This is a genomic window from Desulfobulbus sp. (genome assembly GCF_030824455.1).
In the GTDB taxonomy this organism is placed as follows: domain Bacteria; phylum Desulfobacterota; class Desulfobulbia; order Desulfobulbales; family Desulfobulbaceae; genus Desulfobulbus.
On record NZ_JAVBXR010000063.1, the window covers coordinates 1 to 57,671 of the forward strand.

The window sequence follows — 57,671 nt, forward strand, 5'->3', positions numbered from 1 at the left end:
TCATAATGGCCAAAAAATTGTTGAGCATTATGCACACACTCATCGTGCATCAGAAAACCTTCGATTATTCAAAGGCTTTTCAGGTTACGGCTTGACAATTCCCTTTAACGGGCATTTTGACCAGAGGGAAAAATCTCAAAAATGTTGATCACTCCCGGTCGAAATGACGATGCGGAGAGCCCTGACGGATGCCGGACCACAGGGCAGTACAGAGGCGCATTTCACAGATTGGCCAAATAATCACAGCTGCGCTGCTCAGCAAAACCAAGATGATTGAGCATCGCTTGGCGTGCGGCGTCGGCGTCTCTGTCGCAGATTGCAACCACAATGGCCACGTGGTGCTTGTATAGCAATCGATAGTCTTTTTTTGTGCGATACACCACTCGCCACACCCCTCCCTGAAACTCCTTCATCGCTTCAAAAAGGCTTTGTATCATGTGCAACCAAATGACGTTGTGACTGGCTCGGGCAATGCAGACATGCAGACGCGCGTCTAAGTCTTCCGAGGATTGCATGTCGATCAAATTGTCTTTCATCAGTGAGAGCACCTCTTCCATCTTGCGCAAATCCTCCGGAAGAGCTCGCTGGGCAGCGTAAAATGCAGCCCATGATTCGAGGCATTTACGCACTTCAATAACCTCGATGGCCCGATCAAGCGTTGTGCGGATCAGATCTCTGAGGGCTTTGCCCTGCTGTGAATCGATCAGTGACCGGACAACAGTGCCGCCTCCCTGATGCGACGCAACCAACCCCATTGCAGCCAACAGATTGAGCGCGTCGCGGACGGAAGGCCGCGAGACGCCGAACGCTCTGATTAATTCTCGCTCGGGAGGCAATTTTTCCCCTGGTGCAAATTCTCCCGCAAGAATGGACTCCCGTATCTGGTCGGCAATTTGACTTGAAATTTTTTTAGGCGTTACCGGTTTAAAAGGCATAAGAAAACCAGGACAGATCACATTTAACTTATTGGAATAAAATTAAAATATCCACGGTGTCGAATTTGCGAACATGTGCATGTTGACAACATGTAATACCAATCTGACGATTGCTTAGGGCTTTTTGCGGCAGTAAGGTCATTTACAACACTCAAACGAGATGTGCAGCTTGATGGATGTTTGTATCATTTTCTAACCATTGAGGCAAGAAATTGTATTAACAAAAACAGACAAATAAAATGAAACATCAACAATGAGCCTATCTTATGAAAAAGAATCCGATGATCATGATTTTTGTTATTGTACTTTTTTCATTTTTTACCCTTGGATGCTTAAACGTATCATCACACAACAATCAAAATTTTGAAAACAATGCAACTATCCAGTCGTTGATAGCCGAGCAAACAGGAATGATTGTTACTTTTCAATAAATCAGCATGATCTTTTAAACGGGTGCGGAGGGCCCTGCTTGTTATTTTTCCATTGACTCCCTGAGTCGAGCTGATACAGTCCCCCCATGCCACGTTGAGCCAAATTTGCGGTTGCCGGATTGCGACAGCGCGTCATCGCTCGCGGCGGTGTGGATTTTTTTTATTGACGATGTCGACCTGCGCAATCTTGCGGATCGCATGGTCGCCCCGCCTGCTGCCAACCCGGCGAACTTTGCTCTGCCCGATCAATTTTACCCAATATTTCTCACCTGTTGCTAACGAATACCGCCTTACCGTCGTCCTCCACCACGCGCCGGTTGCCAACCGGATACGCTATGTCGTTCAATCGCTGGCACAACCGCTCTTTTGTCCCCCACCAACACATAGCTATGCCAAACGAAAAGGAAAATCTGGAGGGGCTGAAGGCTCAAGCCCGATTTCTTGGGGCCACGGATGCGGCGATTATTCCGGCTCACAGCCTGAAAGTTGAGGACCGTTTTGCCGAGATGTGCGCCGCGCCCACCCGATGCGCCAGCTACGGACTGGCCCCCGGCTGTCCGCCGCATGCAATCAAGCCCGCAATTTTCCGCGAGCAGCTGGCAGGCTATCGCTACATTCTGGTTTTCAAAATCGACGCGCCCATTGCCGACCTGATGAACGAGCGGCGCTTGACCATTGCCCGCGAAATCCATCGCATTGCCGCCACCCTGGAACGGGCGGCCGCAAGCCGAGGCTGGGCGCAAGCGCGCGGATTGGCCGCCGGATCGTGTAAAGAATTGTTTTGCGGAGCGGAAGCAAGCTGTGCGGTGCTGGCCAATCAACTGCCCTGCCTGCGTCCGGACGTGGCTCGGCCTTCGCTTTCGGCGATGGGGGTGGACTTTGCGGCCCTGGCGCAGAGCGTGGGCTGGCGGTTTGGCCGGATCGATCCGGCGACCGCCCCCGAGCAATCAACAGACAGCGAACCAGCCATGGGCTTAATGGGCTTAATGGCCGGGCTGGTGCTGCTGGCGTAATCAACAACAGGAGGCATCTCCTCCGTTTGTCCAATCAAGGAAACAACGATGCACACCGACGAATACGAAATCTCCATCACCCGCGAACGCAACCACTGCCAGCAGGTAGTCAAGAAAACCCTGGCCAAACTTGCAGAGCGACGGCAGACATACGGCATGGACTATCCCGAGGCCGTGCTTGCCTGCGCCGAAGGTCGGCTCGCCATCAGTGAAAAGGAAATGGCCCTATGGCATGACGACGTCGAGGCGCTGCCCCAATGGGAACAGCGCCTCGAAGAATACCGAGAGGCCTTAGCCATGATGCGAATCTCGGCCTCACATTTTTAGCGTTTTTGTATCTCAGTGGCCGGCAGGGAAAAGCCACTTACTGAGGTAGTAGAGGAAAAACAACGAGCCAACGCCGATGCCGATGCTCCAGCGAATCAGGGACAATTCAACCGGCAGCAGAGGCTCGTACTCCATTTTTTTCATTTCTTCAGCCAGTTTGGGCTGTTCTTTCTTCTGTTCCATGTTGATCTCTCCTTAGATAATTGGCGGCTTGACGCCATGGAAAAAGAGCCATGAGATGAACAGGCCCACCCAGATAATAAAGCCAAACAGGCTGATGCAGTAGACCAGCGCCAGCTTGCCCAACCCCTCTTCCATCAGTTTCTTGAAGTTGGACACCAACCCGATGGTGAAGAAGCAGAGCAGGAAGAACAATCCCCGGAAGACGTCGCCCTGGCCGGATGAAGCCTTGGCCTTGCTCAGGAAGCTTTTCGGCTCCTTCATGGTGTCGTTGACCGCCTTCTGCTCGGCCTTGACCCCGTCCAGTTGGGCTTTGAGACCAGCCAGCGCCGTGGCGTCGGTGGTCGCCTTCATCTTGGTTTCAATCGAGGTGACCGAGGCCTTCAATTCAGCGGCCTGTTTCTCGGCCGGACCCATGATCTTGGCCGACGGCCAGCACATCACCACCAGGATGACAAAGGTCAGCACATAGCCAATGACGAATTTGGGGAAACGATGCCAGATCTCGCCGGCGTCGACCTTCTGCCCCGGTTTGACGTCGATCTTGGCGCACCAGATATAGGCCAGGATAAAGGCCCAAACGCCGATGAAGATGTCGATGAACATCTTGACCGTGGTGGCGGTCATGGTGACCCAGCCCTCGGCATAGTTAATGTTGGCCAGATCGAGCGCTTGGGCGCGAATCAGGGCGTCGGTGATAGCGCCGCTGGCAATGGCGCCGCCGTCGGATTTCACCGCCAGTCCCATCCAGGCGCCGGCGACCAGGGGTTCGGTCCAGAGGAAATACTTGGCCAACAGGGGCAAAATCACCATCTCCACGGCCACGAAAATAACCACCAGGGAAGAGACCATGATCGGCACGATGGGCCGGGCGCGGATGGCGCCGCCTGTGGCGATGGAAGCGGACACGCCGCAGATTGAGATGCCGGAAGCCAGAGGGGCTGACCACTCGCGGCTGAACTTAAAGTATTTGCGGGCAATGTAATAGACCACCGCCCAGTAAATGAGATAGGCCTCGACAATGGCGCAGAAGCCCCGGAACATGATGTTCGAGGCCAGACCAAAGGATTCGGCCGCCTTGATGCCCAGGCCGGCGCCCATGATGACGATGCCGGTTTTAATGTACAGCTCGGGCCGGGCCGCCTCTTTCATCATGTTGGCCAGGCCGGGGAAAAAGTTGCCGATGATCAGGCCGAGAATCAACGCAAAGATGAAGCCAAACTCGCCGCTCATGCTCATTGACCAGGGGATGCCGAACTTGGCGGCCTGATCCTTGGTGGCGGCGATGTAGGCGAAATGGCCCATGAACCAGCAGAGATAGCTGAGCCAGAAGGCCAGGGTGAAGCCAAACATGAACTTCGGCACGTTGGCCCCGAGGGCGACCGCGCCCAGGGTCATGATCACCAGGGCAAAGAGATAGGTGAGCGTGACCGACATGATCGAGGACATGCCCTTTTTCTCGTACTTCTGGCCAACCTGCAGTTGGGAGACGTCGCCTTCGGCAACGATGGTCGCCTCTTTGCCGTCTTTCTTTTTCACCGTGATCTTCTGACCGTCGATCTTGGTGATGTCGCCCGCCACGGTCTGATATTTGGCCCCAATGGCGGTGATTGCCTTGCCCGGATCAATCCAGACGCCGGTTTTGGCGCCCCAGCCGAGAAGATCCGTTCCCTTGAACGACCCCAGGCTGAGACCGAAAATGATGAGACCCAGGATCAAGGCGAGCCAATCCTCGCTAATCCAGCCTCCTCCCTCTCCCGTTTTGTGCGTGCTTTCTTGCGCCATACAACCTCCTCCTGTTTAGGTTTGTTTATGCAAGCGTGGAACCGGTCCTGGCTTCCACGAATTCAAACGATGTTTTCGCTGGTTATCAAGGGGCGCCATCGTCGGGCGATTTGGCGTCGCGAGCGTCGCCAGCCTCTAGAGCGCCGAGAGCGCGGAAAGTGGCGGCGTGTTCGCCCATCCGCGACAGCATTTTCTGCAGGGCCACCCGCGACAGCCCGGATATGCGCGCGGCCTCGGACACATTGCCTCGGGTCTGGGTCAGCAGATCCCGGACGTATTCCAGGGTAAAGGCGTTGACCACTTCGGCCTTGGCCTCCTTGTAGGCGGCCGGCGGGATTTTCGGCCCCCTGCCCCGCTCTGGGGCGAGATTGGCCCGACCGGAACCCTCTAGCACGGTGCGCACCAAGGCCATGTCCATCCGCGCGCCGGCGCAGAACACGGTCATCCGGCGGACAAAATTCTGCAATTCTCGCACGTTGCCCGGCCAGGGGCAGGACGACATCCACTGCAGGACCTCCGGTTCCATCTCCTTTTCAGCCAACCCCATTTCCACGCAGGTTCTCTGGAGAAAATGGCGGGCCAGCAAGGGGATGTCCTCGGCACGTTCCCGCAACGGCGGCACAGTCACGGTGAGCACGTTGAGGCGATAATACAGGTCCTCGCGAAAGGTTTTGTTGTGCAGGCAGGCCTCCAGATCCTGGTTAGTGGAGGCGATGACCCGAACGTCCACATTCCTGGATTCGCTTGAGCCCACCGGCCGGATTTCGCCGTTTTGCAGGCAGCGCAGCAATTTGGTCTGCACCGCCAGGCTGATGTCGCCGATCTCATCGAGATGCACCGCCCCGGTGTGGGCGGCGGCAAACAAGCCCTGGTGATCCTTGTCGGCGCCGGTGAAGGCCCCCTTGACGTAGCCAAAAAGCTCGCTCTCCAGCAGGTTTTCCGGAATCGAGGGGCAGTTGATCGCCAGAAACGGTCGCGCGGCCCGGGTTCCCAGCCGGTGGATCAGGCGGGCGGCCAGTTCCTTGCCCACTCCGGATTCGCCTCGGATCAGGACGGTGTAATCCGACTGGGCCACGGCGGCAATGCTCTGCCGCAGCTTGTGCATGGCCGGTCCTTCGCCCACCATCTCGCCCTGATCCTGTTGCGACAGGATCTGCCGCAGCCGGTTGTTTTCCTCCAGCAGTCGGCTGCGCTCCAACCCCTTGGCCGCCACCCGGAACAACTGCTCGGGCTCGATGGGTTTGGTGAGGAAATCGTAGGCCCCGGCGTGCAGCGCCTCGACCGCGGTTTCTATAGTGCCGTAAGCGCTGAGCACCACCATGCTCAGATCCGGCTGCAGCTTGAGCGCCTCGGCCAGCAACTGCATCCCGCCCATCTCCGGCATGCGCAGATCGGTGATCATTAGCTGCACCGGACGCGTCGCCAGAATCCGCAGGGCCTCCTTGCCGCTCAGCACCGCCTCGACCTGGGCCTCGGCAAAACGGCTGGCCACCAACCGGGCCAGGCCGCGGGCGAAATCCGGCTCGTCGTCGACAACCACAACGCCGATATGTTTGCCGTTGTCCGGCGCGCTTCCTGGGGTAAATGCAAAGCCGCTCACAGTCCATCCTCCACGTTGTGGACCGCAGGCAAAAGCACCGTGAATCGGGCCCCGCCCAGCTCAATGGATCGCGAGGTCTCGACCGAGCCGCCCACATCGGCGACCATGCCGTAGACCACGGTCAGCCCCAGGCCGGCGCCGGCCCCGATCTCTTTGGTGGAGAAGAAAGGATCAAAAATATGCGGCGCGTCTTCGGCCGCCACGCCCGGCCCGTTGTCGTCGACCTCGACCGCAACCATCTCGCTGTCGGTTGCGCCGCCGGCTGCAGTGTCGGCAGTGTTGGCTGCGGCAGCGACCATGCGGACGTGAACGCGCACGTCGCCGGTCTGCTCGGCTACCGCGTCGAGGGCGTTGATCACCAGATTGCTGATTACCTGTTCCAGTTCGCCCACGCCCATCCGCACTCGCAGCGGCTGGGGAGGACAATCCAAGGTCATGCGCACCCCTTTCTTGACCGCCTGCACCGAGAAGACCTCGGTGATGGTGGCGGCGACGCGGCAGGCGTCGGCTGTGCCCGATCCGGCCGCCTTGGGGCGGGCAAAATTGAGCAGATCCTGCAGCACCCGTTGGGCCTGGCGGGTGTGGCGCTCGATGATTTCCAGGTCCGTGGCCTGCTGCGGATCCGTGATTGTTTGTTTGAGCAGGCCGGCGTAGCAGAGAATCACCCCCAGGGGATTGTTGATCTCATGGGCCAGCCCGGCGGTCAGTTTGCCCACCGTGGCCATCCGCTCCGACTGCCAAACCTGCATCCGCATCCGTTTTTCCATGGTTGTTTCGCGCAGATAGACAACCACCTGGTCGGCAATGCCGTCGCGCCCCTGCACCGGATACAGGGAAAGGGCAAAGGAGCGGCCGCCGGCCAGGGTGACCTCGCGCAGATCGGGCACGCCTCGGCTGATGGTTTCGCGCATCGGGCATTGCTCGGAGCGGAGATCAAAGAACAGAGCCAGGATGTTGCCGTCGGTCCGCTCGCCGTGGGTCAGCTCCAGGGCCAGACTCCGCGCCGCCTGGTTGGCGGTGAGCACGGCGCAGCCGCCGTCCATCAGCACCAGGGGGTCAGAGATGCCCTCGACAATGGTGGTCAGCACGTTCATCTGGCGAAACAGGCTGTCGATGGCGGTGAGGTTCTCGGCGGCAATGCCCAGCTGCCGGCCCAGGGCCTGCAACACGTCGCGGTCGTGGCGCGCGGCCTCGGCCTCGGTCTGCCACAGCAGGATGAGCAAGCCCTCGGCGTTGCCGGTGCTGGACTCGACCGGCACAAACAAGCGATTGTCCACGGCCGCGCAGGCGCTGCCGGTCAGCACCTCGACAAAATTCTCAGGCAACGCGGGCATGTCCGCCGACTCCGGCCAGACAAACGAGCTCTGCGCCCCCATGGTGCAGACGTAGGCGATTCGCTCGGCGGCAAAGCGTTTGCAGATCTGGGGCAGGGCCAGTCGCCACAGCTCGGCCCGCGAGCGGCTCTTGTACATGTCTTCCAGAAGGCGGACAAACAGGCGAACGTCGGCCCGCCGCGCCTCAACCTCGCCGGTCAGGGCGTCGGTGCGTTCGTCCACCATCCGGCGCAGATTTTCGGCGTAATGCTGCAACTGGCCCCTGGCCTCGAACAGATGCTCGCTCATCTGCTCCATGCCTTCGACCAGCTCTTCAATCTCGTCGCCCTGCTCCAGTTGACGCAGCAGCGCCGACCCTTCGGCGTCGTCGACGTTGCGGCGAAACACCGAGTTGAGCCGTTTGAGGTTGTTGACCACCAGCACCTTGAACAGCACATTGGCGGTGAAAAAAACCAGCAGCACCACCAGGGCGAAAAACGCGAAATAGGTGAGGATTGTCCGCTCCACCCGGCCGACGCTGCCGTGCACTGAAATGCCGACAAAATCCACCCCGGCGACATCGCCCTGATGCTTGCCAAAGCCGCGCTGGCCATAGAGATTGAGCAGTTCGACCGGCGCATCCTCTGGGCGGCCGTGGCAGTACATGCACTCCTGCTCAAAACGCACCGGTCGCACCATCAGATAGTATTTTTCGCCGCCCAGCACCTTGTAGCCCTGCCAAAGTTCCTGGGCGCCGTTGTCGCGGAAATACTGAATCAGTTCGCGCTCGTGGCTGTTGGCCTCGTAGTCGGGGTTGCGGGCGCCGATGGCCACCCGACGGAACATGGCGCCGTCGCGGGAGGCGTTGACCGGGGCCATGATCTTGCGCGAGATGTAGGACGACGACATCGCCTGGATGACAAAGGCGGACGGCAACCGCTCATACATGGTCGGCCGGAGTACGTCGCGCACGTAATGCTGCACCGAATCAACGTGGGCCAGGATGAGCTTGGCCTTGTCCTGCACCTCTTCCTCCAGCACGTTGCGCATGTGGAGAAAAAAGCCGAGAGACGAGGCCACGCCAAGCAGCATGGCGGCCAACAACAACCCAGTGATGAATTTGGTCTGAATCTTCTGCGGCTTAGGAAGATGTATGAGATGTTTAGGCAGATGCATGCGGTGTCCAGCGCGCCCGCCGGCAACAGGGGCATCCGAGTCGGGCGCAAAAGCAATGATCAACAACCGGCAACGTTTTCGGCTCCGGTTCCACGCGTCGAGCGCCTGAGCAACGCCCGCTGATTGGTCTATCGCGGTGGTGTGCTGCAAGAGAGCAATCAAAAGCCGTGCCACCCTGTTTTCAATTTAAAATATGCGTAAAAACGATACGTTACATTGAACACACGGCAAGCGATTGCATCGTGACGTTGTCATATGATAACACAAGTTTGCATAGTGGCGAAAACTTGTGTTGTCACAAGCGGGGAATGGTCGGGCAGGCGGAGCGGATGGAGCGGATGGCCGCTATCGGGAGTTATCGAGCGGCTCTCGAACGCATCGAGCGGATGCAGCACATGGAGCGCATAGAACGCCATCGGGCGGATAAGGCCCGATGGCGCGGCGGGAAGGGACGGCTTGGGGGTGAAGCTTTACTTCTTCAGCATGTTCTTCAAATATTCAATCCATTGCTCAAACCCCTCGCCGGTGGTTGCCGAGAGCGAAAGGATCTGTAGGCCGGGCTTGAGCATTTGCGCCTCTTTCACGGCTTCTTCCACCGAGAAATCAAAATAGGGCAGCAGGTCGGTCTTGGTCAGCAGCACCAGGTCGGCGCTGCGAAAGGTGGCTGGATACTTGGCCGGTTTGTCCGAACCTTCGGGGGTGGAGAGGAGCACAACCCGCCGATGCTCGCCCAGGTCAAAGGTGGCCGGGCAGACCAGGTTGCCGACGTTTTCGATGAAGATCAGGTCATAGCCGCCGCCCTTGGCAAAGTGCTCCAGTACGTGCAGGCCGCCGTGGACCATGGGCGCGTCCAGGTGACAGGCGCCGCCGGTGGTCAGCTGCACTGCCGGCACGCCCTTGGCGCGGATGCGGTCGGCGTCGCGCTCGGTTTCGATGTCGCCTTCAATCACGCCAATCCGCACCGTGTCTTTCAAGGCCTCAATGGTCCGTTCCAGCAGGGTGGTTTTGCCGGAGCCGGGGCTGGAGATCAGATTGATCGCCAGGGCGCCCATCTGTTCGATATGGCCCCGGTTGGACTGAGCCTGTTTCTGGTTGGCTTCCAAAAGACTCCGGTTGACCTCAACCACCTTGGCGTCGTGGTGGTGATGGTCGTGCAGTTGACAGCCGCAGGTGTCGCACATGGCATTTACTCCATTTCTACTTGGTTGAGTATGAGTTCGGTCCCGCCTTTGGGGGAAAGCCGGTTGAGGCAGCACCAGGGACATTTCTTAGGGTAGTGGCTGGTCATGGCCAGTTCCAGCCGGTCGCTGGGAAGGGAAAAGGGAATGACCGAGACCTTGCCGCAGTCGAGACAGAGGTAGACCGGGTCCGGGGTTTCCAGTTCCAGCTCGGCCCCCCGGGCTATTTCCAGCGATTGCTTGAGGGCATTAAAGCCAAACTCAAAGGAATCGCGGACCACGCCGGAAAAGGGCCCCAGGGTGACCGACACCCGGTTGATGCGGACGGCGTGGTGTTCCTTGGCCAGATCGATCAGTTGGTCCAGCAGGCTCTGGGCCAGCGACAGTTCATGCACGGCGTTCAGTCTCCCTTCAGTAAAAAATACGCATGGTTAACATATTCGAGGCAGCGGCTGGCCGGTCAACGGTTCCAGCAGCCGCGAGCCGCCGATCCGGGTGGTCAGACTGACCCGACCCGGGTGACGTTCGCTCACCCAGCCGATCAGGGCCGCGTCTCGGCCCTCGGGCATTCGCCGGGCCAGCTGGAGGACATCCTCGGCCCCGTCCCGGTCGCAGATAATCAAACACTTGCCCTCGTTGGCCAGATAGAGCGGATCAAGGCCGATCATTTCGCAGGCCACATTGACGGCGGGCCGAATCGGCAGGCGATCCTCTTCAATCACAATTTCCACCTGCGAGGATTGGGCGATCTCGCACAGGGTGGTGGCCAGACCGCCCCGGGTTGGGTCGCGGAGCACATGTATCCGCCCGGCGTCTTCTTCCAGCAGGGCGCCGACCAGACGGTGCAGGGGCTGGGTGTCGCTGGCGATGTCGCCGCCAATGTCGATTCCGGCCTGGCGGCTCATGATGGTGACGCCGTGGTCGGCAAGGGTTCCCGAGACAATCACCGCGTCGCCCGGTTGCGCCTTCTTGCCCGAGATGTCGTGACGGTGCGAGGCCAGCCCGATGCCCGAGGTGTTGATGAACAGACCGTCCGCCTTGCCCCGGGGCACCACCTTGGTGTCGCCGGTGACCACCGCCACCCCGGCCTCTTCGCAGCAGCGGCCGACGGAGGCGACGATCCGCTCCAGGCTGGCGTAGGCAAAGCCCTCTTCAATGATCAACGCCAGACTCAGCGCCAGAGGGCGGGCGCCGCGCATGGCCAGATCGTTGATGGTGCCGTGCACAGCCAGGGCGCCGATGTCGCCGCCGGGGAAAAACAACGGGTCCACCACGTAGCTGTCGGTGGAGAAGGCGATGCGGCCGGCGTATTCGCCGAGCACCGCGCAGTCTTCCAGGTCCCGCAACTGCGGGCAGGTGAGGTGTTTGAGAATAAGGCCGCTGATCAGATGCTGGCTGGCCAGTCCGCCGCTGCCGTGGTCTAGGCTGATGATCGAGTCTGCTTTCATACCCACACTGGTTGCAGTTGATTAACGAAAATTCACACGTTCTCCGCCCTGGCCGCCCCGACCCTTCTGCCCGCTGTAGCGGTAATAGGCGGCGCAGGTTCCTTCATTGGACACCATGCAGGGGCCGACCGGCTGCAGGGGCGTGCAGGCCGTGCCGTAGAGGGGACATTCCGGCGGCAACAACCTCCCCTTGAGAATCTCGCCGCAGCGGCAGCCCTTGGGGTCGACGGCCGGCTGCACCTTGAGGGCAAGCTGTTGCACGGCGTCGAACCGCTGATATTTTTCCCGCAACACCAGCCCGCTGCCTCCAATCACCCCCAAACCGCGCCACTCGCTGTCGGCGGGTTGAAAAACCTCGGCAATCAGGGCCTGGGCTTTGCGGTTGCCGCCGGCGGTCACGGCCCGGGTGTAGCAGTTGTCGACCTGCGGCTGACCGTGGTTGATCTGCCGGATCAGACTGAGCAGGCCGGCCAGGATGTCGGCGGGCTCAAACCCGGCCACCGCGCAGGCCAGGCCGTACCGCTCGGCAAAAGGCAGGTAGGCGTCGGCGCCGATAATGGCGCTGACGTGGCCGGGGCAGAGCAGGCCGTCCACCTGCAGCTCCGGATCGGCCATCAGCGCCTCCAGGGCCTGGGGCATGGTTTTGGCGGCGGCAATGATCAAGAAATTCTCAATGCCCAGCCGCTCGGCCTGGAGGATGGTGGCGGCAATGGCCGGGGCCGTGGTCTCAAAGCCGATGGACGGGAAAACCACGGTGCGTTCGGGCTCGGCCTGGGCCAGGGTCAGGGCGTCGATGGGCGAGTAGACGATCTCCACCCGGGCGCCCTGGGCTCGGGCTGAGGCCAACGAACCCTCGCTGCCCGGCACCCGGATCAGATCGCCGAAGGTGGCAATAGTCACCTGGGGCAGACGGGCGGCGGCCAGGAAGGCGTTGATGTGGCTGGCCGGGGTGACGCAGACCGGACAGCCGGGGCCGGACAGCAGGGTCAGGCCTGGGGGGAGCAGCGAGCGGACCCCGTGGCGGAAGATCGACATGGTGTGGGTGCCGCAGACCTCCATGATCCGCACCGGCCGGGTCAGGCTGCGGGCGATCTCCTCCACCAGGGGCGCGGTGATTTCGCGGCTGCGGAAGGCGTCGGCGCATTTCATTGCGGCGCTTCAGGCAGACGCCCCTCCCGCTCCAGAACCTCGGCCATCTGCCGCATCAGGCTGAGATTGTATTCGGCCTCCTCCTCGGTCAGGGTGCGGATGGCAAAACCGGCGTGGATGATCACATACTCGCCCACCGCCGGGACCCGGTCGGCCATCTCCAGGCGGATCTGCTTGCGGACCCCGTCGCTTTCGACCAGCGCCACCTCGGGATCAAGCAGCTCGTCGCTGCCGCCCTGGATTGCAACCACCTGCATGGGAATCGCTAAACACATGGAAAACCTCCTATATAAGCCTGCCCCAGGGCAAGGCCGCCGTCGTTCATTGGCACAAGTTCGCCGGCATGCACAGTGAATTGCCGGTCGCGCAAGCGCTCGCTCAGGGTTGTAAACAGTAGTTTGTTCTGCATGCAGCCGCCGGCAAGAACCGCTGTGGTGATGCCGGTTTGCCGCCGCGCCTGCTCAAGGGCCGCGCACAGGGATTCGACCAGCCAGAGGTGAAACCGCAGGGCAATGACCGGAATGGGCAGGCTGGCGGCCAGATCGCTCAGAATCAGCCCGGCCAGCGGGGCCGAATCGATCAGCCACAGGTCGTGCCACTGGTCGTGTTCCTGGCGCAGGGTTGATGGATAGGCCTGGATGGATGCCGCGCTTGCTGCGTTTGCTGCGTCTGTTGCGCTAGCCGCCAGGCTTGCCTGATGCTCGAGCAGCATGGCGGCCTGGCCCTCGTATTCGCTGATCAGACAAAGCCCCAGCAGGGCCGAGACCGCGTCGAAAAGGCGACCGCAGCTTGAGGTGGGCGGACAGTTCAGCCCCTTGGCCATCATCTGGCCGAGCAGCTGCTTCTTCTCCGGGGCAATGGTCAGCAGGCCGGATGGATGGCGCTTTTCCGCAAGGCCGTCGGCGCCCAGCCCCTGATGCAGCAAGGCCAGGGCCATGCGCCAGGGCTCGGTCGCCGCCCGGTCGCCGCCCGGAAGGGGCAGATGCGACAGACGGGCCACCCGGGTGTAGCCGCTTCGGTCGGCCCGGTAGATCTCGCCGCCCAGCACCGCGCCGGCGGCGTCATAACCGGCGCCGTCCAGGACCACCCCCAGCACCGGCCCTGCAATCCCCTGCTCGGCCAGCACCGCGCCGATGTGGGCGTGGTGGTGCTGCACTTCGCGACAAGGAAGGGGCAAGCCGTGGGCGTAGCGGGAACTGAGATAGTCGGGATGCAGGTCGCAGGCCACCCGCTCTGGCCGCGCCTCCAGCACGGCGTGCAGGTGGTCGACGCTTTCCCGGTAAAAATCAAAATTTTCGGTGTTGGTCAGTTCGCCGATGTGCTGACTGAGGTAGGCCTCGTTGTTGCGCACCAGGCAGAAGCTGTTCTTCATCTCGCCGCCGCAGGCCAGGATGTCGGCGGCAGGTTCCTGCAGCAGCACCGGAACCGGCGAATAGCCGCGCGCCCGACGCTGCAGGCGCACCTTGTTGTCCATAATCCGGGCCACCGAGTCGTCGACCCGGGTGACGATTTCCCGGTTGTGGAGCAGGAACCAGTCGGCCAGACCGCGCAGTCGCCGCAGGGCCTCCTCGTTGCCGGTGCAGATCGGCTCGTCGCTGCGGTTGCCGCTGGTCATCACCAGGGCCGCCGGCGTCTCCGGCTGGCGGAGCAGCAGGTGGTGCAACGGGGTATAGGGCAGCATCACCCCGATCACCCCCAGACCGGGGGCAATGCCCGCAGCCAGCCCCGAACCCTGCCGCTGCTTGAGCAGCACAATCGGGTGTTCGGGCGCGCTCAGCAAGGCCGCCTCCTCGGGCGAGCACCAACAGAACCGGGACGCGATTTCCAGATTGCTGACCATCACGGCCAGCGGTTTTCCAGGTCGGTTTTTGCGGGTCCGCAACAGGGCCACGGCAGCCTCGGAACAGCCGTCCACAGCCAGATGCAAGCCCCCCAGCCCCTTGATCGCAACCACCCTGCCCTCGCCCAAAGCTCGGGCGGCGAGAGTCAGGCCGTCGCCGACAATCATTCGCCCCTCGGCATCATGCCAGCTCAGTTGCGGACCGCAGACCGTGCAGGCGTTGGGCTGGGCGTGGAAGCGCCGGTCCAGGGGATCGTGGTACTCGCGGTTGCAGGCCTCGCACATCGGAAAAACCCGCATTGAGGTGTTGGGGCGGTCGTAGGGAACCCGCTCGACAATCGAAAAACGCGGGCCGCAGTTGGTGCAGTTGGTGAAGGGATAGCCGAAACGGCGATTAGAGGGATCAAGAATTTCAGCCAGGCAGTCGTTGCACAGGGCCATGTCCGGGGCGATCTGGGTGCTGGGCCGGTCGGATCGTTGGCTGGGCAGGATGCGAAACGGCGCGTCCTGGGGCAGGGCTTCGGCGGGTTGGACCTCAAGCCTGCTGATGCGGGCCGCCGGCGGCGCCTGTTCGCGCAGGGCGCAGACAAATTGATCGAGCAGGGAGGGAGGACCGGAAATATGGACGGACACGCCCTCGCCGTTGTTGGTCACAGTGCCCGCCAGGCCAAGCCGGTGGGCCAGTCGGTAGACAAAGGGGCGAAACCCGACGCCTTGCACGATCCCATGCACAGAAATACGCAGCGCGCTGGTCAGGATCGGGGCTGGGTGCAGGGCCAAGGGCATGAAATCCTATTGCGGGTTAAATGGTGAACCACCACAAACAGCAACGCAATGCGCACAACCGCAAACGCGCCACATAGATTGCCGCCACTGTAGCAGCAAGCGGTTCTTTGCACCATCTTTTTTTGCGGGCTGAACATCTCGCCCAACTGGCATAACAATCAACACGCTTTCTTCGACGACGCGCGCCTCCTCACCCCTCGGCTTCGGCCTGGCGTTGGATTTCCCGATACCGCTTCGAGTTGACCACCTTTTGTTTCTCCAGATCGTCGATTTCCTCGCGACTGAGGTGAATCAGGCCGCAGACCGGACAGGAGAGGTCCATGTCGTCGTGGGCGGCCCGTTGCTTGAGTTCGTCGGCGGTCATGTGGCCGACGCAGCCGCAGGCGCAGTTGGGCGCCTCGACCCGGACGACTTTCCGTTGTTTTCCTTCAACAAGATCGTTCATAGAGAGTGCTGCTCCGACAATGTAAGGCGATGGGAGAAGAATGGAATCAATGCCGCAGGGTGCGGATCGCATTTCCGCGGTGATCCACAAGGGTAACCGTCAATGGCAGCCCGCCGTCCAGGCGGTGCGTGGCGCAGGAAATTCACGGGTCATAGGCCCGGATGGCCATCTCGATCCGGTTGAGGATGGACTCGCTGACCTCGCCGTCGCAGATCAGGCTTGCGGCCGCCTGACGCACGCTCAGGTTCATCGGCGCGATGTTGTGGGTGGTGCCGACAATCAGGTTGGCGCGGGTGATGCACCCGTTGTCGTCGGTGCTGTAATCGTGAATCAGGGTTCCGCGTGGGGCCTCGACATGGCCAATGCCCCGGCCCGCCTTGGATTCGGCCGGGGTGCGCACCAGGGGGTCGGTGATCCGCTCGTCCGCCAGCAACTCCACGGTGCGTTCGCAGGCGTAGACCAGCTCAATCAGACGAGCCCAATGGTAGAGCAGGGTTCCCTGGGCCGGACGGCCGAATTGGGCGCGAAAGTCTTCCAGCTCGGCCTGGGCGCGGGGGGTGGCAACCTGATCGCAGACATTCAGCCGGGCCAAAGTGTTGACCCGGTACACGCCCATGGGGGCCGCCGGGTTCAGGGAAAATCCCTCGCCCCAGGATTTGGCGTAGACCATTTTGGCGTAGGACCAGGGCTCGACCTGCTCGGCCAGATGGCGCTCGTAGTCGCTGGCCGGAAAATCGACCCAACTGCCGTCGGGACGCATCAGGCGCAGCAGGCCGTCGTAGAGGCGCAGATTGCCCTGCGCGTCGACCGCGCCAAGAAACCCGGTGGTGATTGCGCCCAGGGACTGCAGCTCTTCGCGGAAACGGCTAAACACCGAGCGCTTGGCGTAGTCCAGGGCAAAGGAGGCAAAGTCGAGCAAAACCAACGCGTCGGCCGCCAGCTCGCGCCGCTCGGTCTCAAGCATTGGTTTGGAAAACCCGCCCGCCACCCCGGCCACCGGGTGAATCGACTTGCCGGCAAAGCGCGCCAGCATGGCCTGCCCCAACTGCCGCATGCGCGCCACCCGGGCCGCCAGTTCCGGCTCCTGCCGCACCAGCCCCATGATGTTGCGCACCGAATAGTCGCCGTCCGGACCCAGCACAAAATCCGGGGCGGCGAGAAAAAAGAAATGGAGAATTTTATCGTGGATATGGGCAATTACCTGACAGAGTTCACGCAACAGCTGACCGGTTGGCGGTGGGACCGCGCCAAAGCAGCCGTCCACCGCCTTAACCGCGGCGAGATGGTGCATCCAGGGGCAGATGCCGCAGATGCGGCTGACAATGCGGGGAATTTCCTCGGCCGGCCGGCCAATCACGAACTGCTCAAAGCCGCGCAGAGCGGAGATGGCCACCCGGGCGTCGCTCACCCGGCCGGACTCGTCCAGATGGATGTCGACCCGGGCCTGGCCCTCAATGCGGGTGACTGGATGGATGCTGACAACCTGGGACTTGGGCATGGCTGCTCTCCTCAGCAGGCGAAAAAATGCGACAAACCGCTCAATTGCTTTCCTTTCGATTACGGGCCGGCTTGAGCAGGCCGTGGCCGCCGCTGAACCGAAGCAGGGATTTGCGGTCGACCAGACTGCGGTAGTCGATGCCGTTGCTGGCGAGTCCGTTCATCATGTCCAGCAGCTGATTGCCGCCTGGCCGAACCGGCCCGTAGCAGCCGCGACAGGGGACGCGGGCCCGAATGCACAGCGGCGTTTCCCGGCCGCCGCAGCCGCCGGCGGTCACTGGTCCCATGCACAACAGTCCCTGCTCAAGCAGACAGCGCATCTGGTCGACCGGCTCTTCCGGATCATAGTCGGCGTTGGCAAGAAAGCGCCGCATTGTCCCCTGCCCTTTGCCCTGCCGGATCACCGGACAGGTTTCGCAGACGCTCTTGTGGGCCAGATCCGGAGATTCGCGCCGCAGCAGGGCCTCGATCACCTCCAGCATCATCTCGGGCCGGGGCGGACAGCCGGGCAGTGCGACGTCGACCGCCACCTGCTCGTCAACACTGTACACCCGGTCCAGCAGGGCCGGAACCTCGCCCGGCAGCAAGGCTTTTTCCGGAGAGCCGTAGGCAAACACCGTCTGCAGGGTTGCCTCGCTGGTCCACTGGTTGCGCAGGGCCGGGATGCCGCCGTGGGTAGCGCAGGTCCCCAGGCTGATCAGGGTCCGGCACTGGGCGCGCATGGCCCGCGCCACCTGCAGTTGCTCCGTGTTGGCCACGCCGCCGGACACCAGGCCAATCTCAGCCTCGGGCAGGATGATTTCCCCTTCCCCATCGGAGGCGCCGCTTAAAGGGTTTTGATACTTATGATCCATAAGCAGGGGAAAATGGACGATTTCCACCCGATCGAACAGGCCAAGCAACTGCTCGCCGCAATCCAACAGCGCCATCTCGCAGCCGGAACAGCCGTGCAGGCATTCAAAACTGAGCCGGGGCAGCATGGATCGCCCTTTTACTCGCCAATCCCGGACGGGCTCGCATCGGTTTCCCGCAGGGACGCGAGGCGGGCGCTCATCTCGCGGAAAGCCTCGGCCAGCCGTTCGGGCTCGGCTGAAGAAACCCAGGCAATGCGGAACCGCTCGCTCTCGTAGCCCAGGTCCTCCAGGGTGTCGGCGATCACCTCGGCCCGGGCCAGGGCCATTTCGTTGCCTCTGATGTAATGGCATTCGCCCAGGTGACAGCCGATGATCATTACTCCGTCGGCCCCCTTGTCGAGGGCGTGGATCACCATCTCCGGATGGACCATGCCCGAGCACATCACCCGGATAATGCGGATCGAACCCGGATACTGCAGGCGGGAGATGCCGGCCAGATCGGCCGCCGCATACGAGCACCAGTTGCAGCAAAAGGCGATGATCTTGGCTTCGCGGCTCATGCGTCCTCCTCAAGCACACAGCTCTGGTCCAGGGCCGCGTCAATCTGGGCTTCGATCTGGGCGTAGGTGAAGCCGGCCACGTCCACGCCCCGCTTCGGACAGGCCCCCTGGCAGATGCCGCATCCCTTGCACAACACCTGATCGACGTGCACGGTCTTGAGGGGATTGCCCTCGCCGTCCCGATACTCGACCAGGGTGATCGCCTGATAGGGGCAGACGTCGATGCAGAGCCCGCAGCCGTCGCAGAGAACCGGATCAACCAGGGCGATGTTGGGCTCGAGGTTGATCTCCTTGCGGGCCAGGAGGCGTCCGGCCTTGGCGGCGGCGGCCAGAGCCTGGGAGATCGACTCCTCCAGCGGCTTGGGATAGTGGGCCAGCCCGGCGACAAAGACGCCGTCGACGTTGAACTCCACCGGCCGCAGCTTGACGTGGGCCTCCTGAAAAAAACCGTCGCTGTTGAGCGGCAGCTTGAACAGGGTGGCCAGATCCCCGGCCTCGGGGCTGGCCAGGGTGGCGGCGGCCAGGATAACCACATCGGCCCGAATTTCCAGGGGGCGATGGAGCACATGATCCCAAACCTCCACCAGCACACCGTTGTCGGCCTTTTTGATCCGGGGCGGGCCGTGCATCTCGTAGTTGATGAACACAATGCCCAACTCCCGCGCCTGGTTGTAGATTCGTTCGCGCTGACCGTAGGTGCGGATCTCGCGATACAGGATGTAGATCTGGCGCGACGGCGCCTCCTTTTTCAGCTTGATGGCGCTCTGAATCGAATGGGTGCAGCAGGATTTCGAGCAGTAGGGTCGCTCCTGGTTGCGCGAACCCACGCACTGGATGAACACGAACGATTTACCGTTGGCCACCCGAGTTTCGTTGTGCATGTGCAGCTTGTCAAACTCAATCGAGGCCACCACCTTGGGAATTTTGCCGTACTCGAATTCCTCGGGGATATAGCGCTTGGCCCCGGTGGTGATAATCACCGCGCCGTGTTCAATCACCCGCTTGCGGTTGGCCCCGGTGCGAATGGTGGTAACGAAATTGCCCACATGGCCGCTGACCGCCAGCACCGTGCTGGTGTAGGCCACCTCGATCAGCGGGTGCTGCTGCACCTCCTCCTTCAAGCCCTTGAGGTAGCGCGGCACATGCTCGCCGTTCCAGGTCTGGAAGAGATGGAGGGCGTTGCCGCCCAATTGGGTGGTCTTTTCAACCAAATGAATCTGAAACCCCTGCTGGGCCAGATTGAGCGCCGCGGTCATCCCGGCCACACCGCCGCCAATGACCAGCACCGAGGGCGCGATCGGGATGCGCAGCGGCTTGCGCGCCGTCAGGCTGCTCACCTTGGCCACCGCCATCCGGATCAGATCCTTGGCTTTGGCTGTGGCCACCTCGGGCTGCTGGTTGTGGACCCAGGCGTTCTGATTGCGGATGTTGGCCATCTCAATCAGGTATTCGTTAATCCCGGCCGATTTGAGGGTTTTGCGAAACAGCGGCTCATGGGTGCGGGGGGTGCAAGCGGCGATCACAATCCGGTTGAGGCCCTTGTCGCGAATCTCCTGCACCAGCAGGTCCTGAGTGTCCTGGGCGCAGGTGAACAGGTTGCGGGCCACATGCGCCACCTGCGGCAGGGTGGCGGCATAGGCGGCCACCTCCTCGACGTCGACCACCCCGGCAATGTTGGTGCCGCAATGGCAGACAAAAACGCCGATGCGCGGGGTCTGGCGGCGAACGTCCAGTTCCGGAGGCGGCGGCAGGGTGCGAGTGAGGGTGTGCCGGGCCGGGGCGAGCAGGGCTGAGACGCTGGCCGCCGCCGCCGAACCGCCGATCACCGACTGGGGGATGTCGCGCGGGCCGTTGAAAGCCCCGCAGGTGAACACGCCTCGCTTCGAGGTGTGCACCGGCATAAAGGCCGAGATCGAGGCAAAGCGGTCCGGAGTCATGTGGATGCCGATCTTCTCCGCCAGCTTGACCATCGAATCAGGGGTTTCCAGGCCCACCGACAGCACCACCAAGTCAACGGTCTCCTCGACCTGTTTGCCCTGGACGCTGATGTAGTGCAGGCGCAGATCGCCCTTGGTTCCCTTGGGCTCGACCCCGTGGATGCGCGAGCGAACGAACCGCACCCCGTATTCGTTTTTGGCCCGTTCAAAGTAGCGGTCAAATTCCTTGCCTGGGGTGCGCATGTCCATGTAAAAAATGGCGACGTCCAGTTCCGGATTGGCCTCTTTGACCGTCATCGCCTCCTTGATCGCGTACATGCAGCAGACCGCCGAACAGTATTCGTTGTTGCAGCGGTTCTTGTCGCGGCTGCCGATGCACTGGAGAAAGGCGATCCGCTTCACCGGTTTGCGGTCTGAGGGGCGGGTCAGCAGGCCGTCGGTGGGGCCGTTTGGCGACAGGTAGCGCTCGAACTGGAGCGAGGTGATCACGTTGGGATAGACCCCGTAGCCCCAGACCTTGGCCTTGGACGGATCAAAGGTCTGGAAGCCAAGCGCCATAACCACCGCGCCGATCTTGATTTCGTGATCCCGTTCCCGGTCGTTGAAGTTGATCGCCCCGGGCGGGCAGATCTCGGCGCAGACGCCGCATTTGTCCGGATTCTTCAGACGCAGGCAGGCCTGGGGGTCGATCTGGTACTTGAGCGGCACGGCCTGGGGATACTTGATGTAAATGGCCTTGCGTTTGGCAATGTTGGAGTTGAAGGAATCGTCGACGCTTTTAGGGCAACTGCCGCTGCACTGGCCGCAGGCGATGCACTTGGTCACATCGACATAACGGGGATATTCGCGCACCCGCACGGTGAAATTGCCCGCCCGGCCGGCAACGTCAAGCACGGTCGACAGGGTCATGATGCGGATATTGGGGTGCCGGCCGCATTCCACCAGTTTGGGGGCAATGATGCACATCGAGCAGTCGTTGGTGGGAAAGACCTTGTTGTACTGGGGCATGGCCCCGCCGATGGCCCCGGTTTTTTCCACCAGATAAACGTAGTAGCCCGAATCGGCGAGGTCCAGGGCCGCCTGCATTCCGGAAATGCCGCCGCCCACCACCAGCGCCGCCCCGATTGTGGTCTGTTCAGCCATGCCGAACCTCCCCGCCGCCCTGCGGCGCCATGACCAGGGAATTGGCCACCAACTCCCACAAAAATTGCACCTCGATGTTGAGGTTGAATTCGCGATTGAGCGAGGTCTGCAGCTGATCGCGGCAGTTCTGGCAGGAGGTGACCACCAGTTTGGCCCCGGATTCGCTGATCTGGCGGGCCTTGATCCGGCCGTGAAAAACCCGCTCAGCCCAGAACGGGCTGGCCCAGGCCCCGCCGCCGGCCCCGCAGCAGTAGTTCTCTTCCCGGTCCGGCGCCAGGTCGACGTACTGCGGGCAGCAGGCGCGGGTCAAGGCGCGCGGTTCGTCGAAATAGCCGTGGCCAAAGGTTTTCAGCGACTTGCGGCCGTAATTGCAGGAGTCGTGGAAGGTGGCTAGTCGGGTGTGAACGCTCGGGTCCAGGGTGATTCGCCCTTCGGCAAGGTATTCAAGCAGCAGGTCAAACACCGTGTAAACCTTGAACTGCTGCAGGGATTCGGGAAACCAGCGCTCCAGGGCGTAGCGGGTGGCGTAGTAGGCGTGTCCGCACTCGGGCAGGAGCAGGGCCTTGCAGTTGAGCCGCTCGATGTTGTCGATGATCCGCTTGACAATGGTGCGCATGGCGCTGTAATCGCCGGAGTGCAGCCCCCAGTTGACGCCCTCCCAGTACTCGGAGGAGATGGTCCAGGACTCGCCGGCGGCGTGAAAGATCTTCCACCACCATTTGAGGCTGTCGGGTTCGGCAAAGGGCTGCTTGGAGTTGACGGTCACCAGCATCCGGGCCCCGCGCACGTCAATCGGGGTGGCAAAGCCTGGACAGGAAGAGCCGGCCAGTTCTTCGCCCAACTCTTTCAGCAGGATGAGGAAATCGTCTTTGGGGATGCCCAGATTGTTGCCCTTTTCCAGGCAGGTGACCACCCCCTTTTGGATCGCCGGCGGCACCTTGTCGCGCTCCCGGCGGGAACGGATGCGCCGCATCAGCTGCAGGATCTCGACGTTCATCGGGCAGACCACCTCGCACTTGCCGCACATGGTGCACTTCCACGGCCAGTCGCTCTCCACCAGCTCCTCGTCCAGGCCGAGAAAGGCCATCCGCACGATTTTGCGCGGGTCCAGATCGTCGACCCCGGAGATTGGGCAGGCCCCGGCGCAGGAGCCGCAGGCGAGACAGACGTCGGCCAGGGCGGGCGCGGTGTAGAGCGGGTTGACCTTGGCCTCAAGCCGCACCGCAGCCGGGACGGCGCCGTTGCTTCTTGGCGCCGGGGCCGCTTCGCCGACTGTGGCCGGGTCCGGCCCGATGCGCGGTTCGCGGCCGTACTTGTCGCACAGCCGTTTGTAATCCTCCCACTGAATCAGGTAACGGCGGCCCGGACCCTCCTGGGCCGGGAGCACGCCGGAATTGATCCAGTTGCGGATGGTGTTGCGATGGACCCCGAATTCTTCGGCCAAATCATTGACCTTGGCCTCATAGATCATGGCGTGGTTGCCTCCACAGTGGTCGCGGTGGTAAAAGAAACGGCGTGCGGCGCACTCATTCGCGCAATCAGCTGCGTAATCCGCGCCGAGGCCTCAAGGACCGCAGCACGCATCAGCGGCGACAGGCCCGGCGCCACCTGCTCGGGCAGTGCCGCGGTCTGGGCGAGCAGCAGCACCACCTCAATCCCGGTTTCCGCCTGAAGCTCGGCCAACAGATTGACCGTGGGAAACTGGTGCAGGGAAAAATCGTGGATCTTGGCCGCCGGCAACTCCGCCGGCCCGCATTGCCGCACCTGGCCGGGCTGGCCGCCTTCAATGTTGCCGGCGTCGACCACAATCAACATCTGCGGCCGCAGCGACGGCAGCATCAGATAATCAAGCAGGTGTTCGCGGATGGATGTGCCGACGTCCAGCGCCAGCACCGACGACGGCAGCTCGGATTGGAGCAACTGCTCGATAACCGCCGGCCCGAAACCGTCGTCGCCGAGCAGGACGTTGCCGCAGCCGAAAACGGCCACGGTCGGCGGCCCAGCCAAGGATTGCGTGTTGTGCGAGATATGCATATTGTGGCAACATGCCATCTTTCGCCCCTTTTACGCAAGGGCAAAATGAAGCGCCGTTCAATCCGTAGAGCGGGATTATGCCCGATGGAACGGGCGACTGCGCGGAACAAACGAAACGCCCCAGGAGGAACGCCATGGCGGGAGAGGAAATGTACCGGGTGATTGTCGATTCGTTGTCCGCCCATGTGGCGGTGCTGGACGATTCCGGCGTCATCGTCGAGACCAACCGGGCCTGGCAGCAGTTTGCCCGGGAAAACGGCATGCGCGAACCAGTGGACTGCGTCGGGATCAACTACCTGTCGACCTGCGAGACCGGCGCCTGCGACGCGGGCGACAGCCGGTTGATCCACCGGGCCATCCGCCAGGTGCTCGCCGGCGAGCTTGAGGAATTCCTCACCCAGTATCCGTGCCACTCGCCCAGCGAGCAGCGGTGGTACAGCCTGCGGGTGGTCCCCTACCGCGACCGGCAAACCCGGCGGGTGATTGTCGCCCACGAGAACATCACGCCGATCATGCTGGCTCAGGAAAAATTGCGGGTGCAGGAGGAGGAATTACAGCGAAAAACGGAAAAACTGGAGGAGACCAACATTGCCCTCAAGGTGCTGCTGGAACATCGGCAGCGCGACCGCGAACAACTGGAAGAACGGGTGGTGGCCAACATCCGGGAACTGGCCCTACCCTATCTGGAAAAAGCGCGGGACAGTGCGCTTGAGCCGCGACAACGGACCCTGATCGACATTGCACTCAATCATCTCGGCGACGTTGTTTCGCCCTTTCTCAACCGCCTCTCCACCGTCAACCTACTGCTGACGCCCCAGGAAATCGAGGTGGCGACCCTGGTGCGCCAGGGCAAGAGCAGTCAGGAAATCGCCGACGTACTCGGGGTGGCGCTGGCCACGGTCAGCTTCCACCGCAAAAAACTGCGGCGCAAGTTGGGTTTGAGCAGAAACGGCCGCAACCTGCGCACCTACCTGCTCAGCCTGCAGTAGCCGCCCCGTCCCCGTCCAGGGCCCGGCGCACCGCCCTGGCGAGGATGGCCAGGGAAACCGGCTTGGCCAGGAAGTCGCGCACGCCTTCGGCCTTGGCCCCGGCCTCGTCGATGCTCTCGGTGTAGCCGGTGCAGATGATGATCGGCTGGTCCGGCCGCAGGGCCAGCATGGCCCGGGCAATGGCCATGCCGGTGAACCGGGGCATGGTCATGTCGGTGATCACCAGATCAAACAGCGACGGATCGCGGGTGTAGGCCTCAAAGGCCTTGGAGCTGTCGGTGAAGACCTCGACGCTGTAGCCCAGCTTGCTCAGCATCCTCCCCAACACCATGGCCACGGCCGATTCGTCGTCGACAATCAACACCGTCTCCTCGCCTCTGGGCAGTTCCTGTTGCTCGTCAGGGTTTTCCTCAACCGCCTGGTGTTGAAACTCGGGCAGATAGACCGCAAAAGCCGTTCCTTCGCCGGGCCGGCTGTCCACAGTGATCGCGCCCCGATGGGCGGCGACAATCCCCTGCACCACGGCCAGCCCCAGGCCGGTGCCCTCGCCTTCGCCCTTGGTGGTGAAAAAAGGATCAAAGATTTTGTCGACGATGTCCTGGGGAATGCCCGCACCCGTGTCCGTGACGCTGAGCCGCAGATAGGGGCCGCCGGGCAGATCCTGCAATTCCCGCCGCCGCGGTTCGCTGTTCAGATGCACCTGCTGCAAGGCGATCTGCAGCTCGCCGCCCTCTTTCATGGCGTGGAGGGCGTTGGTGCAGAGATTCATCAACACCTGATGGATCTGCGAGGGGTCGGCCAGCACCACGTTGTCGATCACAGAAATCTGGGCGGTGATGTGGATGGTGGAAGGAAAGGAGGAATGCAGCATTTTGACCACTTCCTTGACGATCAAATGCAGCTTCAGGGGTTGAAAATGCTCTTCCGACTGATGACAAAAGGAGAGAATCTGCTTGACCAAGTCCCGCGCCCGCAGCCCGGCCTTCTGGATCTGGAGCACGTCGCGCTTGACCCGTGAACCGCTCTCGCCGAGTTCGTCCAGGGCCATGGTCGCATAACCGAGGATCACGGAGAGGATGTTGTTGAAATCGTGGGCCACGCCGCCGGCAAGCAAGCCGATGGCCTCCATCTTCTGCATCTGGCGCAATTTGAGCTCCGATTCCTTGCGGTCGGTGTTGTCAAAGGCCACCTGCATCCGCACCATCTTGCCGCCCAGCCAACGCACCGCCCGGTCATAGTTGACGTACCAGCGGCCGGTGACCGGGTTGAGCCGCTCCCACTGACGCACCGGGCCGGGCTCGCCGTTTTCGTCAAGCAACTGATCGTTGGTGCAAAAATCGCACGGCTGATCCTGATTCTGAAAGGCACGGTAACAGGGCTCGTGCAACGCGCCTTCGCCAAACAGCTCCTGCATCTTGCGGTTGACGAACAACACCTGATGCGTCTCCATGTCGGCAACAAAGATCTGGGCCTCGATGCTGTCGAGAATGGTCAAGAGTTGCCGGTGCGATTCGGCAATCCGCTCGGCGGTGGTCCGCTGTTCGGTGATGTCGGTGGCAAAGCCTTCGATCCGGATCAGGTTGGAATTGCGGCCCGCCACGCCCGTGCCCCGCTCAAGAACGATCCGTTCCCGCCCGTCGACCGCCCGCAGCCGATACTCCACCTCATAAGCGCGGTTGTCCGCCAAGGCTTGGCGCACCGTGGCCAGCACCCGGGCGCGATCATCCGGATGGATCCGGGCTGCAAGCGAAGCAGCAGCCAACTCCTTGGCTGAACATCCGGTCAATTCCAGACACCCGTCGCTGGCAAACCGGAGGGTGCGCTCCTCGTTGTCTTCAACGCTGAAGGCCATGCCCGGCAGGTTGCTGATCAGGGCGTTGAGGGTGCGCCGCGATTCCCGCTGCTCCTCGCCGATCCGTTTCTGTTCGACCAGATCCCAGGCCAGATCGGCAAACTGCCGCACCAACGCCGCGTCCTCCTCGGTGTAGTCGCGTGCCTTGTTGCCGACCCCGAGAACGGCGACCACGGCGCCGCCGCGAACTATCGGCGTGACCAGTTCGCGCACGATCTCGACGTGCCCCTCGGGCATGCCGCGCTTATTGGCCAGTGCGGCGTAATCGTTGTGGATCACCGTTGTCCGTTGGCGCAGGCAGTCCAGCCAGACGCCGCCCTTTTCAATGGGATAGACGGCGCCGCTTTTGCCGTCGATCCGGCAGTAGCGGTCAAGCGTGGCCGAAGACCACCCCTGCAGGGACAGCATCCCCTGGGCCTCGTCGACAAAATGATAGAAGCCGATGGGGCTGCCGGTGAGTTCGCCCACCTTGTCCAGGGTGCGCCGCAACAGTTGCGTCAAGGTCCAGCGGTGGGTGTTCTCCAGCAAAAAGAGTTGCGCCTGACGGCTTTGCCGCTGACGAATCCGGTCGGTGACGTCGTTGAAGGTCAGGATCACCTGATAGGGCGCGGTCTCGCCATCCTGAAAATGGGGGGTCACATTGGCAATGATCCAGACGTCGCGGCCCGACGAGGAATTGCGCACCAAGAACATTGCCCCGGTTTCGGGGAGTCCGGCGACAAAACAGCGCGTGATCGGGTCGGTTTCCCGGACCGTCTGACAGCCTTCGCTGTCGACCGGCGTCCACAGTTCGCCCCGGAGCAGCCGCTGCTGAATCTCCGCCGTAGCAGAACACCCCAAAATTCGCTCGGCCGCTGAATTCGCCCGCAAAATTTCATGGGCCGCCCTGAAGTAGATCACCCCTTCCTGCATGGATGCAAACAGGGCGTGGTACTGCGCCTCTGACTGGCGCAGCGAATCTTGCTGCGCCAACTGCGCGGTGACGTCCAGCAACAGGATCAAGGTCGCTGTTTGCGGCGGAGCGCCGAACGGAATCGGGGTCAGCGACATCTCGAACCAGCGGCTGCCGGAACCGGAATTGAGCACCAGCTGTTGGTGCAGCGATTCGCCGTCGACGACAACCCGCCGGAGCTCGGTCAACACGGTTTCGGCTTGAGCAAGGGGAAAGATGTCGACAACCGAGCGACCCACGACGCCGGACGCGCCGTCGGCAAAAAAATCCAGGGCGGGTTGATTGGCAAAGAGCAGCATCCCGGCTGCGTCCGCCACCAGCAGCAGCTCTTGCACCGGTTGCGGCATCCGCTGCGCCTGAAGCGGATCGCCGGCAGGTGCTGTGCCTGCGCCCAGCCCAAGCAGTTGCTCCAGCTGCGCAACCTTGCGTTCCAATTCCTCATACGAAGGGGTGTGCATAGATCCTCCAGAGGGATGCTTGTGAGGCTGAAAGCCAGTCCTGGCGGTCCTAGCCGCCCCGACCGTGATGTACGTTCACCAGCATTATACGCCACGCTTTGCAACGGGTCAAATGGGCCTACCGGAGGCAGGGCGTCGTTGCCCGATCAACAGAACCCTGCTCCAAGCAGCCCGAGCAGCGCCTTTAAAACCATACATGTTCACTTTTGTTTACACTACCCCTGTCTGATTCTACTTTTGTAGACACAGGCGCAAAGCCCGGTTCCCTTGTCCAATCTATCTGGGGGAAAAAATAGAAAATGGCGCCAATATCTTGATATAAAGAAAAATTTGACAAACAACAGCTCTGGCGCCATCCTTTGAGCAGTTCCTGAACATGTACCACCCGCGTAAACCCAAGGGCTGCCCATGGGAGCGCAGGCGGCTTCCTGTCCACTATTCGAGACATATCCCGAATCGTATTGCCCGATCACCTGGTCAAGGCCAGTGTGCACCCCCAGACAATACACTGAAACAAAAGTATAAAATCAGTATTTTGCAACACGGCCAGGTGTGGCAAGGATGATGCAAAGCTTTGAACGGCGAAAGCTTTGCCGTGGGCTTTCACCGCCAGCACGCAAAAAGCCTGGCGTCAACAAACCTCCCCAGAGGAAAAGCATGTCAAAAACAGTTGAATCACCCATGGCTTCGACCGCCTTGCGCGCGTGGCGTCCCGTGATCGCTTCTTCCCTAGCGTCCCTGCGTCAACTGGCAGGCGCCACGGAACACGAGTTTCTGCACATGGGCCGGCAGATGCAGGCGGTCTATCTCCAGGCGATCACCCTGTCCCAGACCGCGCATCAACTGGTTGCCACGGCCGCCGGCGAACAGATCGGCGCCCTGATGGAGCGCCTGCGGCAAATTCTCCTGGAAATGCAGACCTATCTGGAGCAGGCACAGGCGAGAAATCTGAAAAATTGCGACGAAATATCCTCAGTCGGCCATTTGCTCCATCAGGCGGAAACGCCGATTGATGGTTTCAGAAGGATGGGGAAACAGCTCTATATCTTTGAAGTGCTTATCAAAATTGAAAGCACCTACCTGGGGGAAATGGAAGGCGAGTTTGTCAACCTTGCCATCGACATCAAGAAGCTTTCCCAGCAAATCAAAGAAAAGACCGCAAACATCAACAATCACATCAGCCTGCTCAACGTCATCATCACCAACAACATTTCCATCATCAACCAGGAGATTGACGGGGGCAACGCCAAAACCAGGGGCGTCATTGACGAGACAGAAGCCAGTCTGTCCAATCTTGAGCATGCCAACAATCGCTTTCTGGACGTTGGCAATCAAATTTCTCTGATCGCCAACAAAAATTCCGAGAACATCAGTGACGTGGTCCAGGCGATGCAGTTCCACGACATCTTTCGCCAGCAGGTGGAACACGTGATCGAATCGATCGAGGGCCTGGACCTCGACCAGCCCGGCCAAGAGAGCGACGATGCCTTGGCGACCGAAGCCCGTGGCGTTGCAATGATTGTCAAGATAGGCGACGTGTGCGAGCTGCAGCAGGCGCAACTGCAATTTGCTTCCACGGGGCTGTACGCCGCCGTCGCCTCCATCGTCGACAACCTGCGCAGCATCGGCGCGGGGCAAAAGCAGATGGCCAAGGATATTTATGGCCAAACCGGCGGCATGGATTCGTCCGGGGCCTCGTTTCTAGGCGAGGTGGCCAAGCGGATGGCGTTGATCGCCGGCCTGCTGACCTCCTGCTCCAACACCAACGCCGTCATGGCCGACATCATGCAAGAAGTGGTCGCGACGATGAACGAGATCACCGGATTCGTGGCCGACGTCGAAAATATCGGCCATGAAATTATTCAGATTGCCCTCAACGCCCGAATAAAAGCCGCCGGCACTGGACCGGAAGGCGCGGCGATGAGCGCCCTGTCCGAGGAAGTGGGCCAGCTCTCGGAGGACGCGGTGCAGCGCACCGAACTGATTACCCGCACTATGACGGATATCCGGGGCGTCACCGAGGTGTTGTCCACCGAATCAGACAGCGCCCAGACGACGCTGGGCGATCAATTGTCCAACATGCAGGACGAGGTGGCTCAGATTTTGGCCATTTTGGAATCTTCGGGCGCGGAATTGTTTTCCCTGCTCCAGCAGGTGCATTCCCAGGTGAACGCGCTGACCGGCGAGATCGAAAGCGTCACCAGCAGCATCGACGTGCACAAACGTACCAAAGCCATGGCGGAAAAGGTTTTGGCCAATCTGGAAAAAATTTTCACCGAGGCCCGCGCCATCTGTCCGGCCACTGCGGCGTTCAAGGAAGATTTGCGCCGCATGGCGGAAAAGTACACCATGGAAAGCGAACGGCGCATCCATGAAGACATTGCCAAAAAACATGGCGTGACCTTTGCCGCAAGCTCGAAGCCTGCCGCAGCCGGCGCCGAAAGCGAATTTGGCGACAACGTTGACCTTTTTTAACGATTCATCAACTTGACATTGCAAAGGAAACCATGCCGATAATCAACTGGGACAACCGTTTTTCCATCCATCTGAAGGAGATCGACGCGCATCACCAGCATTTGTTTGCTCTCTTCAACCGGCTGTACGACGACTTTGTCGGCAAGGCCGCCCCTCAGACGCTGAACGCGTTGTTTGACGAGTTGATCGACTACGCCACCTACCATTTTTCGGTGGAAGAACGCTGGATGCGAGACGAAGGATATCCTGAACTGGAACTGCACCAGAAAGAGCACGACCTGTTCTCCAAACGGGCGTTGGAAATGCAGGGGGATTACAACGCCGGCAGGCGCAATCTCTCTCTGGAGGTTCTGTCTTTTCTCCACAACTGGTTAGCCAGCCACATCCAACTCTCCGACGTTGAATTCGGCCATTTCCTTGCCGCCAAAAACTCTCCCGGTTCCGGCGCTGCAGGCAACAGCAGCGCAACGGACCCGGTGGTCCCCAACAACTCCCAAGGGAGCGCAACACCATGAACCAAACAAGCAACCAGGCCGCGCGGACGATCAACGTCGGCAACAGGCTGACCATCGAAACCATAACCGATTTTGCGCAGCAAATTCGAACCGGGTTCAACGAGGCCGACGCCGTGGTCGTCGCCTTTGAGCCTGAAATCGAAATCGACGTCACGGCCCTGCAGGTGTTCTGCGCCGCCTGCAAAACAGCGGCCGCCGAAGGCAAACGTTTTGCCTACAGCGGCCCCCAGCCCCAGGCCTTACGCGATTTGGTCGCAGCCACCGGCTCGGAACGTCACAAACAATGCCTGGTGAACAGCAGCGCCTGTTTTCGCCGGTCGCAAGGAGAATAACAATGGGAAAAATAGTCATGACGGCGGACGATTCCGCCAGTGTCCGGCAAATGGTTGCCTTTACGCTCAAACAAAACGGCTACGATGTTATTGAAGCGGTGGACGGGCAAGACGCCCTGACCAAACTTGCCGCCAAAAAGGTGGACATGCTGCTGACCGACCTCAACATGCCCAAACTGGACGGCATTGGCCTGATTAAAGGGGTGCGGGCCAGCGCATTGAACAAGTTCATCCCCATCGTGATGCTCACCACGGAATCCCAGGACTCGAAAAAGGCAGAAGGCAAATCCGCCGGGGCCACCGGCTGGATCGTCAAACCCTTTAAGCCGGAACAGTTGATCGCGGTGGTCAAAAAGGTGCTCGGATAAAGGAACAGGACAAAAAATGGCTTTTGCTCTCACCCGCCCTGCACAAACGCAGCGGACCATATAAGGATCCGGACCATGTTCAAAGAACACATTGCCACCTATCGTGAAGAAGCCGGCGAACTGCTTGCCGAGCTGGAAACCTCCTTGCTCGACCTTGAAGAAACCCCGGACGACGACGATTTGATCAATCGCGTTTTCCGGGCCATGCACACCATCAAGGGATCGGGCGCGATGTTCGGGTTCGACGACATCGCCGCCTTCACCCACGAGGTGGAAACCGTGTTCGACCTGGTTCGCAACGGCAAAATGGCGGTGACCAAAGAACTGCTCGACCTGACCCTCAAATCCCGCGACCACATCACCACCTTGCTGGCCGCCTCGGTTGAAGGCGCAGAGATCGACAACGCCGCCGGCGACGCGCTGATTGCCGGCCTGCGGGGCCTTGTTGCCCCATCCAAGGCCAACGAATCGCAACCGGAGGATGTTCCGTCGGCTGCCGCAAACACGCCCGCCGATCAGATCGATCAGGCCGATCTGCAGACCTGGCGCATCCGGTTCCAACCCAATCGCGAACTGCTGCTGTGCGGCAGTAATCCGGTGTCGCTGATCAACGAGTTGCGCAGCCTGGGCGATTGCCTGGTCACCGCCCAATTTGACGGCGTGCCGCCGCTCGACGCCCTGGTCGGCGAACACTGTTACCTCTATTGGGACATTGTTCTGACCACCTCCCGCGGCGAGGCGGCAATCAAGGACGTGTTCATCTTTGTTGAGGACGACTGCCAGATCAGCATCCAACTGATTGACGACCAGGCTGCAGGCGAGCCAGAGTATAAAAAACTTGGCCAAATCCTGGTGGAGCGCGGCGATCTTTCCCCGGAGGCGCTCACGCAAACCCTGAACCAGCAGAAACCGCTGGGCGAGCTTCTGGTGGATCAGGGCGCGGTGACCTCGGACAAGGTGCTTTCCGCTCTGGATGAACAGCAGCAAATTCGTAAAATCAGGCAGGAACAGCCCGCCGCCGACGCCAGCGCCAGCATCCGGGTGCCTGCCGAACGGTTGGACCAGTTGGTCAATCTGGTTGGTGAGATGGTCACGGTGCAGGCCCGCCTGACCCAGGTGTCCAACACCCTGGGCGACGCGACCTTTATCTCGATAGCCGAAGAGGTGGAACGGCTGACCAACGAGTTGCGCGACACCGCGCTCAACATCCGGATGCTGCCCATCGGCAGCACCTTCAGCAAATTCAAACGGTTGGTGCGCGATCTCTCCCGCGAACTGGGCAAAGAAATCGAGATGGAAACCTTTGGCGCCGACACCGAACTCGACAAAACCGTGATCGAAAAACTCAACGATCCCCTGGTCCACATCATCCGCAACAGCATCGACCACGGCGTCGAAACCCCGGAAAAACGGGTCGCAGCCGGCAAACCGGCCATGGGAACCATCCGCCTTGGCGCTGAACACGCCGGCGATTCGGTGCTGATCACCATCCACGACGACGGCGGTGGCATCAATCGCGACGCCATCCGCAACAAGGCCATTGAGCTGGAGATGATCCCGGCCAACGCCGAGCTGAGCGACCAGGAAATCTACAGCTACATCTTTGCCCCTGGGTTTTCCATGGCCGCCAAAATTACCAGCGTCTCAGGGCGCGGGGTCGGCATGGACGTGGTCAAGCGCGGCATCGAAGGGCTGCGGGGAACCATTGCGGTTGACAGCGAACTCGGCAAAGGGACCACCATCACCCTGAAAATCCCGCTGACCCTGGCCATCATCGAGAGTCTGCTGGTCAAAATCGGCCCCAGCCATTTTGTCCTGCCCCTGGGGGCGGTGGAAGAATGCGTGGAGCTGTCGCGAGACGACATCCGGGCCGCCCACGGCCGCAACCTGGCCAATGTGCGTGGCCGCCTCACCCCCTACATCTGCCTGCGCGATCAATTCGCGATAAGCGGCGCACGGCCGGACATCGAACAGATCGTCATTGTCTCGGTACGGGGGGAACGCATTGGTTTCGTGGTTGATTTCGTGGTTGGCGAACACCAGACCGTGATCAAACCGCTCGGGGTGCTCTATCAGGACGTGAAAGGAATTTCAGGCGCCACCATTCTCGGCGACGGCTCGGTGGCTTTGATTATTTCTCCGGGAGACCTGGCCAGGATGGCGGAAACAGCAGAACTCGATCAGCTATAATGCAACAGAACGGCAGAGGGTGGCGCCGCTGCTCCCCAATTTTGCCGAACCTATCAAGAAAAGCAACAGAGATAGTATCTACAATAAATGCAGCTCAATACAAAAGGGGATGAGCAATGCTGGATTCAAGACAAAAAATACGGGGGGCCTTAATTATGACCGGATTTGATTCACAACGTCGAGCACATCAGACAACGAACGGAACCCGACTTGTTCGTTCAATTATTTTTAAGTCACCAACATTCTGGAGGAATTAAGATGGCTTGGTTCAGTAATATGACCCTGAAGGGAAAACTGCTGCTCGGATTTATCACCGTGGCGATTATTGCCGGTATTATCGGCGGCTATGGCATCTACAACATCCGGCTTCTTGATGCCGCCGATACCAGGATGTACGAAAAAATGACCGTCCCTCTCGGCGAAATGGCCGACATCGCCATCGCCTTTCAACGGGTTCGGGTCAATTCCCGCGATTTCATCGACGCGACCACTCCCGAGAAACGGGAACACTTTGCCGGGCGGATCAAGGAACTTCGTGAAACCATCGACAAAAAAAGCGATCTTTATGAAAAAACCATTCTGACTGAAGACGGACGCAAGCTCTTTGATGAATTCAAAAAAACCCGAACCGCCTACGCTCTCCAACTGGACAAGTTAATGGCTTTAGGCAAGGAAGGGAAACTCGAAGAAATAGCAGCATTGATGCAAGGCGAAGCGGGCAAGGCTGCCCGGGATGAGCAGAATGCTATTGAGAAGTTGATGGAAGCAAAGATTCAGATTGCCAACCTGACCTCCGAAGAAAATAGCGCCGCCGCCAAAAAGGCCAATTTTATGATGTCCATATTGTCGGTTCTCGGCGTTATTGTGGCCATCGGCCTGGGCCTGATCATCGCCCGCATTGTCATGCGCCAGTTGGGCGGCGACCCCAAGGACGTCGGCGAGATTGCCAATTTGGTGGCCGTGGGCGACCTGAGCCGTGAAATCACGCTGGACTCTGGCGACAGCACCAGCGTCATGGCGGCGATGAAAAAAATGGTCGGAGCATTTAACGAGATCACCACCAATGCCAAACAGGTGGCCCAGGGCAATTTAATGGTCGACATTAGAAAGCGGAGCGATAAGGACGAATTGCTTGAATCGCTGGCCGCCATGGTCGACAAGCTGAAAGAGATTGTCACCGAGGTGCAGGTTGCCGCCGACAACGTGGCCTCCGGTTCCCAGGAGCTGTCCGCCACTGCGCAGCAGATGTCCCAGGGCGCCACCGAGCAGGCCGCCAGCGCCGAAGAGGTTTCCTCGAGCATGGAGCAGATGGCCTCCAACATTCGCCAGAACACCGACAACGCCATGCAGACCGAAAAGATCGCGGTCAAAAGCGCATCCGACGCCAAAGAGGGCGGCAAGGCAGTCACCGAAACCGTGTCGGCAATGAAACAGATTGCCACTAAAATCTCGATTATCGAGGAAATCGCCCGCCAAACCAATCTTCTCGCCCTGAACGCCGCCATTGAGGCCGCGCGCGCCGGCGAACACGGAAAGGGCTTTGCCGTGGTGGCCTCCGAGGTGCGGAAACTGGCGGAACGGAGCCAGTCGGCCGCTGGCGAGATCAGCCACCTTTCCACCACCAGCGTCTCCATTGCCGAGCAGGCCGGCGACATGCTCAGCAAAATGCTGCCGGACATCCAGAAGACCGCCGAACTGGTCCAGGAAATCAATGCCTCAAGCAAGGAACAGGACACCGGCGCCGATCAGATCAACAAGGCCATCCAGCAGCTTGACCAGGTCATTCAACAGAATGCCGGGGCCACCGAGGAAATGGCCTCGACCTCCGAGGAACTCTCCAGCCAGGCGGAGCAGCTCAAGGCCACCATCGCTTTCTTCACCCTGGACACCGGTCGGCAACGCCGGGCGACCCCGCCTCCCCAGGGCGGCAAGCAGCACATGATTGGCCACATCGCCCCCAAGGCCGGCATGACCACCATGTCCGCCAAATCCGGAACTACGAAACTCAAACCGACCAAAACCGCCAAGAGCGAAGGCGGCATCCATCTTGATATGGGCTTCAAAGGCGGTGCAGACCACCTTGATGATGAGTTTGAAAAGTTCTGATTGATAATATACCGTCATGTTGTCGGGCTGGAGCCCACGGGACCGGTTTTTGCGTCCCTGTGCTCTCCAGCCCGGCGCCCCATAGTAGCCAAAGGAGAGCGCGCCATGAGTGTGGCAGGAATAACTGAAACCGTCCAATATCTGACCTTTAAGCTGGCAGAGGAAATTTTTGCTTTTGATGTGGCCAAGGTCCGGGAAATTCTGGAACTGACCTCGATCACCAAGGTTCCGCAGACCCCGGAGTTCATGCGGGGCGTGATTAATCTGCGGGGGAGCGTGGTGCCGGTGATTGACCTGCGGCTCAATTTCGGCATGCAATGCACGGAACAGACCGTCAACACCTGCATTATAGTGGTGGAGGTCAACCTGACAGGTGAAATCCTGGTGCTCGGCGTGCTGGCCGATTCGGTGCAGGAGGTGGTGGAAATGGAACCGGATCACATTGAACCGCCGCCCCAACTCGGCACCAAATTGAACACGGAATTTATTAAGGGCATGGGCAAGGTGGAAAACGATTTTGTTATGATTCTTGACATCGATAAGGTCTTTTCCTCGGAAGAACTGACCGACATCCAAGGCAACACGGCTGCATGATCAGGTGTTTTGCGTTGGGCGTCAGTTGATGCAACAAACCGAAAAAAGCGCGAGCAGCGGCATGAGCATCTATTTACCTGCAAAAATGAAGGATAAGGAGTTCAAACAGTTCAGTTCCTTTATTTATGAACAGGTTGGCATCACCTTGCCGCCCTCCAAAAAAACCATGCTTGAAGCGCGATTGCAAAAACGCCTCAAAACCTTGGCGATCGATTCGTTTGAGGCCTACGGCAGCTATGTTTTCAGCCCTGAAGGCCAGCTCGCAGAGCGGACCCATCTTATTGACGTCGTCACCACCAACAAGACCGATTTTTTCCGAGAACCTGGCCATTTTGAACATTTGGCCCAGAAGGCGTTGCCGGCAATCATACGGCGACGAGGAGAACGTTTTTCCGAACCTGTGCGCATCTGGAGCGCTGGTTGCTCAAGCGGCGAGGAACCCTATACCCTGGCAATGGTGTTAACGGATTTTGCCGCAGCGCATCCAGGGTTTCGTTTTTCCATTCTGGCCTCGGACATCAGTTCCAGAATCCTCGACACGGCCAAAACCGCCATTTACCCTGAAGAACGGACCGCTGGCATTGATCCCCATTTCATGAAGAATTATTTCCTGCGCAGTAAGGACAGAAATCGCGCCCTGGTCCGTGTTTGTCCAGCATTACGCTCTCGGGTCGTTTTTCGCAGGATCAATTTCATGGATGCCGACCTTGGCATTACCGAGAAAATGGATGTTATTTTCTGTCGCAATGTGGTCATCTATTTTGATAAGCCGACCCAGCAGAATCTGATGCGCAAATTTCATCAGCAATTGCGGCCGGGAGGCTATTTGTTTTTAGGACACTCCGAGACGCTGAACGGTATTGATGTGGATTTTACCACTGTGGGTTCCACCGTGTATCAAAAGACATGAAAAACATCATTGCCAGCCACACCTGCAACGCCTTCCTCAAACCGGGAGAGGTAATCGTCTCCGCCAATCCCATACTGGTGAGCACAGTCTTGGGGTCGTGTGTGGCTGTAACCATGTATTCAAACGAAAAAGGAATTGGATCCATCTGTCACGCCATGCTGCCCAACAACGACCTCAAACAAGCCGACAATCTCCTCTATGTTGACACCGCCATTCGCTATCTGCATTACAAAATGGTGGAGTACGACAGTCAGTTTGATATGGAGGTCAAACTCTTTGGCGGGGCACAGGTGCTGTCCGGCGATTATTCCAGCACAACCAAAAGGTCGGTTGGCGAACAAAACATTCTCCAGGCAAAAAAAACACTGGATCAACTCGGCCTGCAGATTGCCAAAACAGACACGGGTGGGAGAGTAGGACGAAAACTCTTTTTTTCGATCAAAAACGGAGACGTCTATCTGCGCAAACTCAAACTCAGCGGAATCGTTTGCGCCTGTACTCAAGGGTTGAAGGCATGAGTAAAATCAAGGTTCTGGTGGTCGACGATTCCGCCCTGGTGCGGCAGACCCTGTGCGAAATTCTCAATTCCGACCCCGAGATCGAGGTGGTTGGCACGGCAGCCGATCCCTTTCTGGCGGCGGAGCGTTTGAAAACGGTGGTGCCCGACGTCATTACCCTGGACATCGAAATGCCGCGCATGGACGGCCTGACCTTCCTCCAGAAACTGATGAGCCAGCACCCCATCCCGGTGGTGATGTGCTCAAGCCTTGCCGGAAGCGGTTCCGAATCGGCGCTCAAAGCAATGGAGTACGGGGCGGCGGACATCATCGCCAAACCGCGCATGGGCACCAAACAGTTCATCGAGGAATCGCGGATCATGATCTGCGAAGCAATCAAGGGCGCGGCCGCGAGTCAACCCGGCCAAGCGCGACCGTCCCGCAGCACCCTGAAGGAGATTTCACCGAAATACTCGGCCGACGTCATCATCGACAAGCCCTCGTCCAAAGCCATGATTCAGACCACCGAAAAAGTGGTGGTGGTGGGCGCCTCCACCGGCGGCACCGAAGCCCTGCGAATCTTCTTGGAAATGATGCCCGAAAACGCGCCAGGGATTGTAATTGTGCAGCACATGCCGGAAAACTTTACCAGCGCCTTTGCCCGGCGGCTCGACTCGCTGTGCAGAATCACGGTCAAAGAGGCCCAGGACAACGACACCGTTATGCGCGGTCGCGCCCTGATCGCCCCTGGCAATCATCACGCCCTGCTCAAACGCAGCGGCGCCCGCTATTATGTTGAAATCAAAGACGGGCCGCTGGTGTCGCGACACCGCCCTTCTGTTGACGTGCTGTTCCGCTCGGCGGCGCGCTACGGAGGCAAAAACGTGGTGGGCGTGATCATGACCGGCATGGGCGACGACGGCGCCCGCAGCATGAAGGAGATGTTCGACGCTGGGGCGATCACCATTGCCCAGGACGAGGCCACCTGCGTGGTGTTCGGGATGCCTTCGGAGGCCATCAAACACGGCGGCGTCCACGAGGTGATGCCGCTTACGCGCATTGCCGGGGAAGTGTTGCGGATATGCTCCTGAACCGCCTGCATCGCTTGAACCGTCTGCACCCCGCCTGCGCGCCGCCTCTGCCTGGCCGGACGCTCTTGGTCTGACGAACCGGCGAACGCCCAGGGCCTTGTGGTATGAATATGAAGGAGCAGCAACTCTTGCGCGCCTGCACGGTTCTTTTTGGCGCCGAGGTGATGGTGTCGCGAGGCTTTCTCGACTATCTCCAACTCAGCGGTTTGAAAAGCGCCTACCGCAGACGCGCGCTGGAAACCCACCCCGACGGCGACCGGACGGCGTCCTCAGCCTGTGATGCGGCAAAATTTTTTGAGGTGCGGGAGGCCTACGCCAGGCTGCTGGACTTTCTCCGGCGCCGAGACGGCTCAGGCGCTGATTTGGATCAGGCCCGGCAGGCGCCCCCCCTTCGACCTGAAGCCTCCTCAACTAGGACAACCCCATCCGAATCCAGCCAGGATTCACCCTTTTCGATCAAGATAAATCCCATCGTTCTCCCGCCCCTTGCAAGCGGCCCAGCGGCAACCTCCATCGACCGCTTCCATCAGGGCCCACTTCCGAATCGCCCCCTGCTCTTTGGCCACTTTCTCTACTATTCCGGGCTGACCACCTGGCGCACCATCACTCGCATCCTGATCTGGCAAAAACAAAGCCGCCCCCGCTGCGGCGAACTGGGCAACCGGTTCGGGATGCTCAACCCGGACGACATCGCCCTGATTCTTCGCAACAAAACAACCCACACCCCTTTCGGCGAAGTGGCCCTTGCCTTGGGGCTGCTGAGCGAAGAGCAGCTGCAGAGGCTGCTCATGCAGCAACAGCGCCTGCAAAAGAAATTTGGCGTTATTCTTCTGGAAAAACAGCTTGTTGACGAGCAGGAACTTCGAGCCCTGCTGCGGTTGTTCAGGCTCCATAACCAGGCGTCGGCCCTGGACAACAGGCCCGGTTTCCGGTCGCGGTAAGACGGTGGGGCGAACCCGGGAAAATTGATCCCGCAGTGGGATCAATCCCCAGGCCAGGGGTCCTCCCCAAAGGGAGACGCCTGACGAAAATCAGGGTTATAATGCGCGGCGCTGGCGCACTCCTGCATCCAGCCGTTGACGAAGCCCAGACGCTCCATTTCAGCCGCCGCCTGGGCGTACTCCTCAGGCAGGAGCTGCCGATTCAGGGGGGGCAGGTCGGCGACGGATCCAATCGGATGATACTGGGACATCAGGGACAGACTGAGGCGGTTGGAGAGTTCGCCGGCAAGAAAGCGAAGCGCCCCCAGACTGTTGTCCATTGCCCCCGGCAGAACCAGATGGCGAACGATCATCCCCCGTTCGGCCAGCCCCTCGTCGTCGAGGTGGAGTAGGTTGCCCTTCTGACGATACATCTCGCCCAGGGCCGCCGCCGCCACCTCGGGATAATCAGCGGCGGCCGACCATTTGCCGGCCAGGACCGGATCGCTGTATTTGTAATCCGGCAGATAAACGTCCACCCGGTCCTCAAGTTCCCGCAAGGTCTCCACCCGGTCATAGCCGTTGGAATTGTAGACAACCACCGGCCGAAAGCCTCGTTGTCGCACCGCATCAATCAGGGCGAGCATCTGCACAACCATGTGCGAGGGCGAGACAAAGCCCAGCCGATTAACGCCGGTCGCCAGGATTTTGGCGATGGCGTCGGCCGCCGCCGTCAGCGACCAGTTTGCTGTGGGAAGCGGGCTGGTGTTGCGGGAGATTTGATGATTCTGGCAATAAAGGCAGCCCAGATTGCAATGGCTGAAGAACACATTGCAGATGCCCCGGCCGCCGCTGAGCACCGGCTCCTCGCCCCGATGCAGGGTGATGGCGGCAATGGCGAGGCCGTCGTCCACCCGGCAGAAGCCGTTGGGTCCGGCTGTTCGGTCTGCCCCGCATTGTCGGGGGCAAAGACAGCATTCGCGCAGGGAAAACGAGGGCGGCAAGGAGGTTGAACCAGTGGTCATAAGGGGGTGAAGCTCTTGAAATGGGGAGTATGGACGCCGCGCCGCCAATCAACGGCGAAGCGTCCATTTCGGGGTTCCTTTACTGATTGGGAGCAGATTGTTTGAGGAGGAGTTCTTCTTCCGGCGTCAACTTTCTCCTTTTTCTTTGCTCTTGTTGCTGTTGTTGCTGCGGCTGGCGCTGCTGAGCCTCTTCCTGCTGACGGCGTTGCAGCTGCTGTTGTCTCCCTTGCTCCTCCGCCTGCTGGCGGCGCTGGACTTCCTGTTGTTGGCGTTGCTGCGCTTCTTCCTGCTGCCGACGCTGCGCTTCCTGTTGCTGGCGCTGTTGGGACGCTTCTTGGCGCTGGCGCTGCGCCGACTCCTCTTGACGCTGTTTTGCCTCAAGCCCCTGCCGTCGTTGCTGCTCCTGTTCCTGGCGACGCCCTTGTTCTTCCTGCTGACGGCGTTGCAACTCCTGTTGTCTTCCCTGCTCTTCCGCCTGCTGACGGCGCTGAACTTCCTGCTGTTGGCGTTGCTGCGTTTCCGCCTGTTGGCGACGTTGAACTTCCTGTTGCTGGCGCTGCGCGGCGTCCTCCTGTCGCTGTTTTGCCTCAAGCCCCTGGCGTCGTTGCTGCTCTTGCTCTTGGCGTCGCCCTTGATCTTCCTGTTGGCGGCGTTGCAGTTCCTGCTGTCTCCCCTGCTCCTCTGCCTGTTGACGGCGCTGTGTTTCCTGTTGTTGGAGTTGCTGCGCTTCCTCCCTTTTCGGCCGCTGCACAGCCTCTCCTTGCTGCTGTTTCGTCTCAATCTCCCGCTGCTGCTCCTGACGCCGCCCTTGCTCTTCCTGTTGGCGTCGTTGCATATCCTCTGGTCCGCGTCGCCCAGCCGCTTGCTCTTGCCGCGCCTTCAACGCATCGTTTTGGCCTGGTTGCTGCGCGCCCTGCTCCACCGGTTGTCGCTGCTCATCGGTTGGCCGCCGCCGATCCAGATTGGCTGGACTGCGGTCCGGCGTTGGCCCTTGGCTTTCGCGATCTCTTGGAGATCGGATTCTCCGCTCTTGTGCCTGATCGCCCTGGCCCGCCGCGTCCCGCCCTTGGTCAAGCGCGGCCGGCTCACGTCTCCCTTGCGGCGCGCCGCCGGTCTGTGGGGCAATGTTTGCAGGATTGCGCAACGCGTTCCCTTCGTCCTTGGGCGCGCGCGTCCGCCGGCTCTCATCGGGCCCGGTCGTATCCCGCTTTGGCTCGACCGAATCGCCCAAGCGGCGGTCCGGTCGATCAGAACCAGCGCGGTTGTCAGGTGTGATCCGCCGTTCCCGCTCGCGGGGCTTGATCTCCTTGGGCAGCGCAGCGGCCCTGTCGATGGGGGCCTTCGTCTTGCCCGCCTCCACAAGCCGGCTGCTCAGCGTCGGCGCGCGCATCTCCTTTTGCGGCGGCGGCTCTGCGCTGGCCTTAACCCGGGTCAAATCCTTTTCAATTCTGGCTCGATTGATGCGGCCGGCGTCTTTGCTCATTTTCTGATTGCTGTTGATCCGCTCCGCCACCATGGCGTGCGGCTTGCGGCCCACCTGGGCGTCGCTGTAGGCAAATCGCCGTTTGTCGTTGTCAAAGGCCTTGGCCATCGGCATGGGTTTGAATGACTTGGCAAGTTCAGCCCGATCAAAATCGCGACGCAGATGGGGGGTGTACCGACTGCCCTGGTACAACCTATCCCGGTTGACGACAACCGCCTCGTTCAGATAGCGATACTTATTGATATTGATGATGTTCACGGTGTTGTGATTGATCACCCTGGTGCGATGGCCCCAAGGCCGGTGACCGTAATAAATTTCGTTAGGCCCCAACGGCACCCAGCCCACCGATTCGCGGCCGTGGATCCACCCTACCCTGCCCGGATACCAGCCAAAACTGATGAAAATGCTGGGCGTGTTGGGGTGCCTGCGGACCACCGGCGGCATCCAGTACCAGGTGTGAAAAGCCTCGACATACACCCAGGAACCGTAGTGGTGGGTGACGTAGCCAAAGGGCTCGTCGGGAATCCAGCAGTTGTCGCCGTAGTACTGGGTCCAGCGGCCGACGGTAAAGGGACGCCAGCCGGGATCAACGCGGACGGGCCGCCACATGTCGCGATACGCGCCCTCATACTGCACCCGCTCCCAACGACCGTTGTCTTCAAAAACATAGGATTCCTCGCGGATCGGTTCGGGCAGCAAATCCGCCATCCGGCTGCGGGACTGCTCCCGTTCGGCCCACACGGAGTCGCGATACCCGTTCCAGTCGTCCCAGTCCCCATCCACGGCGCCGTTGCCCTGGGCCGTGCCTTGCTTGTCGGCGATAATCGATTCGCCGCCTTCGCGTACCGGGAACCTGGAACCAGTGGCGTCGTGGACAAAATCAACCGTGCCGCGCACCGAGATCACTTCCATTGATTCATCGCCCACATACAGATCAAACGCTGAACCTGCCGGGGCAACCACATAGCCAAAAGGGGTGGTGGTCTTGATCACCCCGTTGCGGCTTTTGTTGTAGAAGCGGGCCATGCCCGAGGCCACGTCCAGGGTGGTGGCGTCCATGTTCATGTCGATCAACTGGATCTGGGTGTTGGCGCCGACGCGCATCCAGGCGCCGCTGGGCATAATGAACTCGGCCTTGGCGTCTTCGCCCGAATAGAGGGCGTCATCTAGGCCAAAGGGCGCGTCCTTGACCGTAAGCACCCAATCGTTTTCTTCTTCGACGTAGCGCAGCAGTTTGCCTTCAACGTGCGACACCCGACCAATCAGGACGCCTTCCCGATCATCGACGGCGCCGGCCGATCCAGCGACAAACAGCGCCGCAACAACACAACACAGCGCAAAACTGAGGTAACGCGCAACATGGAACATGGTCGTCTCCTTGGGTGGACGTTTGTCGCGGCCGAGGGGCCGTTTGAATCCAGTAGACTGCACTGTAAAGTTTTGTGGAACGGATTTCAAGCGCCCCCCTTCTTTTTACCGTCGCAGCCGTTGAGCCCTCACCTAGAAAATCACTGGTTGTGCGCAAACGCGTTTTGCCGTACATGGAAAGGCAAGCAGGCACAGGCGCTAACCAGGACGCCCTGCGCAGCGACTTCCCTCCAATCCCAGGTGCATCGATGCCAACCGATCAGGCCAAACAGACCGCCGCAGCAGCCCAAGGCGCAACCCCGGACAAGCTGCTGTCCTCGATTCACAAGATCAGCAGCCTGCTGACCCGGACCATTTCGCTCGATAAAATCCTGACCTCGATCGTCAAGGAAACCTGCCTGGTCTTTGGGTTCACCCGCATGGCCATCTTTCTCGCCGACAAGGACCGGCGGCTGCTGGAATGTTGCTACATCCACGGCTTCAACGCCCAGGACTCGCAACGGGCGCGGCGCTTCCCCTACCGCCTGGGCGATCAGGACTGCGTTGAAACCAGGGTCGCGCACCAGGGCAAAACCGTCTTTGTTAAAGACTATCTCAGCGACCCCCGCATGACCGCCATCGACCTGACCGTCAGCCGGATCATGGGCCGCGTTTCCACCATTGCCGTGCCGCTGAAAATCAAAAAAGACGTTATTGGCCTGATCACCGCCGACAAGGACGACGTTCGTCTGAAACTGACCCAAAAAGACATCAACGCCTTTTCCACCTTTGCCAACCAGGCCAGCATCATCATTGAAAACGCCCGACTGCAGGCGCAGAATCAGCAAAAAATTAAGCAGCTGCTCACCCTGCAGGAGATCAGCAAAAAAACCAGCTCCACCTTTCACCTCGGCAAGCTGTTTCAGGTGATCAGCGCCAGCGCTCTGCAACTGACCAAGGCGTCAAGCGCCCGACTGTTCCTGCTCGACGACGAGGGCAAGGCCTTGTCGATGGTCTCCAGCAGCGGCCCGGCCATCAAGGACAAAAAACGGCTTCGGCTTAAGCTGGGCGACGCTGTGGCCGGTTTAGCCGCCCACGCCGCTCAAACCGGCGCGCCGGCGCTGATCAACGACGCCGCCCCGGACCGGCAAGAGCCGCGCTTCGACGGCGCGGTTGCCCAACTCGCGGCGCCGCTGATCAGCGAAAAACGGGTGTTGGGGGTGCTGCATGTTGCCAGCGACCAGTCAGGCGCCTTTTCCGAGGACGACCTCAAGCTGTTGATGATCTTTGCCGGCCACAGCGCCAGCCTGATTAAGAATGTCCGGCTCTACGGCCAGGTGATGACCGAACGCAATCTGCGGGAAAACATCCTGGAAAGCTCGCCCAACAGCATCATTTCCCTCAACCTGCGCAAGGAAATATCGTCCATCAACCGGCGCGCCGAAGAGATGTTCGGCTTCAAACGCAAGGAGGTGCTGGGGAAAAAAGCGGCAATGGTCTTTGACCAGGAGATTGCCCACATCATCGACCTGGCCCTGGACGATCACGCCGTGGTCAACCGCAAGGAAATCAACCCCAACCACGGCGCAACCGCGCTGGGCGTGACCTCCTCGCTGCTGCGCAACCACCAGTCCGCCCTGATCGGGGCAATGATCATTGTCCGCGACCTGACCGAGGAAAAGAAGACCGACGAGCTGATCCGCCGGATCGACCGGCTGACCTCGCTGGGCCAACTTTCCGCCGGCATTGCCCATGAAATCCGCAATCCGCTGGCCAGCATCTATTTCAACGTCCAATTGCTGGCCAAAAAACTGCCGGCGTCCGACCCGACCCACAGCCTGCTGGGAGACACCCAGGAAGGGGTCAACCGCATCCGCACCCTGGTCAAGGGGATGCTCGATTTCGCCAAACCCTCGCCGCCCAGCCTCAAGCACGATTCCCTGCCCCGGATCATCCACGAATCGATTGCCTTGATGGAGTCGCAGCTGCGGAAAAACAAGGTGGAAGCGGCGCTCCATTTCGAGGACGACCTGCCGGACATTGTCTGCGACCCTCACCAGATCCAGCAGGTGTTGATCAATCTGCTGATCAACGCCATGGACGCCATGCCCGACGGCGGTCGCATCGATCTGGACGCCCGGTTTGCAGGTGCCGGCCCCTGCGGCGAGGTGACGCTGCGCTGTACCGATCACGGGGTCGGCATCTCTCCGGAAAATTTAGGCAAAATATTCAATCCGTTTTTCACCACTAAACCCGAAGGCACTGGGCTGGGGTTGTCGATTGTCCATAAAATCCTGGAGCAGCACCAGGTTGCGGCAGAGGTGACCAGCCAGCCGAACCAGGGCACAACCTTTCTGCTGAAATTTCCGGCCTGCCGGATCGAGAGACCGCGATGCACCGTTACACCATTCTGATTGTTGACGACGACCGCCTGCTGCAAAAGGCGCTGAACAACATCCTGCGCGAGCGCTACGACCCGGTGATCGCCGGCAGCGGCGAAGAGGCCCTACGGTTGCTCGACAAACAGACTGTGGATCTGGCCCTGCTCGACGTCCGTCTGCCCGGCATCGACGGGGTCGAGACCCTGCGGCGGATCAAGGCGGCGCACAAAGATTTGCTGGTGATCATGATGACCGCCTATGAGGACGTGCAGACGGTGATCGCCTCGATGAAGCTGGGCGCCCACGATTACCTGGTCAAGCCGCTGGAAATGGAGATGTTCGAGCTGATCGTGGCTAAGGCCCTGGAAACCCTGCAGCTCAAAAAAGAGGTCGAGGCTTTGCGCCAGGGCTACCGGCGGCGATTTGACCGGGAGCAGATTGTCGGCGAGAGCCCGGCGGTCAAACAGGTGTTCGAGTTTGCCGCCAAGGTGGCCAAGGGCGACGACACCACGGTGTTGATCGAGGGCGAAAGCGGGGTGGGCAAGGAGGTGGTGGCCCGGATGATCCATCATTGCTCCAGCCGCTTCGACAAACCCTTTGTCGGCATCAACTGCGGGGCGATCAGCAAGGAATTGCTGGAAAGCGAGCTGTTCGGCTACGACCGGGGGGCTTTTACCGGCGGCCTGCAGGAGGGCAAGAAGGGCAAGATCGAGATGGCCGACGGCGGCGCCCTGCTGCTCGACGAAATCAGCGAACTGCATCCGGCCGCCCAGGTCAAGCTGCTTCGTTTCCTGGAGGAACGGGAGTTCTACCCCGTGGGCGGGGCGCGCAAAAAAAAGGTGGATGTGCGGATCATCGCCGCCACCAACCGCAGCCTGGAGGCCCAGGTCCGGGCCGGCGGTTTTCGCGAGGACCTCTTTTACCGGCTCAACGTCGCCCGGGTGATTGTGCCGCCGCTCTCCCAGCGCTCGGCCGACATCCTGCCCCTGACCCTGCTGTTCCTCGACAAATTCAATCATAAATTCGGCAAACGCTTCCGCCGCATCTCAGATGAGGCCCGAGACATGCTGCTTTCTCATCCCTGGCGGGGCAACATCCGCGAGCTGAAAAACGCGGTTGAACGGGTGGTGTTGATGGAAGACAACGACTGCCTCGAAGCCGAACATCTCGCCTTTCTCGGTCCCGGCCGCCAGACGGCGCGACCATCCGAACCGATGCAACTGCGCATCCCCCCGGGGGGGTTGAACCTGGATCAGCTCACCCGCGACCTGATCGTTCAGGCCCTGGAGCTGAGCGGCGGCAACCGGACCAAGGCGTCCAAACTATTGGGCATTTCACGCCCTACCCTGATTTACCGGATCGAAAAACACCGCATCGTCGTGTGAGGTTCGGCCGGGTTCGCCCCTTCCGTCGCCTCTCCCCTCTCTGATTGTATCTGGTTTCCTCTGTTTCGCCCTGCTGAGTGCAGCATATCCTTCACTCGATCCAACCAACTGTAGTTTCACTATTTATCGGCATTGTTGCCGATGGTTCCCCTGGCTGACCGCAGAACCGTTGAAGCATTTGCTCCATTGGGTTGCGGCGCCGCCTTTCGCTATTCAAATCATTTTCTAATATTTCAGCATGTTAACAGCTTGGCCGAAGATGGCACGGCTTATGCTGAACCATCTTTTCAATATCGACGGCTCGCAGACCGGTTGATCCCTGGGTGATTGGCGCCGGCTTAGGCCCCGGCAGGATCAGCGAGCCTCACATCGATTTGCACCATCCATCCCCGCCAATTGGCGACAAAAAAAGGAGAACACCATGCGAGAGGCAGTAATTGTCAGTGCGGTTCGGACCCCCTTGGGCAGCTTCAACGGAACCCTGGCCAACATGGGCGCCACCAAATTGGGCGGCCTGATCATCGAGGAGGCCGTGCGTCGGGCCGGGATTGCCAAGGAAGAGGTCAACGAGGCCATCATGGGCATGGTGCTGCCCTGCGGCTACGGCCAGAATCCAGCCAAACAGGCGGCGATCCAGGCCGGCCTGCCCTGGGAGGTCGAGGCGGTGACCGTCAACAAGGTCTGCGGCTCCGGCCTCAAGGCGGTGATGCTGGCGGCCCAGGCGGTGCAAACCGGCGACGCCGACGTGGTGGTTGCCGGCGGTATGGAAAACATGACCATGGCCCCCTACTACCTGAGCAAGGCGCGGTTCGGCTACCGCATGGGCGAAGCGGCCATGCACGACCACATGGTCCACGACGGCCTGTGGGACATTGTCAACGATTTCCACATGGGCATTTCCAACGAACTCTGTTCCGAGCGCTACAACGTCAGCCGCGAGGAGCAGGACCGCTACGCCGCCGAATCCTATCGCCGCACCCTGGCCGCCCAAGCGGCCGGCAAATTCGACGAGGAGATCATGGCGGTGGAGATTCCCCAGCGCAAGGGCGAGCCCAAGGTGTTCTGGAAGGACGAATGCCCGACGGAAACCACCTACGAGATGCTGGCCAAGATGAAACCGGCCTTTAAGCAGGGCGGCGTCACCACCGCCGGCAACGCCTCGATCATCTCCGACGGCGCGGCCGCGGTGGTGGTGATGAGCCGTGAAAAGGCCGAGGCCCTGGGCTGCACCATTCTGGCAACCATCGGCGCCCAGGCATCCTACGGCATTGACATGAAATACGTGCTGGTGGCCCCGATCTGGGCCGTGCCCAAGTGTCTGGACAAGGAAGGGATCGGCAAGGAAGAGATCGACCTCTTTGAGATTAACGAGGCCTTCAGCGGTTCCACGGTGGCGGCGTTAAAAACACTGGAACTCGATCCGGCCAAGGTCAACGTCAACGGCGGCAGCGTCGCCCTGGGCCATCCCATCGGCGCCAGCGGTTGCCGGTTGCTGGTGACGCTGGTGCACGAATTGGTCCGCCAGAACAAGAAGCGCGGTCTGGTGTCGCTCTGCCTGGGCGGCGGCGAGGCCGTGGCCATGATCATCAAACGGTAACCCGCCAAACTGCGGCCGAAACCACAACCTGGGCTCAGGCGCAAGGCGTCCTGGATGTTCACGCGTAAAAAAGGAGGAAACACAGCTGTGCCGGCAGGCCCCAGGAATCAGGATGCAACGTCCGCCCTGGGTTTAAGGAGAGGAGCACCAACACATTCAACAGAGAGGAGGAACGCAGTATGGCAGTGGGAGCATTAAAACCACGGTGGGGCCAGCCCCTGACCGGCATTATCTCGTTTGCTGTTTTTTTCGTTGTCGCCTTGATTACCTGGTTCATTTTCAGCGACCCCCGTGGTCCGATCGGGTGGTTTCCCTACCCCTTTGTCATGTATCTGGCCATGATGATTCTGGTTGGTCTGTGGCAACACATGTTTCTTGGCGACTGGCCCTTCCAGGACATCAAACAGCCCCTGCGCGGCGTGATCCTGACCATTGCCAACCTGGTGATCGTCTGGTTCGTGATTGACGTCCTCTTCTACCGGGTGTTGGGCGTCGGCTTCAATTTCCTCAGCTATTACGGCCTGGAAGCTGCCAACCTCGCCGGCAAGCTGCCCAAGGTCGCCGCAGCCGGGGCCACCGGCAAGCTGGCTCAGGTGGCGGTGGTGGGCTTTGTGCTCATCGGTTTTTACACCTACCCGGTGTTCACCATCTTCTTCGGCAAATGGCCGGTTGTGCCCTCGGATCTCAAACAGCCCAACCGCGGGCTGGCGGAGATCGGCGTGGCCTCGACTTTGACTCTGTTCTGCTACGCGGTGTTCATTGCCCCCTTCTTTGGTCTGCTCTTCCCCGGAGCCGCCCTGAATCCGCCCTGGTGGACCGCAATCGGCGGCACCTCCCATGTGCACTGGGTCTTTGGCTGGTGGGAATGGGCCATTGTCATCCTGTTTATGACGCCCAACGTTTGGCGGATGAAACCCTGGAGCGCCATCACCCTGCCGCAGCCGTGGAAGGGCATCATCTCCACGGCCATTTCCTTTGTCGCCGCCTACGGCATTTCCCTGCTGTGTCGGGAACTTATCCCGATGTGGGTCCCGGCCGACACCTTTCACCATCTGGAGGCCGCCAAGGGCGCATCCGAGGTGCAGCGTTTCTTCTGGATTCATTCGGCTGAGATCGCCGGCTTCACCCTGATTCCCTTCCTCATCTGGCACCATTATTTCGACGACATGGCGCCGGGCGACAATCCCGACAGCTGGGGCGGCTTTTTCTTCCGCACCGTGGGCGTCTTCTTCTTTGCCGCCGTCAGCTACTGGATTTTCTACTACGGCAATTTCGGCCACTGGGGCCTGGGCAACCACCACATGAGCGAACTGGCTGAGCGTTTTTCCCACGGCGAATCGCTGGTGTGGAACTTTTGGTGGATCATTCCCCTGCTGTGGAACGAGTGGTTTTTTCACAAATGGCCGTTTTATGTGCATGAGCATTGATTGGGTTTGACCCAGCGCGAGGCCGGATATTTGCCCCAAGTTGATCCAGGGGCGCAATCTCCGCATGGAACAATTCGCGCAGACCGTCTGCACTGCAGGATGTGCAGACGGTCTGCCCAGGCATGACTGCAACACCGCAATTTTTCTTGTTCACAGAAGAGAAATCCAGCAAACAAGCAGGACATTACAAGGAGAACGATATGGATTTAGACTTAAGCGAAGAACAAAAACTGATCCAGGACACAGCCCGCGATTTTGCCAAAGCCGAGTTGGAGCCGGTGGCCGCCAAACTCGATCAGGAAAAGGATCGCCCCACCCTACTGGCCAACCTGAAAAAACTGGCCGAACTTGGCTTCATGGGGCTGAACGTCAGGGATGAATACGGCGGCTCCGAGGCCGGGGTGGTTTCGTTCAGCGTCGCCATGACCGAAATCGCCCGAGCCTGCGCCTCCACCGCAGTCACGGTTTCGGTCAACAACATGGTCTGCGAGGTTATTCAGGCCATTGGCAGCGAGGAGCAGAAAACCAAATACATCCCCAAAATCTGCTCCGGCGAATACCCGGCCGGCAGCTTTGGCCTCACCGAAAACTGCGCCGGCTCCGACCCGTCGGGGATGGGCACCACCGCCACCAAAGACGGCGATTCCTACGTGCTCAACGGCTCCAAGATCTTCATCACCAGCGCCCCCTATGCCGGCGTGTTTGTGGTCTGGGCGGTGACCGACAAGGAAGCGCCCAAGGGCAGAGGCATCAGCTGCTTTTTGATTGAAGCCGGCACTCCCGGCCTGACCATCGGCAAGGAAGAGCATAAGATGGGCCAGCACGCCTCGGCCACCAACGAGCTGATCTTCGACAACTGCCGGGTGCCGGCAACCGCGCTGATGGGCAAGCTCAACGATGGTTTCCGCATTGCCGTCGCCGAGTTGGCCGGCGGGCGGATCGGCATCGGCTCGCTCGGCCTGGGCATTGGCCTTGCCGCCATGGACTACGCCGCCAAATACGCCAACGAGCGCGTCCAGTTCAACCAGAAAATCAGCAATTTCCAAGCCATACAGTGGATGATTGCCGACTCCTACACCGAACTGGAAGCAGCCCGGCTGCTGCTGATGAACGCCGCCTTCCGCAAGGAGCAGGGACGCCCCTACGCCAAGGAAGCCTCCATGGCCAAGATGTACGCCACCGAAAGCGCCAACCGCGCCTGCTACAACGCCCTGCAGATGCTGGGCGGCTACGGCTACACCCAGGATTTCCCGATTGAACGCTACGCCCGCGACGCCCGCATCACCACCATCTACGAAGGAACCAGTGAAATCCAGCGCCTGATCATTTCCCGCGAGATTCTCCGGGGATTGGCGGCCTGAACCAGCAAGGAGAATTGTATGAGCACAGATAAACGCATAACCCTGCAACAGGCGGCTGAAATCGTCAAGAACGGCTCCAGTCTGACCTTTTCCGGTTTCACCATCTGGCGGCGGCCCTTTGCGGTCATTTTCGAGCTGATCCGCCAGCAGAAACGCGGCCTGCACCTGATCGAGGTCAACGGCGGCCCGCAGACCGAGTTCCTGGTCGGCGCCGGTTGCGTCGACATCTGGGAATCCTGCTGGGTTGGCCACGAATTGTACGGCAAATACGGGGCCAACCTGTCGCGCAAGGTCGGCAAGAAGGAAATTCTGGTCGAGGACTACAGCCACGCTGAAATGCTGTTCCGTTTCACCGCCGCAGCCCAGGGCGCGCCGTATGCGGTCACCCAGACCTCGCTCGGCACCGACATCCACAATCCCGACTACGACATCCTTGGCCGGGCCGGCAAGCGCGACGGCAAGCGGATCGCCAAACATAAATACGTGTTTGCCGAAGATCCCTTCTTTGGCGCCGGTTCCCAGGTGCTGATCCCGGCGGCCAAGGTGGACGTGGCCATTCTTTGTGTGCAGCAGGTGGGCGAGGAAGGCACGGTGCGGGTCAATGGGCAGTTGTACTCCGACCCCGAGGTGGCCCGCGCCGCCGACATCACCATCGTCATGGCCGAGGAGATCGTGCCCGAGGAGTATCTGCGCCGCAACGCCGACCAGAACACCATCGCCACCTTTGAGGTCGATCACATCCTGGAATGCCCCTTTGGCGCGCATCCCACCGGCATGTTTGGTAAATATGATGTTGACGGACCATTCCTTAAGGATTTTTACGCCAACACCCGCACCCAGGAAGGATTCGACGCCTTTGCCAAGGAGTGGATTTTCGGCCTTGATCACATCGCCTACCTGGAAAAACTCGGCTGGCAGCGGATGCTGAACCTCCGCGCCAACACCGCCCTCAACTACCGACCCCGCAAATAGAAGGGAGAATTCTGATGAGCAACTACGCATCGCCTGAAGAATATAATCTGGCCGACCTGCTGTGCTGCGCCGCATCCCGCGAAGTGCAGGACAACGAGATCGTTTTTGCCGGCACCGGTCTGCCCATGGTGGCCATCATGCTGGCGCAAAAGACCCACGCCCCCAACCTGAAACTGATTTTCGAGGCCGGCACCCTGGACGGACGACCGCCGGAACTGCCGACCTCAGTCGGCGACGCCCGCTGCGAAACCGGGGCCTCGCGCTCCTCCGGCCTGTTTGATGCCTTTTCCATCGCCCAGCGCGGCTATGTGGATCTGGGATTTCTCGGCGGGGCCGAGGTGGATTTGTACGGCAACGTCAACACCACCTGCATCGGCGATTATCTGGAGCCCGAACTGCGCCTCACCGGCAGCGGCGGCAACCCGGACATCAACTCGTTTGCGAGCCGAACCGTGTTTATCATGGTCCATGAGAAACGGCGTTTTGTCGAGAACGTCAGCTACATCACCAGCCCCGGCTGGCGGGTGAAGAAATGGCCGGGCGGCGAATTCGTGCACCGGCGCGAACTGTACGGCTCTGCCTTTCGCGGCGGCCCCTCGGCGGTCATCAGCACCGCCGGCGTGTTCCGTTTCGACGAGCAGGACGGCCACATGTACCTCGACACCTGCCACCCCGGCAAAACCCCGGCGGAGATCAAGGAGTTGTGTCAGTTCAACCTCGACGTCTCCCGCGTTGCCGGCGAAACCGCCCCGCCCACCCGCGAGGAGCTGCATTTCATCCACGACGTGCTTGACCCGGATCAGATCTTTATCCCCAAGGTGAAGAAAGCCTGAACCGCAGTACCCCTTGGACAGGGAAAGGGCGCCGTAGCTGTGCTGCGGCGCCCTTTTTGTTTGTGATGGTTCCCATGCTCCAGAGTGGAAACGCGGCCCTGGACGCTGCAGGTTCCGTTGTGTTCAGGCCCAGGAGGCAATGGGGATTTCCCCGTTTACCCGAGAAATATCGTCAAGCTGTCTATCAAGTACTTCCCGATAAATAAAGGCCAGGGCGTTCAGGGCCTGTCGCTGTGTGGACGCGGCCACCTTGCCCTCGGTTGCAAGATGAGAGAGAAACCGCTCGACATCCTTTGCCGCCAACTTGTTCGAATGGGTACCTGATCCATGAGCTTGAGGCTTGGGTTTGGGCGAAATTGCGCCGTATTTTTCTTTTGACTTTCCATATATCGTTGCCTAATGTCGCAACCTATGGAATGTTTTAAACAAAAAAATACGCGGACAAAAAAGAAGGTGTGATTCCACATTCCAAGAGCAATACAAGAATAAGCTGAAATTTTGTCCACCCACATGGGGTAATATAACGGACAATATTCCCTTATTGAACTGTTCAAGTTCCAAAGGAACCTCTACTTATGCAAACGCAATCAAATCCAGCTAGCAGGATTCACTCTATACTTAAAGCAGCCCTCGGGGGCGATCAAAGCCAGCGAATGCTCGAGGTTTGGGCAACCGCATTCGAGATTAAGGAAGCCAATGACATAGAAGTAGTGCGCAGCCTTATTGCAATGTCTGAAGCAATTGAAGAGGTGAAACGCCTCATAGAGACCAACCCGAACTTGAACCACCAGAGATATCTTGCGTGTTTAGCTCCAATCAAAACAGCCGTCGCTCCTCTTTATCTTCACGCGACAAGACAGCAGGTCCTCACAGCAAACGTTACGCCAGAAGTCCTCACAAGACTGGAATTCTGTGACGAAGAACTAAGTCGTTACTACTCGGAAGAGGCAGTGACCGCCGAAGAACTGGCATCTATCATACATGCGACGAATGACCTATTCGACATGGTTGCAAAGTCAGTACAAGACCCAACGCTCCGAGTCGTTCTGCTCGAAGGGCTAGAGAAAATACGTATAGCTATCACCCTTTATCGAATTCACGGGGCGAAAGGCCTGAAGTCCAGTCTTCAAAATTTACTTGGTGTTGTGTTCACGGAACAAGCGGCCTTGAATGGCGAGGCAACAAAGAACGCCGACCTACTAGGCCGGCTCGCCGCTTTGCTTGACAAGCTTGACTCCTTTTCTGCTAAAGCCCTAAGGATTCATAAGGCATTAACCAAACCCGTACGTTTCCTTCTCTCGTGTATCTCGGAAGATGAGGCAACAGATAATGAATCTGCAATGTCCCCGAGCGACGTTGTGGAAACTTAATCGGGTAAGGGCGGGTTTTTCTCCCGCCCTTACCACACCACCTGGCATGTGGGACCGCACTAGGCGGTTCCCAGATATTATCGGGCCGTGGCCGGATAATGGATGGTCACCCATAGCAAGGTAGGTTGGGGTGAGGAACGAACCCCAACCTTGTACATTGTGTCATGAGACCGGAGAGATGCAATGCGGTACCGGCGCGCAAGGGTTGATGGCGACTCCTATTTTTTCACCGTGAATCTTGCGGAACGGCGCCAATCCCTGCTGGTAGAATACATTGACGTCCCCCGTAGGGTTGTCGGCATGGTGAAAGAACGGCATCCCTTCACTATCGACGCCATGGTGATTTTGCCTGAACATCTGCATGCGGTGTGGACTCTGCCGCCAGGGGACGCGGACTACCCCAGACGGTGGATGCTCATCAAAACGGAGTTCTCGCGGCATATCCCCCAAGGGGAAAGCCGGACCGCCAGCAGGGCGAGCAAAGGAGAACGCGGCATCTGGCAACGCCGGTATTGGGAACACCTCATCCGAGACGAAGGGGACCTTGCCAGACATGTGGATTACATTCATTTTAATCCGGTGAAACACGGCCATGTGCCCCGTGCGGCGGATTGGCCCTATTCGAGCATCCACCGGCATATCGAGGCGGGGATGATTGGCCGCGACTGGGGCGCGGGTATCTGCGAAAACGATAAAAAGGACTATGGCGAGAGAGAATGATGGTGTTGGGGTTCGTTCCTCACCCCAACCTACGCGCTGACCGGACTATCGCGGTATAAACTCCAACCTTTCTTCCGACCTAAAGATAAGAATGTCCCCTATCCTTGACATAAGAACTTTGGTTTTGATCTACGTAGGCGTCTGTATCGGACAGGCGGTGGTGCTGGTGTATTTGTGGAGTGTTCAGCGAAACTATCCGCCCGCAAAGGATTGGGCCATCGGGTCATTGATGTTTGCCATCGGCTTATTCTTGTTCGCTCTACGCAATCAGGCGCCGGTTATACTGACCGAGATCGTCTCGAATCTCTTCCTGCTGCCTGGCCTGATGCTCTTCAATTTTGGAATCGTAAAAGCATCGGGCCGAAAACCATCACTCGGTTTAGGACTTGCGTTTTGTACCTTAGCCATTGGAACCTTGGCATGGTTTACCTTTGGCTCAAAGAATTATCCGGCAGCGGTGCTCACGCAAAATTTGGTTTTTCTGACGCTCGACCTCTATACCGCCTACGCCTGTTTGCAGGCGAAAACAACCAAGGGCAACCACACCTTCCGAATCCTGGGATTTCTGTTCATCGTTCTGGTATTGGCCTGCTCCTGGCGGGTGGCGGGTGGGGTCTTTGATCTGACGTTCTCGTTCTCACCAACACTGCCACGCTTGTTTTGGATCGCAACGTCACTGATCAGTTTCCCGATGATCACGGTGCTGCTGACGTTGCATACATCGCAAAGGCTCCAGGAGGAAATCCACGCTCAAGCCCGTCATGACACATTAACGGACGCCTACAATCGCCGTGCCTTTACCGAGTTTGCCGACAAGGAATGGTCCAGAAGCGTGCGTCATGGCTATCCGCTCTCAATTCTTTCGGTCGATATAGATCACTTCAAGGAATTCAACGATCAGCACGGCCACCAGACCGGTGACGACGCCCTGGTTCAAGTGTCGAAATCTGCTCAGACGTCATTGCGATCCAATGATATTTGGTGCCGTTATGGCGGCGAGGAATTCATCGCCTTGCTTCCCAACACCACGATAGACCAAGCGATGGTGGTTGCGGAACGGCTGCGGCAGTCGGTGGAAAGCACAACGATTTCATCGTCGAGTGATACGCTGCGTGTTTCGGTGAGCATAGGGGTGGCAGAACGCTCATCGAACCATTCGAGTTTGTCCGAGGTTCTGGCGATTTCTGATGCCGCGCTTTACAAGGCAAAGGCTGCCGGACGAAACAGAGTCGTCGCCGGTGGTCGCGAAGAGCAAGGTAGGTTGGGGTGAGGAACGAACCTCAACCTTGTGCCATGAGACCGGAGCAATAATTCGGGCGACACTATACTTAATTCCAATCGGGAAGAGCGGCGGCGCAAATGCCGACAACCTTGCTGACAAGCCCCTGAGCTCAAGCATTGAGGTGCGCCCATGGTACGTATTCCACAAATAGAGAGCCAACCCATCCAGGAGAAATGCTGATACAAGGCGAGTGGGCAACGTATCAGGCTGAGTTTCATTCAGAGCCACATCTATAAGTCAGTGACCACCTTTATAGACGATCCCCGGTTGCCAACGGCAAACCCCGTAAGACCTTGCCGGCATAAACGAGGCCGGATCGTGCCGCGCGCGCGCTGGCATGCGGCAAAGGCGTTGCGGCTCCGGCCTGTTTGCTTTGCGCTCTTCCCCCGCCCTTTTTTCCGTTCTTGACAAGTTTTCCCCACAAGGATAAGGAAAGGGCCGTCTATCTGTTTTTTCCAAATGCAACAGCGAATTACCCGACATGCCGCCATGGAGCCCGCATAATGTCTGAACAATTCCCCCTGGAAACCATTCTTGCCAACTTTGGCCGAGAGCGAGACAATCTCATTCCGCTGCTGCAGGAAGTGCAGGAGCGGTTTCATTATCTC

47 protein-coding genes (1 of these 47 running past the window's edge) are annotated in these 57,671 nt (G+C 59.7%); 25 read left to right on the forward strand and 22 right to left on the reverse strand.

Annotated elements, in window-relative coordinates; all coding sequences use genetic code 11:
• Positions 1-221: 221 nt before the first annotated feature.
• Complete coding sequence (locus RCH93_RS08460) at positions 222-935, reverse strand: FadR/GntR family transcriptional regulator (protein WP_306547918.1); 714 nt, start codon at positions 933-935, stop codon at positions 222-224.
• 820 nt (positions 936-1,755) lie between these two features.
• Between RCH93_RS08460 and RCH93_RS08465 the strand changes: the two genes are divergently transcribed.
• Both RCH93_RS08465 and RCH93_RS08470 read left to right on the forward strand, forming a co-directional pair.
• Positions 1,756-2,379, forward strand: coding sequence for a DUF2284 domain-containing protein (locus RCH93_RS08465; RefSeq protein ID WP_306547919.1), 624 nt, complete (start codon positions 1,756-1,758; stop codon positions 2,377-2,379).
• A 48-nt stretch (positions 2,380-2,427) separates the two neighbouring features.
• Positions 2,428-2,706 carry a hypothetical protein gene (locus RCH93_RS08470; RefSeq protein ID WP_306547920.1) on the forward strand — a complete coding sequence of 93 codons (279 nt, stop codon included), beginning with the start codon at positions 2,428-2,430 and terminating at the stop codon, positions 2,704-2,706.
• 12 nt (positions 2,707-2,718) lie between these two features.
• Here the strand turns inward: RCH93_RS08470 and RCH93_RS08475 are convergent, their stop codons facing one another.
• From RCH93_RS08475 to RCH93_RS08555, 17 genes are all read right to left on the reverse strand, one after another.
• On the reverse strand, positions 2,719-2,889 hold the full coding sequence (locus RCH93_RS08475; RefSeq protein ID WP_306547921.1) for a hypothetical protein: 171 nt from the start codon (positions 2,887-2,889) through the stop codon (positions 2,719-2,721).
• A 12-nt stretch (positions 2,890-2,901) separates the two neighbouring features.
• Entirely contained in the window at positions 2,902-4,671 is a 1,770-nt protein-coding gene (locus tag RCH93_RS08480; protein WP_306547922.1) for a putative sulfate exporter family transporter, read from the reverse strand.
• 85 nt (positions 4,672-4,756) lie between these two features.
• Positions 4,757-6,271 carry a sigma-54 dependent transcriptional regulator gene (locus RCH93_RS08485; protein WP_306547923.1) on the reverse strand — a complete coding sequence of 505 codons (1,515 nt, stop codon included), beginning with the start codon at positions 6,269-6,271 and terminating at the stop codon, positions 4,757-4,759.
• The gene (locus RCH93_RS08490) at positions 6,268-8,760 is read right to left on the reverse strand and encodes a DUF3365 domain-containing protein (protein ID WP_306547924.1); all 2,493 of its coding nucleotides are present in this window, start codon (positions 8,758-8,760) and stop codon (positions 6,268-6,270) included. The genes RCH93_RS08485 and RCH93_RS08490 overlap by 4 nt, the downstream gene beginning before the upstream one ends.
• A gap of 470 nt (positions 8,761-9,230) precedes the next feature.
• Entirely contained in the window at positions 9,231-9,941 is a 711-nt protein-coding gene (hypB, locus tag RCH93_RS08495; RefSeq protein ID WP_306547925.1) for a hydrogenase nickel incorporation protein HypB, read from the reverse strand.
• A gap of 5 nt (positions 9,942-9,946) precedes the next feature.
• Entirely contained in the window at positions 9,947-10,333 is a 387-nt protein-coding gene (locus tag RCH93_RS08500) for a hydrogenase maturation nickel metallochaperone HypA (RefSeq protein WP_306547926.1), read from the reverse strand.
• Between the two features lie 36 nt (positions 10,334-10,369).
• Positions 10,370-11,386 (reverse strand): hydrogenase expression/formation protein HypE, encoded by a 1,017-nt coding sequence (hypE, locus tag RCH93_RS08505; RefSeq protein ID WP_306547927.1) that lies wholly within the window; start codon positions 11,384-11,386, stop codon positions 10,370-10,372.
• Positions 11,387-11,407: 21 nt separating this feature from the next.
• Complete coding sequence (gene hypD / locus RCH93_RS08510) at positions 11,408-12,535, reverse strand: hydrogenase formation protein HypD (protein ID WP_306547928.1); 1,128 nt, start codon at positions 12,533-12,535, stop codon at positions 11,408-11,410.
• Positions 12,532-12,810: a HypC/HybG/HupF family hydrogenase formation chaperone gene (locus RCH93_RS08515; protein WP_306547929.1), complete on the reverse strand. Its 279-nt coding sequence runs from the start codon at positions 12,808-12,810 to the stop codon at positions 12,532-12,534. Before RCH93_RS08515 ends, hypD begins: the two co-directional genes overlap by 4 nt.
• Complete coding sequence (hypF, locus tag RCH93_RS08520) at positions 12,801-15,161, reverse strand: carbamoyltransferase HypF (RefSeq protein WP_306547930.1); 2,361 nt, start codon at positions 15,159-15,161, stop codon at positions 12,801-12,803. Before hypF ends, RCH93_RS08515 begins: the two co-directional genes overlap by 10 nt.
• A gap of 190 nt (positions 15,162-15,351) precedes the next feature.
• The gene (locus RCH93_RS08525; protein ID WP_306547931.1) at positions 15,352-15,606 is read right to left on the reverse strand and encodes a hypothetical protein; all 255 of its coding nucleotides are present in this window, start codon (positions 15,604-15,606) and stop codon (positions 15,352-15,354) included.
• Positions 15,607-15,748: 142 nt separating this feature from the next.
• Positions 15,749-17,104, reverse strand: coding sequence for a Ni/Fe hydrogenase subunit alpha (locus RCH93_RS08530; RefSeq protein WP_306547932.1), 1,356 nt, complete (start codon positions 17,102-17,104; stop codon positions 15,749-15,751).
• Between the two features lie 40 nt (positions 17,105-17,144).
• Positions 17,145-18,083: a methyl viologen-reducing hydrogenase gene (locus RCH93_RS08535; RefSeq protein ID WP_306547933.1), complete on the reverse strand. Its 939-nt coding sequence runs from the start codon at positions 18,081-18,083 to the stop codon at positions 17,145-17,147.
• Between the two features lie 11 nt (positions 18,084-18,094).
• Positions 18,095-18,517, reverse strand: a complete 423-nt coding sequence (locus tag RCH93_RS08540; RefSeq protein ID WP_306547934.1) for a hydrogenase iron-sulfur subunit — start codon at positions 18,515-18,517, stop codon at positions 18,095-18,097.
• Entirely contained in the window at positions 18,514-21,597 is a 3,084-nt protein-coding gene (locus RCH93_RS08545) for an FAD-dependent oxidoreductase (protein ID WP_306547935.1), read from the reverse strand. The genes RCH93_RS08540 and RCH93_RS08545 overlap by 4 nt, the downstream gene beginning before the upstream one ends.
• Entirely contained in the window at positions 21,590-23,065 is a 1,476-nt protein-coding gene (locus tag RCH93_RS08550) for a 4Fe-4S dicluster domain-containing protein (protein ID WP_306547973.1), read from the reverse strand. The genes RCH93_RS08545 and RCH93_RS08550 overlap by 8 nt, the downstream gene beginning before the upstream one ends.
• The gene (locus tag RCH93_RS08555; protein WP_306547936.1) at positions 23,065-23,631 is read right to left on the reverse strand and encodes a hydrogenase maturation protease; all 567 of its coding nucleotides are present in this window, start codon (positions 23,629-23,631) and stop codon (positions 23,065-23,067) included. The genes RCH93_RS08550 and RCH93_RS08555 overlap by 1 nt, the downstream gene beginning before the upstream one ends.
• Positions 23,632-23,765: 134 nt before the next feature.
• Here RCH93_RS08555 and RCH93_RS08560 point away from each other — a divergent pair, with 134 nt between their 5' ends.
• Positions 23,766-24,620 carry a PAS and helix-turn-helix domain-containing protein gene (locus RCH93_RS08560; RefSeq protein WP_306547937.1) on the forward strand — a complete coding sequence of 285 codons (855 nt, stop codon included), beginning with the start codon at positions 23,766-23,768 and terminating at the stop codon, positions 24,618-24,620.
• Here RCH93_RS08560 and RCH93_RS08565 read toward each other — a convergent pair.
• On the reverse strand, positions 24,607-27,882 hold the full coding sequence (locus RCH93_RS08565) for a PAS domain S-box protein (RefSeq protein WP_306547938.1): 3,276 nt from the start codon (positions 27,880-27,882) through the stop codon (positions 24,607-24,609). The genes RCH93_RS08560 and RCH93_RS08565 overlap by 14 nt on opposite strands.
• Before the next feature lie 657 nt (positions 27,883-28,539).
• Between RCH93_RS08565 and RCH93_RS08570 the strand changes: the two genes are divergently transcribed.
• The 11 genes from RCH93_RS08570 to RCH93_RS08620 all read left to right on the forward strand — a co-directional run bounded on the left by RCH93_RS08570 (position 28,540) and on the right by RCH93_RS08620 (position 39,901).
• On the forward strand, positions 28,540-30,357 hold the full coding sequence (locus RCH93_RS08570) for a hypothetical protein (RefSeq protein ID WP_306547939.1): 1,818 nt from the start codon (positions 28,540-28,542) through the stop codon (positions 30,355-30,357).
• A gap of 32 nt (positions 30,358-30,389) precedes the next feature.
• Entirely contained in the window at positions 30,390-30,872 is a 483-nt protein-coding gene (locus RCH93_RS08575) for a bacteriohemerythrin (RefSeq protein WP_306547940.1), read from the forward strand.
• The gene (locus tag RCH93_RS08580) at positions 30,869-31,204 is read left to right on the forward strand and encodes an STAS domain-containing protein (protein WP_306547941.1); all 336 of its coding nucleotides are present in this window, start codon (positions 30,869-30,871) and stop codon (positions 31,202-31,204) included. The genes RCH93_RS08575 and RCH93_RS08580 overlap by 4 nt, the downstream gene beginning before the upstream one ends.
• Positions 31,205-31,206: 2 nt before the next feature.
• Positions 31,207-31,572, forward strand: coding sequence for a response regulator (locus RCH93_RS08585; protein ID WP_306547942.1), 366 nt, complete (start codon positions 31,207-31,209; stop codon positions 31,570-31,572).
• A gap of 75 nt (positions 31,573-31,647) precedes the next feature.
• A complete protein-coding gene (locus RCH93_RS08590; RefSeq protein WP_306547943.1) occupies positions 31,648-33,762 on the forward strand; it encodes a chemotaxis protein CheA in 2,115 nt (704 codons plus the stop codon).
• Positions 33,763-34,020: 258 nt separating this feature from the next.
• On the forward strand, positions 34,021-35,868 hold the full coding sequence (locus tag RCH93_RS08595) for a methyl-accepting chemotaxis protein (protein WP_306547944.1): 1,848 nt from the start codon (positions 34,021-34,023) through the stop codon (positions 35,866-35,868).
• Between the two features lie 105 nt (positions 35,869-35,973).
• Entirely contained in the window at positions 35,974-36,462 is a 489-nt protein-coding gene (locus tag RCH93_RS08600; RefSeq protein WP_306547945.1) for a chemotaxis protein CheW, read from the forward strand.
• 61 nt (positions 36,463-36,523) lie between these two features.
• Positions 36,524-37,372: a protein-glutamate O-methyltransferase CheR gene (locus RCH93_RS08605; protein ID WP_306547946.1), complete on the forward strand. Its 849-nt coding sequence runs from the start codon at positions 36,524-36,526 to the stop codon at positions 37,370-37,372.
• Entirely contained in the window at positions 37,369-37,890 is a 522-nt protein-coding gene (locus RCH93_RS08610) for a chemotaxis protein CheD (RefSeq protein ID WP_306547947.1), read from the forward strand. Before RCH93_RS08605 ends, RCH93_RS08610 begins: the two co-directional genes overlap by 4 nt.
• Positions 37,887-38,960 carry a chemotaxis response regulator protein-glutamate methylesterase gene (locus RCH93_RS08615; RefSeq protein WP_306547948.1) on the forward strand — a complete coding sequence of 358 codons (1,074 nt, stop codon included), beginning with the start codon at positions 37,887-37,889 and terminating at the stop codon, positions 38,958-38,960. Before RCH93_RS08610 ends, RCH93_RS08615 begins: the two co-directional genes overlap by 4 nt.
• Before the next feature lie 104 nt (positions 38,961-39,064).
• A complete protein-coding gene (locus RCH93_RS08620; RefSeq protein WP_306547949.1) occupies positions 39,065-39,901 on the forward strand; it encodes a J domain-containing protein in 837 nt (278 codons plus the stop codon).
• 41 nt (positions 39,902-39,942) lie between these two features.
• On the opposite strand, the gene RCH93_RS08625 is transcribed toward RCH93_RS08620, so the two are convergent.
• Both RCH93_RS08625 and RCH93_RS08630 read right to left on the reverse strand, forming a co-directional pair.
• On the reverse strand, positions 39,943-40,905 hold the full coding sequence (locus tag RCH93_RS08625; RefSeq protein ID WP_306547950.1) for a 4Fe-4S cluster-binding domain-containing protein: 963 nt from the start codon (positions 40,903-40,905) through the stop codon (positions 39,943-39,945).
• Between the two features lie 79 nt (positions 40,906-40,984).
• Positions 40,985-43,756, reverse strand: a complete 2,772-nt coding sequence (locus RCH93_RS08630) for a DUF6600 domain-containing protein (protein ID WP_306547951.1) — start codon at positions 43,754-43,756, stop codon at positions 40,985-40,987.
• A gap of 248 nt (positions 43,757-44,004) precedes the next feature.
• Here RCH93_RS08630 and RCH93_RS08635 point away from each other — a divergent pair, with 248 nt between their 5' ends.
• The 7 genes from RCH93_RS08635 to RCH93_RS08665 all read left to right on the forward strand — a co-directional run bounded on the left by RCH93_RS08635 (position 44,005) and on the right by RCH93_RS08665 (position 53,691).
• Positions 44,005-46,149 (forward strand): GAF domain-containing protein, encoded by a 2,145-nt coding sequence (locus tag RCH93_RS08635; protein WP_306547953.1) that lies wholly within the window; start codon positions 44,005-44,007, stop codon positions 46,147-46,149.
• A complete protein-coding gene (locus RCH93_RS08640; protein WP_306547954.1) occupies positions 46,128-47,501 on the forward strand; it encodes a sigma-54 dependent transcriptional regulator in 1,374 nt (457 codons plus the stop codon). Before RCH93_RS08635 ends, RCH93_RS08640 begins: the two co-directional genes overlap by 22 nt.
• A gap of 421 nt (positions 47,502-47,922) precedes the next feature.
• Complete coding sequence (locus RCH93_RS08645; protein WP_306547955.1) at positions 47,923-49,098, forward strand: acetyl-CoA C-acetyltransferase; 1,176 nt, start codon at positions 47,923-47,925, stop codon at positions 49,096-49,098.
• Between the two features lie 179 nt (positions 49,099-49,277).
• Positions 49,278-50,525 (forward strand): hypothetical protein, encoded by a 1,248-nt coding sequence (locus RCH93_RS08650; RefSeq protein WP_306547956.1) that lies wholly within the window; start codon positions 49,278-49,280, stop codon positions 50,523-50,525.
• A 200-nt stretch (positions 50,526-50,725) separates the two neighbouring features.
• A complete protein-coding gene (locus RCH93_RS08655; protein ID WP_306547957.1) occupies positions 50,726-51,886 on the forward strand; it encodes an acyl-CoA dehydrogenase family protein in 1,161 nt (386 codons plus the stop codon).
• An 18-nt stretch (positions 51,887-51,904) separates the two neighbouring features.
• The gene (locus tag RCH93_RS08660; RefSeq protein WP_306547958.1) at positions 51,905-52,858 is read left to right on the forward strand and encodes a CoA transferase subunit A; all 954 of its coding nucleotides are present in this window, start codon (positions 51,905-51,907) and stop codon (positions 52,856-52,858) included.
• 14 nt (positions 52,859-52,872) lie between these two features.
• Complete coding sequence (locus tag RCH93_RS08665; RefSeq protein WP_306547959.1) at positions 52,873-53,691, forward strand: CoA-transferase subunit beta; 819 nt, start codon at positions 52,873-52,875, stop codon at positions 53,689-53,691.
• 123 nt (positions 53,692-53,814) lie between these two features.
• Here the strand turns inward: RCH93_RS08665 and RCH93_RS17910 are convergent, their stop codons facing one another.
• Complete coding sequence (locus RCH93_RS17910; RefSeq protein ID WP_373693273.1) at positions 53,815-54,081, reverse strand: phage integrase N-terminal SAM-like domain-containing protein; 267 nt, start codon at positions 54,079-54,081, stop codon at positions 53,815-53,817.
• A gap of 185 nt (positions 54,082-54,266) precedes the next feature.
• Between RCH93_RS17910 and RCH93_RS08670 the strand changes: the two genes are divergently transcribed.
• The 4 genes from RCH93_RS08670 to nuoE all read left to right on the forward strand — a co-directional run.
• On the forward strand, positions 54,267-55,061 hold the full coding sequence (locus RCH93_RS08670; protein ID WP_306547960.1) for a hypothetical protein: 795 nt from the start codon (positions 54,267-54,269) through the stop codon (positions 55,059-55,061).
• Positions 55,062-55,244: 183 nt separating this feature from the next.
• Positions 55,245-55,781 (forward strand): transposase, encoded by a 537-nt coding sequence (locus RCH93_RS08675; protein ID WP_306547961.1) that lies wholly within the window; start codon positions 55,245-55,247, stop codon positions 55,779-55,781.
• A 124-nt stretch (positions 55,782-55,905) separates the two neighbouring features.
• Entirely contained in the window at positions 55,906-57,051 is a 1,146-nt protein-coding gene (locus RCH93_RS08680) for a GGDEF domain-containing protein (RefSeq protein WP_306547962.1), read from the forward strand.
• A gap of 515 nt (positions 57,052-57,566) precedes the next feature.
• Positions 57,567-57,671, forward strand: partial view of an NADH-quinone oxidoreductase subunit NuoE gene (nuoE, locus tag RCH93_RS08685; protein ID WP_306547963.1) — the start only. 351 nt of this gene lie beyond the right edge of the window; only the first 105 of its 456 coding nucleotides appear in the window; it begins with the start codon at positions 57,567-57,569; its stop codon lies beyond the right edge, outside the window.

Bases quoted from the DNA above. Each gene is read 5' to 3' on its own strand.
- RCH93_RS08460 (WP_306547918.1), bottom strand. From the start codon at position 935: ATGCCTTTTAAACCGGTAACGCCTAAAAAAATTTCAAGTCAAATTGCC.
- RCH93_RS08465 (WP_306547919.1), top strand. From the start codon at position 1,756: ATGCCAAACGAAAAGGAAAATCTGGAGGGGCTGAAGGCTCAAGCCCGA.
- RCH93_RS08470 (WP_306547920.1), top strand. From the start codon at position 2,428: ATGCACACCGACGAATACGAAATCTCCATCACCCGCGAACGCAACCAC.
- RCH93_RS08475 (WP_306547921.1), bottom strand. From the start codon at position 2,889: ATGGAACAGAAGAAAGAACAGCCCAAACTGGCTGAAGAAATGAAAAAA.
- RCH93_RS08480 (WP_306547922.1), bottom strand. From the start codon at position 4,671: ATGGCGCAAGAAAGCACGCACAAAACGGGAGAGGGAGGAGGCTGGATT.
- RCH93_RS08490 (WP_306547924.1), bottom strand. From the start codon at position 8,760: ATGCATCTGCCTAAACATCTCATACATCTTCCTAAGCCGCAGAAGATT.
- hypB (WP_306547925.1), bottom strand. From the start codon at position 9,941: ATGTGCGACACCTGCGGCTGTCAACTGCACGACCATCACCACCACGAC.
- hypE (WP_306547927.1), bottom strand. From the start codon at position 11,386: ATGAAAGCAGACTCGATCATCAGCCTAGACCACGGCAGCGGCGGACTG.
- hypD (WP_306547928.1), bottom strand. From the start codon at position 12,535: ATGAAATGCGCCGACGCCTTCCGCAGCCGCGAAATCACCGCGCCCCTG.
- RCH93_RS08515 (WP_306547929.1), bottom strand. From the start codon at position 12,810: ATGTGTTTAGCGATTCCCATGCAGGTGGTTGCAATCCAGGGCGGCAGC.
- hypF (WP_306547930.1), bottom strand. From the start codon at position 15,161: ATGCCCTTGGCCCTGCACCCAGCCCCGATCCTGACCAGCGCGCTGCGT.
- RCH93_RS08525 (WP_306547931.1), bottom strand. From the start codon at position 15,606: ATGAACGATCTTGTTGAAGGAAAACAACGGAAAGTCGTCCGGGTCGAG.
- RCH93_RS08530 (WP_306547932.1), bottom strand. From the start codon at position 17,104: ATGCCCAAGTCCCAGGTTGTCAGCATCCATCCAGTCACCCGCATTGAG.
- RCH93_RS08535 (WP_306547933.1), bottom strand. From the start codon at position 18,083: ATGCTGCCCCGGCTCAGTTTTGAATGCCTGCACGGCTGTTCCGGCTGC.
- RCH93_RS08540 (WP_306547934.1), bottom strand. From the start codon at position 18,517: ATGAGCCGCGAAGCCAAGATCATCGCCTTTTGCTGCAACTGGTGCTCG.
- RCH93_RS08545 (WP_306547935.1), bottom strand. From the start codon at position 21,597: ATGGCTGAACAGACCACAATCGGGGCGGCGCTGGTGGTGGGCGGCGGC.
- RCH93_RS08555 (WP_306547936.1), bottom strand. From the start codon at position 23,631: ATGCATATCTCGCACAACACGCAATCCTTGGCTGGGCCGCCGACCGTG.
- RCH93_RS08560 (WP_306547937.1), top strand. From the start codon at position 23,766: ATGGCGGGAGAGGAAATGTACCGGGTGATTGTCGATTCGTTGTCCGCC.
- RCH93_RS08565 (WP_306547938.1), bottom strand. From the start codon at position 27,882: ATGCACACCCCTTCGTATGAGGAATTGGAACGCAAGGTTGCGCAGCTG.
- RCH93_RS08570 (WP_306547939.1), top strand. From the start codon at position 28,540: ATGTCAAAAACAGTTGAATCACCCATGGCTTCGACCGCCTTGCGCGCG.
- RCH93_RS08575 (WP_306547940.1), top strand. From the start codon at position 30,390: ATGCCGATAATCAACTGGGACAACCGTTTTTCCATCCATCTGAAGGAG.
- RCH93_RS08580 (WP_306547941.1), top strand. From the start codon at position 30,869: ATGAACCAAACAAGCAACCAGGCCGCGCGGACGATCAACGTCGGCAAC.
- RCH93_RS08585 (WP_306547942.1), top strand. From the start codon at position 31,207: ATGGGAAAAATAGTCATGACGGCGGACGATTCCGCCAGTGTCCGGCAA.
- RCH93_RS08590 (WP_306547943.1), top strand. From the start codon at position 31,648: ATGTTCAAAGAACACATTGCCACCTATCGTGAAGAAGCCGGCGAACTG.
- RCH93_RS08595 (WP_306547944.1), top strand. From the start codon at position 34,021: ATGGCTTGGTTCAGTAATATGACCCTGAAGGGAAAACTGCTGCTCGGA.
- RCH93_RS08600 (WP_306547945.1), top strand. From the start codon at position 35,974: ATGAGTGTGGCAGGAATAACTGAAACCGTCCAATATCTGACCTTTAAG.
- RCH93_RS08605 (WP_306547946.1), top strand. From the start codon at position 36,524: ATGAGCATCTATTTACCTGCAAAAATGAAGGATAAGGAGTTCAAACAG.
- RCH93_RS08610 (WP_306547947.1), top strand. From the start codon at position 37,369: ATGAAAAACATCATTGCCAGCCACACCTGCAACGCCTTCCTCAAACCG.
- RCH93_RS08615 (WP_306547948.1), top strand. From the start codon at position 37,887: ATGAGTAAAATCAAGGTTCTGGTGGTCGACGATTCCGCCCTGGTGCGG.
- RCH93_RS08620 (WP_306547949.1), top strand. From the start codon at position 39,065: ATGAATATGAAGGAGCAGCAACTCTTGCGCGCCTGCACGGTTCTTTTT.
- RCH93_RS08625 (WP_306547950.1), bottom strand. From the start codon at position 40,905: ATGACCACTGGTTCAACCTCCTTGCCGCCCTCGTTTTCCCTGCGCGAA.
- RCH93_RS08630 (WP_306547951.1), bottom strand. From the start codon at position 43,756: ATGTTCCATGTTGCGCGTTACCTCAGTTTTGCGCTGTGTTGTGTTGTT.
- RCH93_RS08635 (WP_306547953.1), top strand. From the start codon at position 44,005: ATGCCAACCGATCAGGCCAAACAGACCGCCGCAGCAGCCCAAGGCGCA.
- RCH93_RS08640 (WP_306547954.1), top strand. From the start codon at position 46,128: ATGCACCGTTACACCATTCTGATTGTTGACGACGACCGCCTGCTGCAA.
- RCH93_RS08645 (WP_306547955.1), top strand. From the start codon at position 47,923: ATGCGAGAGGCAGTAATTGTCAGTGCGGTTCGGACCCCCTTGGGCAGC.
- RCH93_RS08650 (WP_306547956.1), top strand. From the start codon at position 49,278: ATGGCAGTGGGAGCATTAAAACCACGGTGGGGCCAGCCCCTGACCGGC.
- RCH93_RS08655 (WP_306547957.1), top strand. From the start codon at position 50,726: ATGGATTTAGACTTAAGCGAAGAACAAAAACTGATCCAGGACACAGCC.
- RCH93_RS08660 (WP_306547958.1), top strand. From the start codon at position 51,905: ATGAGCACAGATAAACGCATAACCCTGCAACAGGCGGCTGAAATCGTC.
- RCH93_RS08665 (WP_306547959.1), top strand. From the start codon at position 52,873: ATGAGCAACTACGCATCGCCTGAAGAATATAATCTGGCCGACCTGCTG.
- RCH93_RS08670 (WP_306547960.1), top strand. From the start codon at position 54,267: ATGCAAACGCAATCAAATCCAGCTAGCAGGATTCACTCTATACTTAAA.
- RCH93_RS08675 (WP_306547961.1), top strand. From the start codon at position 55,245: ATGCGGTACCGGCGCGCAAGGGTTGATGGCGACTCCTATTTTTTCACC.